Origin of the sequence: Enterobacter bugandensis (assembly GCF_900324475.1) — a bacterium.
Taxonomy (GTDB): domain Bacteria; phylum Pseudomonadota; class Gammaproteobacteria; order Enterobacterales; family Enterobacteriaceae; genus Enterobacter; species Enterobacter bugandensis.
In genome coordinates, this window is sequence record NZ_LT992502.1 from 4,298,464 (window position 1) to 4,356,134 (window position 57,671).

The 57,671-nt window shown below is 56.9% G+C and carries 52 protein-coding genes (2 of these 52 only partly in view); 26 read left to right on the forward strand and 26 right to left on the reverse strand.

Annotated elements, in window-relative coordinates; all coding sequences use genetic code 11:
• Both kefB and kefG read right to left on the reverse strand, forming a co-directional pair.
• A protein-coding gene (gene kefB / locus DG357_RS20910) for a glutathione-regulated potassium-efflux system protein KefB (RefSeq protein ID WP_028014643.1) crosses the window boundary here: on the reverse strand, nt 1-1,244 show its 5' portion. The gene continues 562 nt to the left of window position 1, outside the view; the window shows 1,244 of its 1,806 coding nt (coding positions 1-1,244); the start codon lies at nt 1,242-1,244; the stop codon falls past the left edge of the window.
• A complete protein-coding gene (gene kefG, locus DG357_RS20915; RefSeq protein WP_006812200.1) occupies nt 1,244-1,795 on the reverse strand; it encodes a glutathione-regulated potassium-efflux system ancillary protein KefG in 552 nt (183 codons plus the stop codon). Before kefG ends, kefB begins: the two co-directional genes overlap by 1 nt.
• A 132-nt stretch (nt 1,796-1,927) precedes the next feature.
• Between kefG and DG357_RS20925 the strand changes: the two genes are divergently transcribed.
• From DG357_RS20925 to DG357_RS20940, 4 genes are all read left to right on the forward strand, one after another.
• Nucleotides 1,928-3,832 carry an ABC transporter ATP-binding protein gene (locus DG357_RS20925; RefSeq protein WP_028014644.1) on the forward strand — a complete coding sequence of 635 codons (1,905 nt, stop codon included), beginning with the start codon at nt 1,928-1,930 and terminating at the stop codon, nt 3,830-3,832.
• Nucleotides 3,833-3,943: 111 nt separating this feature from the next.
• A complete protein-coding gene (locus tag DG357_RS20930; protein WP_045259342.1) occupies nt 3,944-4,966 on the forward strand; it encodes a hydrolase in 1,023 nt (340 codons plus the stop codon).
• Entirely contained in the window at nt 4,963-5,181 is a 219-nt protein-coding gene (locus DG357_RS20935; RefSeq protein ID WP_013099053.1) for a YheU family protein, read from the forward strand. The genes DG357_RS20930 and DG357_RS20935 overlap by 4 nt, the downstream gene beginning before the upstream one ends.
• A 30-nt stretch (nt 5,182-5,211) precedes the next feature.
• On the forward strand, nt 5,212-6,081 hold the full coding sequence (locus DG357_RS20940; RefSeq protein ID WP_028014646.1) for a phosphoribulokinase: 870 nt from the start codon (nt 5,212-5,214) through the stop codon (nt 6,079-6,081).
• A 66-nt stretch (nt 6,082-6,147) separates the two neighbouring features.
• Here the strand turns inward: DG357_RS20940 and DG357_RS20945 are convergent, their stop codons facing one another.
• Complete coding sequence (locus DG357_RS20945) at nt 6,148-6,552, reverse strand: OsmC family protein (RefSeq protein ID WP_008503018.1); 405 nt, start codon at nt 6,550-6,552, stop codon at nt 6,148-6,150.
• Nucleotides 6,553-6,863: 311 nt separating this feature from the next.
• Between DG357_RS20945 and crp the strand changes: the two genes are divergently transcribed.
• Both crp and DG357_RS20955 read left to right on the forward strand, forming a co-directional pair.
• Nucleotides 6,864-7,496, forward strand: a complete 633-nt coding sequence (crp, locus tag DG357_RS20950) for a cAMP-activated global transcriptional regulator CRP (RefSeq protein WP_000242758.1) — start codon at nt 6,864-6,866, stop codon at nt 7,494-7,496.
• A gap of 57 nt (nt 7,497-7,553) precedes the next feature.
• Entirely contained in the window at nt 7,554-9,641 is a 2,088-nt protein-coding gene (locus DG357_RS20955; protein ID WP_059357226.1) for a YccS/YhfK family putative transporter, read from the forward strand.
• On the opposite strand, the gene argD is transcribed toward DG357_RS20955, so the two are convergent.
• The 4 genes from argD to ppiA form a co-directional block, all read right to left on the reverse strand.
• Nucleotides 9,638-10,858 (reverse strand): bifunctional acetylornithine/succinyldiaminopimelate transaminase, encoded by a 1,221-nt coding sequence (argD, locus tag DG357_RS20960; RefSeq protein WP_175437393.1) that lies wholly within the window; start codon nt 10,856-10,858, stop codon nt 9,638-9,640. The genes DG357_RS20955 and argD overlap by 4 nt on opposite strands.
• An 86-nt stretch (nt 10,859-10,944) precedes the next feature.
• Entirely contained in the window at nt 10,945-11,508 is a 564-nt protein-coding gene (gene pabA, locus DG357_RS20965) for an aminodeoxychorismate synthase component 2 (RefSeq protein ID WP_088205097.1), read from the reverse strand.
• A gap of 30 nt (nt 11,509-11,538) precedes the next feature.
• Complete coding sequence (locus tag DG357_RS20970; protein ID WP_028014650.1) at nt 11,539-12,123, reverse strand: putative adenosine monophosphate-protein transferase Fic; 585 nt, start codon at nt 12,121-12,123, stop codon at nt 11,539-11,541.
• Between the two features lie 107 nt (nt 12,124-12,230).
• A complete protein-coding gene (gene ppiA / locus DG357_RS20975) occupies nt 12,231-12,803 on the reverse strand; it encodes a peptidylprolyl isomerase A (protein ID WP_032644556.1) in 573 nt (190 codons plus the stop codon).
• A 278-nt stretch (nt 12,804-13,081) separates the two neighbouring features.
• On the opposite strand from ppiA, the gene tsgA reads away from it, so the two are divergent.
• From tsgA to DG357_RS21000, 5 genes are all read left to right on the forward strand, one after another.
• Nucleotides 13,082-14,266: an MFS transporter TsgA gene (tsgA, locus tag DG357_RS20980; RefSeq protein WP_045259345.1), complete on the forward strand. Its 1,185-nt coding sequence runs from the start codon at nt 13,082-13,084 to the stop codon at nt 14,264-14,266.
• 260 nt (nt 14,267-14,526) lie between these two features.
• Nucleotides 14,527-17,070 carry a nitrite reductase large subunit NirB gene (nirB, locus tag DG357_RS20985; protein ID WP_028014653.1) on the forward strand — a complete coding sequence of 848 codons (2,544 nt, stop codon included), beginning with the start codon at nt 14,527-14,529 and terminating at the stop codon, nt 17,068-17,070.
• Nucleotides 17,067-17,393 (forward strand): nitrite reductase small subunit NirD, encoded by a 327-nt coding sequence (nirD, locus tag DG357_RS20990; RefSeq protein WP_045259347.1) that lies wholly within the window; start codon nt 17,067-17,069, stop codon nt 17,391-17,393. Before nirB ends, nirD begins: the two co-directional genes overlap by 4 nt.
• A 135-nt stretch (nt 17,394-17,528) precedes the next feature.
• Nucleotides 17,529-18,902 (forward strand): siroheme synthase CysG, encoded by a 1,374-nt coding sequence (gene cysG, locus DG357_RS20995; RefSeq protein WP_048959304.1) that lies wholly within the window; start codon nt 17,529-17,531, stop codon nt 18,900-18,902.
• A gap of 144 nt (nt 18,903-19,046) precedes the next feature.
• A complete protein-coding gene (locus DG357_RS21000; RefSeq protein WP_008503029.1) occupies nt 19,047-19,217 on the forward strand; it encodes a YhfL family protein in 171 nt (56 codons plus the stop codon).
• Between the two features lie 72 nt (nt 19,218-19,289).
• On the opposite strand, the gene trpS is transcribed toward DG357_RS21000, so the two are convergent.
• From trpS to DG357_RS21065, 12 genes are all read right to left on the reverse strand, one after another.
• Nucleotides 19,290-20,294, reverse strand: coding sequence for a tryptophan--tRNA ligase (gene trpS, locus DG357_RS21005; RefSeq protein WP_088205098.1), 1,005 nt, complete (start codon nt 20,292-20,294; stop codon nt 19,290-19,292).
• On the reverse strand, nt 20,287-21,048 hold the full coding sequence (gene gph, locus DG357_RS21010) for a phosphoglycolate phosphatase (protein ID WP_028014658.1): 762 nt from the start codon (nt 21,046-21,048) through the stop codon (nt 20,287-20,289). Before gph ends, trpS begins: the two co-directional genes overlap by 8 nt.
• On the reverse strand, nt 21,041-21,718 hold the full coding sequence (gene rpe, locus DG357_RS21015) for a ribulose-phosphate 3-epimerase (RefSeq protein ID WP_023333698.1): 678 nt from the start codon (nt 21,716-21,718) through the stop codon (nt 21,041-21,043). The genes gph and rpe overlap by 8 nt, the downstream gene beginning before the upstream one ends.
• Nucleotides 21,719-21,759: 41 nt before the next feature.
• Complete coding sequence (gene dam, locus DG357_RS21020; RefSeq protein WP_028014659.1) at nt 21,760-22,572, reverse strand: adenine-specific DNA-methyltransferase; 813 nt, start codon at nt 22,570-22,572, stop codon at nt 21,760-21,762.
• A gap of 67 nt (nt 22,573-22,639) precedes the next feature.
• The gene (gene damX, locus DG357_RS21025) at nt 22,640-23,941 is read right to left on the reverse strand and encodes a cell division protein DamX (RefSeq protein ID WP_088205099.1); all 1,302 of its coding nucleotides are present in this window, start codon (nt 23,939-23,941) and stop codon (nt 22,640-22,642) included.
• A 92-nt stretch (nt 23,942-24,033) separates the two neighbouring features.
• The gene (aroB, locus tag DG357_RS21030; RefSeq protein ID WP_041911921.1) at nt 24,034-25,122 is read right to left on the reverse strand and encodes a 3-dehydroquinate synthase; all 1,089 of its coding nucleotides are present in this window, start codon (nt 25,120-25,122) and stop codon (nt 24,034-24,036) included.
• 57 nt (nt 25,123-25,179) lie between these two features.
• Entirely contained in the window at nt 25,180-25,701 is a 522-nt protein-coding gene (aroK, locus tag DG357_RS21035) for a shikimate kinase AroK (protein WP_003861630.1), read from the reverse strand.
• A 286-nt stretch (nt 25,702-25,987) separates the two neighbouring features.
• Nucleotides 25,988-27,226, reverse strand: a complete 1,239-nt coding sequence (gene hofQ / locus DG357_RS21045; protein WP_088205100.1) for a DNA uptake porin HofQ — start codon at nt 27,224-27,226, stop codon at nt 25,988-25,990.
• A complete protein-coding gene (locus DG357_RS21050; protein ID WP_048957366.1) occupies nt 27,138-27,542 on the reverse strand; it encodes a HofP DNA utilization family protein in 405 nt (134 codons plus the stop codon). Before DG357_RS21050 ends, hofQ begins: the two co-directional genes overlap by 89 nt.
• Nucleotides 27,532-27,987, reverse strand: a complete 456-nt coding sequence (locus tag DG357_RS23055) for a HofO family protein (protein WP_167401639.1) — start codon at nt 27,985-27,987, stop codon at nt 27,532-27,534. The genes DG357_RS21050 and DG357_RS23055 overlap by 11 nt, the downstream gene beginning before the upstream one ends.
• Nucleotides 27,988-27,990: 3 nt before the next feature.
• Nucleotides 27,991-28,485: a PilN domain-containing protein gene (locus DG357_RS21060; protein WP_088205101.1), complete on the reverse strand. Its 495-nt coding sequence runs from the start codon at nt 28,483-28,485 to the stop codon at nt 27,991-27,993.
• Nucleotides 28,482-29,258, reverse strand: coding sequence for a type IV pilus biogenesis protein PilM (locus tag DG357_RS21065; protein WP_088205102.1), 777 nt, complete (start codon nt 29,256-29,258; stop codon nt 28,482-28,484). The genes DG357_RS21060 and DG357_RS21065 overlap by 4 nt, the downstream gene beginning before the upstream one ends.
• Before the next feature lie 120 nt (nt 29,259-29,378).
• Here DG357_RS21065 and mrcA point away from each other — a divergent pair, with 120 nt between their 5' ends.
• Nucleotides 29,379-31,931, forward strand: coding sequence for a peptidoglycan glycosyltransferase/peptidoglycan DD-transpeptidase MrcA (mrcA, locus tag DG357_RS21070; RefSeq protein WP_028014665.1), 2,553 nt, complete (start codon nt 29,379-29,381; stop codon nt 31,929-31,931).
• 79 nt (nt 31,932-32,010) lie between these two features.
• Here mrcA and nudE read toward each other — a convergent pair whose 3' ends face one another.
• Nucleotides 32,011-32,571, reverse strand: a complete 561-nt coding sequence (gene nudE, locus DG357_RS21075; protein ID WP_028014666.1) for an ADP compounds hydrolase NudE — start codon at nt 32,569-32,571, stop codon at nt 32,011-32,013.
• A gap of 322 nt (nt 32,572-32,893) precedes the next feature.
• Between nudE and DG357_RS21085 the strand changes: the two genes are divergently transcribed.
• From DG357_RS21085 to pckA, 5 genes are all read left to right on the forward strand, one after another.
• The gene (locus DG357_RS21085) at nt 32,894-35,029 is read left to right on the forward strand and encodes an intracellular growth attenuator family protein (protein WP_028014667.1); all 2,136 of its coding nucleotides are present in this window, start codon (nt 32,894-32,896) and stop codon (nt 35,027-35,029) included.
• 67 nt (nt 35,030-35,096) lie between these two features.
• Complete coding sequence (yrfG, locus tag DG357_RS21090; protein WP_028014668.1) at nt 35,097-35,780, forward strand: GMP/IMP nucleotidase; 684 nt, start codon at nt 35,097-35,099, stop codon at nt 35,778-35,780.
• Nucleotides 35,777-36,178 carry a ribosome-associated heat shock protein Hsp15 gene (gene hslR / locus DG357_RS21095; protein ID WP_028014669.1) on the forward strand — a complete coding sequence of 134 codons (402 nt, stop codon included), beginning with the start codon at nt 35,777-35,779 and terminating at the stop codon, nt 36,176-36,178. The genes yrfG and hslR overlap by 4 nt, the downstream gene beginning before the upstream one ends.
• Nucleotides 36,179-36,196: 18 nt before the next feature.
• Nucleotides 36,197-37,081, forward strand: a complete 885-nt coding sequence (hslO, locus tag DG357_RS21100) for an Hsp33 family molecular chaperone HslO (protein ID WP_161495995.1) — start codon at nt 36,197-36,199, stop codon at nt 37,079-37,081.
• 356 nt (nt 37,082-37,437) lie between these two features.
• Complete coding sequence (gene pckA / locus DG357_RS21105; RefSeq protein WP_028014671.1) at nt 37,438-39,057, forward strand: phosphoenolpyruvate carboxykinase (ATP); 1,620 nt, start codon at nt 37,438-37,440, stop codon at nt 39,055-39,057.
• A gap of 90 nt (nt 39,058-39,147) precedes the next feature.
• Here the strand turns inward: pckA and envZ are convergent, their stop codons facing one another.
• Both envZ and ompR read right to left on the reverse strand, forming a co-directional pair.
• A complete protein-coding gene (gene envZ / locus DG357_RS21110) occupies nt 39,148-40,494 on the reverse strand; it encodes a two-component system sensor histidine kinase EnvZ (protein ID WP_028014672.1) in 1,347 nt (448 codons plus the stop codon).
• Nucleotides 40,491-41,210 carry an osmolarity response regulator transcription factor OmpR gene (gene ompR, locus DG357_RS21115; protein ID WP_001157751.1) on the reverse strand — a complete coding sequence of 240 codons (720 nt, stop codon included), beginning with the start codon at nt 41,208-41,210 and terminating at the stop codon, nt 40,491-40,493. The genes envZ and ompR overlap by 4 nt, the downstream gene beginning before the upstream one ends.
• 228 nt (nt 41,211-41,438) lie before the next feature.
• On the opposite strand from ompR, the gene greB reads away from it, so the two are divergent.
• The 5 genes from greB (at nt 41,439) to feoC (ending at nt 47,444) form a co-directional block, all read left to right on the forward strand.
• Nucleotides 41,439-41,912 carry a transcription elongation factor GreB gene (gene greB / locus DG357_RS21120; protein WP_014885539.1) on the forward strand — a complete coding sequence of 158 codons (474 nt, stop codon included), beginning with the start codon at nt 41,439-41,441 and terminating at the stop codon, nt 41,910-41,912.
• Between the two features lie 86 nt (nt 41,913-41,998).
• Nucleotides 41,999-44,329 carry a Tex family protein gene (locus DG357_RS21125; protein WP_028014673.1) on the forward strand — a complete coding sequence of 777 codons (2,331 nt, stop codon included), beginning with the start codon at nt 41,999-42,001 and terminating at the stop codon, nt 44,327-44,329.
• A gap of 289 nt (nt 44,330-44,618) precedes the next feature.
• Nucleotides 44,619-44,846 carry a ferrous iron transporter A gene (feoA, locus tag DG357_RS21130; RefSeq protein WP_006177893.1) on the forward strand — a complete coding sequence of 76 codons (228 nt, stop codon included), beginning with the start codon at nt 44,619-44,621 and terminating at the stop codon, nt 44,844-44,846.
• 30 nt (nt 44,847-44,876) lie between these two features.
• Nucleotides 44,877-47,195, forward strand: coding sequence for a Fe(2+) transporter permease subunit FeoB (gene feoB, locus DG357_RS21135; RefSeq protein ID WP_088205103.1), 2,319 nt, complete (start codon nt 44,877-44,879; stop codon nt 47,193-47,195).
• 12 nt (nt 47,196-47,207) lie between these two features.
• Complete coding sequence (gene feoC / locus DG357_RS21140) at nt 47,208-47,444, forward strand: [Fe-S]-dependent transcriptional repressor FeoC (protein ID WP_048960506.1); 237 nt, start codon at nt 47,208-47,210, stop codon at nt 47,442-47,444.
• 33 nt (nt 47,445-47,477) lie between these two features.
• On the opposite strand, the gene DG357_RS21145 is transcribed toward feoC, so the two are convergent.
• On the reverse strand, nt 47,478-47,747 hold the full coding sequence (locus tag DG357_RS21145; protein WP_028014676.1) for a YdgH/BhsA/McbA-like domain containing protein: 270 nt from the start codon (nt 47,745-47,747) through the stop codon (nt 47,478-47,480).
• Between the two features lie 111 nt (nt 47,748-47,858).
• On the reverse strand, nt 47,859-48,632 hold the full coding sequence (gene bioH, locus DG357_RS21150; RefSeq protein WP_028014677.1) for a pimeloyl-ACP methyl ester esterase BioH: 774 nt from the start codon (nt 48,630-48,632) through the stop codon (nt 47,859-47,861).
• Nucleotides 48,633-48,668: 36 nt separating this feature from the next.
• Here bioH and gntX point away from each other — a divergent pair, with 36 nt between their 5' ends.
• The 3 genes from gntX to gntT all read left to right on the forward strand — a co-directional run bounded on the left by gntX (nt 48,669) and on the right by gntT (nt 51,612).
• The gene (gene gntX / locus DG357_RS21155) at nt 48,669-49,352 is read left to right on the forward strand and encodes a DNA utilization protein GntX (protein WP_088205104.1); all 684 of its coding nucleotides are present in this window, start codon (nt 48,669-48,671) and stop codon (nt 49,350-49,352) included.
• A 61-nt stretch (nt 49,353-49,413) separates the two neighbouring features.
• On the forward strand, nt 49,414-49,989 hold the full coding sequence (nfuA, locus tag DG357_RS21160; RefSeq protein WP_003861601.1) for a Fe-S biogenesis protein NfuA: 576 nt from the start codon (nt 49,414-49,416) through the stop codon (nt 49,987-49,989).
• A gap of 306 nt (nt 49,990-50,295) precedes the next feature.
• The gene (gene gntT, locus DG357_RS21165) at nt 50,296-51,612 is read left to right on the forward strand and encodes a gluconate transporter (RefSeq protein ID WP_028014680.1); all 1,317 of its coding nucleotides are present in this window, start codon (nt 50,296-50,298) and stop codon (nt 51,610-51,612) included.
• Between the two features lie 59 nt (nt 51,613-51,671).
• Here gntT and malQ read toward each other — a convergent pair whose 3' ends face one another.
• Entirely contained in the window at nt 51,672-53,753 is a 2,082-nt protein-coding gene (gene malQ, locus DG357_RS21170) for a 4-alpha-glucanotransferase (protein WP_069733638.1), read from the reverse strand.
• Between the two features lie 9 nt (nt 53,754-53,762).
• Nucleotides 53,763-56,156: a maltodextrin phosphorylase gene (malP, locus tag DG357_RS21175; protein ID WP_028014682.1), complete on the reverse strand. Its 2,394-nt coding sequence runs from the start codon at nt 56,154-56,156 to the stop codon at nt 53,763-53,765.
• 585 nt (nt 56,157-56,741) lie between these two features.
• On the opposite strand from malP, the gene malT reads away from it, so the two are divergent.
• A protein-coding gene (gene malT / locus DG357_RS21180; protein WP_047367202.1) for an HTH-type transcriptional regulator MalT crosses the window boundary here: on the forward strand, nt 56,742-57,671 show its beginning. It continues 1,776 nt past the right edge of the window; 930 of the gene's 2,706 nt are visible here — the first part of the coding sequence; it begins with the start codon at nt 56,742-56,744; the stop codon falls past the right edge of the window.

The window sequence follows — 57,671 nt, forward strand, 5'->3', positions numbered from 1 at the left end:
ATCACCTGCCCGAAGCGGCCGAAGCCCACGACGATCACCTGCGGCTTATCGTCTTCTACCCACGGCGCTTCATCTTCATCGTCTGCCGGATTCAGGCGGCGCGACAGGAGTTTATCCACCATCTTCATCAGCAGAGGCGTGGTCATCATCGACAGCGTTACCGTCACCAGCAGCAGCGCCATCTGGTCATCTTTAAACAGCTTCTGGGAGGAGGCGGTGGAGAACAGCACAAACGCAAACTCACCACCCTGGCTCAACACGCTGGCAAACTGCATGCGTTCAGAACTGCGCAACCCGTAGATACGTGCCATGACGTACAGCACCAGCATTTTCACCGCCACCAGGATCGCAACACTCACCGCAACCCAGAGCAGATGGGTATAAAGCACGCCAAGATTGAGCGCCATTCCCACCGAAATAAAGAACAGGCCTAACAGCAGCCCTTTGAAGGGATCGATGGCAATTTCCAGTTCGTGCCGATATTCACTCTCCGCCAGCAGCACGCCGGCAATAAAGGTGCCCAGCGCCATCGACAGCCCCAGCGCGTCCATAAACAGCGCCGAGCCAAGCACCAGCAGCAGCGTCGCGGCGGTAAACACCTCACGCACGCCCGAGGCGGCAATAAAGCGGAACACCGGACGTAACAGGAAACGTCCGCCAATCAGCATGCCCGCAAAGGCCAGCACCTTCATGGAAATTTTTGCCCAGTCGAAGTGATCGTCGCCCGAGCCCGCCAGCAGCGGCACCAGTGCCAGCGCCGGGATCACCGCTAAATCCTGGAACAGCAGCACCGAAAAGCCCAGCTGTCCGGCCTCATTGCGGTTCATCCCCTTGTCGCGCATCAGCTGCAGCGCCATCGCCGTCGACGACATTGCGAGACCAATCCCGCCAATCACCGCCGCCTGCCAGGAAAAGTTGGTCAGCATTAACAGGCCAGCCAGAATCGCGGCGCTAAACAGCACCTGCGCGGCGCCCACGCCAAAGATAGAGCGTCGAAGCTGCCACAGCTTCGAAGGGTTCAGTTCGAGGCCGATGATGAACATCAGGAACACCACGCCGAGCTCCGAGAAGTGGAGAATTTCATCCACGTCGCTGATGAAACCCAGTCCCCATGGGCCAATGGCGATCCCTGCGAGCAAATACCCCAGCACCGCCCCGATGCCGATACGGGCGGCAAGCGGCACCGCGACGACGGCGGCAAATAAAAATAGCACCCCGGCGAGGAGTAAATTCGATCCTTCCATTAACGACCTCCTGCCGGAATCGGTGATGCCAGCCATTCGCCGTAGGCTCTGGCGTGGCTTGCGAGCGCTTTCGGATCCTGACGCCGCGCCCAGTAAACAATAATCGGGCTCATCCAGTGCATGCGGCACATGGCCGCCGTCAGCTCGAACGGCCTCAGGATGTCGCTCATGGGATAGCGGTTCAGCCCGTCGTGACGGTAGGCGCTTTCGGGTTCACCGGTGGTAATGACGCTCCGCCAATACTTTCCCGCCAGCTGGTTGCCCCCCACCCCGCTGGAGAAGCCCCGGCTCAGCACGCGGTCCAGCCACTCTTTCAGCAGCGCCGGACAGCTGTAGGTATAGAGCGGATGCTGAAATACAATCACGTCATGCTGACGCAGCAGTTCCTGCTCGTAAGGAATATCGATAAAGAAATCAGGATAGTGCGCGTAGAGATCGTGCACCGTGACGTTACTGAGCTGTGTGGCCGGCTTAAGCAGCACCCGGTTCGCCACCGAGTCCTGAGATTCCGGATGGGCATACAGCAGCAGCACTTTCGCTGTCTGAGACATCACTCCCCTCCCGGTTCTGTTTTTGTGTATTGTTGTCGTTTTGGGCTACCATGGCGGCCCGGTGGGGAAAATGGCCCACACCTTACATTATCATAATGACAAATTAACATAGTCGGAACATACGGCGCTTCTATGATTGTTTTCTCCTCGTTACAAATTCGTCGCGGCGTGCGCGTCCTGCTGGATAACGCCACTGCTACCATCAACCCGGGCCAGAAAGTGGGTCTGGTCGGCAAAAACGGCTGCGGTAAATCCACCCTGCTGGCGCTGCTGAAAAACGAGATTAGCGCGGATGGCGGTAACTTTACCTTCCCGGGGAACTGGCAGCTCGCGTGGGTAAACCAGGAGACGCCAGCCCTGAGCGAACCGGCACTCGACTATGTTATCGACGGCGATCGCGAATACCGTAAGCTCGAAGCGGAACTCAACGCGGCCAACGAGCGCAACGACGGTCACGCCATCGCTACCGTTCACGGCAAGCTGGACGCCATCGACGCGTGGACCATTCGCTCCCGCGCCTCCAGCCTGCTGCACGGCCTGGGCTTCAGCAATGAACAGCTTGAACGCCCGGTAAGCGACTTCTCCGGCGGCTGGCGCATGCGCCTCAACCTGGCGCAGGCGCTGATCTGCCGCTCAGACCTGCTCCTGCTCGATGAACCGACCAACCACCTCGATCTCGATGCGGTTATTTGGCTCGAGAAGTGGCTCAAGAGCTATCAGGGCACTCTGATTCTCATCTCCCACGACCGCGACTTCCTCGATCCGGTGGTGGATAAAATCATTCATATCGAACAGCAAACCATGTTCGAGTACACCGGCAACTACAGCTCCTTCGAGCGCCAGCGCGCGACGCGCCTTGCTCAGCAGCAGTCGATGTATGAAAGCCAACAGCAACGCGTGGCGCACCTGCAGAGCTTCGTGGATCGCTTCAAAGCTAAAGCGTCAAAAGCCAAGCAGGCCCAGAGCCGCATTAAAATGCTGGAACGCATGGAGATGATCGCCCCGGCACACGTGGATAACCCGTTCCACTTCAGCTTCCGCGCGCCGGAAAGCCTGCCGAACCCGCTTCTGAAGATGGAAAAGGTCAGCGCTGGTTATGGGGATCGCATCATCCTCGACTCTATCAAGCTTAACCTGGTGCCGGGTTCGCGCATTGGCCTGCTGGGGCGCAACGGCGCCGGTAAATCAACGTTAATTAAGCTGCTCGCGGGCGAGCTTAACCCAACCAGCGGTGAAATCGGCCTGGCGAAGGGCATTAAGCTTGGCTATTTCGCCCAGCATCAGCTGGAATTTTTACGCGCGGATGAATCCCCGATTCAGCATCTGGCGCGTCTTGCGCCGCAGGAAATGGAGCAGAAACTGCGCGACTACCTCGGCGGCTTCGGCTTCCAGGGCGATAAGGTGACCGAAAACACCGAGCGTTTCTCGGGCGGCGAAAAAGCCCGTCTGGTGCTGGCGCTGATCGTCTGGCAGAGACCCAACCTGCTGCTGCTCGATGAACCGACCAACCACCTGGATCTCGACATGCGTCAGGCGCTGACCGAAGCGCTGATTGAGTTCGAAGGCGCACTGGTTGTCGTGTCGCACGATCGCCACCTGATCCGCTCCACCACCGACGATCTCTACCTGGTACACGGCGGCAAAGTCGAACCGTTCGACGGCGATCTTGAAGATTACCAGCAGTGGCTGACGGACGTACAAAAGCAGGAAAACCAGCCGGAAGAGTCAGCGAAAGACAACGTCAACAGCGCACAGTCGCGTAAAGACCAGAAGCGCCGCGAAGCGGAACTGCGCACCCAGACCCAGCCGCTGCGTAAAGAGATTGCCCGTCTTGAAAAAGAGATGGAAAAGCTCAACGCCACGCTTGCCGCCGTCGAAGAGAAGCTGGGCGACAGCGACCTGTACGATCAGAGCCGTAAAGCGGAGCTAACGGATTGTCTGCAAACGCAGGCGAAAGCCAAATCCAGCCTCGAAGAGTGCGAAATGGCATGGCTGGATGCCCAGGAACAGCTGGAAGCGATGCTGCAGGCAGACTGAATTTTTACCCCGTTGTGAGAACGGAATCTATCTCTGGTTCGGAAATCCAGGCTAAACGGGGTACAATTCGGAAAGTATAGTGAATTTCTGACAAGAATCAGCATCGTCCTTATGACCCAAATCATTCCATCAGACTTCGACATTACAGCCGAAGACAGCACCGAGTTCGTGCCCATGCGCGGCGTGACCAACTGCCATTTGCAGACCATGCTGCCGCGGCTGATCCGCCGCAAGGTCCAGTTCACTCCGCACTGGCAACGGCTCGATCTGCCGGACGGTGATTTTCTGGATCTCGCCTGGAGCGAAGCGCCGGAACAGGCTCTTCATAAGCCGCGTCTGGTGGTTTTTCACGGTTTAGAAGGCAGCCTGCACAGTCCGTATGCGCATGGGTTAATTGAGGCCGCCAAAGCGCGCGGCTGGCTCGGCGTGGTGATGCATTTTCGCGGCTGTAGCGGCGAGCCGAATCGTCAGAAACGCATTTATCACTCGGGTGAAACCGAAGATGGCACGTGGTTTCTGCACTGGCTGCGGGAAAATTATGGCGCCGCGCCAACGGCCGCCGTGGGCTACTCGCTGGGCGGTAATATGCTCGCCTGTCTGCTGGCCAAAGAGGGCGACAGCGTACCGCTGAATGCAGCAGTGATTGTCTCCGCACCGTTTATGCTGGAGCAGTGCAGCTACCACATGGAAAAAGGCTTTTCCCGCGTCTATCAGCGCTATCTGCTCAACCTGCTGAAAGCCAACGCGGCGCGAAAGCTGAAGGCCTATCCGGATACCCTGCCGGTAAGCCTGCGCCAGCTGAAAAAGGTACGCTGCATCCGCGAATTCGACGATCTGATCACCGCCAAAATTCACGGCTTCGCCGATGCTATCGACTATTACCGACAGTGCAGCGCCATGCCGCTGCTCAGCAAAATCACGCAGCCGACGCTGATTATTCACGCCAAAGATGACCCGTTCATGGATCATCACTCTATTCCCGCGCAGGAATTCCTGCCTGACAACGTTCACTACCAGCTGACCGAACATGGTGGCCACGTGGGGTTCATCGGCGGCACGCTGCGCAGGCCGAAAATGTGGCTGGAAGCGCGCATTCCTGACTGGCTGACTCCTTATCTGGATGGTGCAAAATGATCATTCCCTGGCAGGATCTGGCTCCCGAAACGCTCGATAATCTGATTGAAAGCTTTGTATTACGCGAAGGCACCGATTATGGTGAACATGAGCGTTCGCTTGAGCAAAAGGTCAACGATGTAAAACGCCAGCTGAAAAGCGGCGACGTGGTGCTGGTGTGGTCAGAACTGCATGAGACGGTCAATATCATGCCCCGCAACGCGTTTCACGGCTGATCTTCCAACCTTTTCCGTCAGGGAGTTGCTATGTCTGCCAGACATCCCATTATTGCCGTTACGGGGTCGAGTGGTGCGGGAACCACCACCACCAGCCTCGCTTTTCGCAAGATTTTCGCCCAGCTGAATCTCCGTTCGGCGGAGGTCGAAGGCGACAGCTTTCACCGCTATACGCGGCCTGAGATGGACATGGCGATCCGCAAGGCGCGCGATCTGGGTAAACACATCAGCTACTTTGGCCCCGAAGCCAATGATTTCGGCCTGCTGGAGCAAACCTTCCGCGAATACGGTCAGAGCGGTACCGGGCAGTCCCGTAAGTATCTGCACACCTACGACGAAGCCGTACCCTGGAACCAGGTGCCGGGCACCTTTACCCCCTGGCAACCGCTGCCGGAACCCACCGACGTGCTGTTTTATGAAGGATTGCACGGCGGCGTTGTTACGCCTCAGCACGACGTGGCGCGCCATGTGGATCTGCTGGTCGGGGTGGTGCCGATCGTTAACCTGGAGTGGATCCAGAAGCTGACGCGCGACATGAGCGAGCGCGGCCATTCGCGCGAGGCGGTAATGGACTCGGTGGTGCGCTCCATGGAAGATTACATCAACTATCTCACGCCGCAGTTCTCCCGCACGCACATTAACTTCCAGCGCGTGCCGACCGTGGACACTTCCAATCCGTTCGCGGCGAAAAGCATCCCGTCGCTGGATGAGAGCTTTGTGGTGATCCACTTCCGCAATCTTGAAGGCATTGATTACCCCTGGCTGCTGGCGATGCTGCAGGGCTCGTTTATTTCCCACATGAATACGTTAGTGGTTCCCGGTGGAAAAATGGGGCTGGCAATGGAGCTGATCATGACGCCGCTGGTGGAGCGACTGATGGAAGGGAAGCAGATCGCGTGAACATGTTCCCTCTCCCCGTGGGAGAGGGTTAGGGTGAGGGCATCAACACGCACGATGCCCCAATAATTAAGCCTCGATCACTTCATACGAATGGGTGATTTTTACCGCTTTCTCCAGCATTAACGCCACAGAGCAGTATTTCTCCGCAGAGAGATCCACCGCGCGTGAGACCGCCGCGTCTTTCAGTTCTTTCCCGGTGACAACAAAGTGCAGATTAATGTGGGTGAACAGGCGTGGCGCCTCTTCGCGACGCTCTGAGGTGAGTTTAACCTCGCAATCCGTCACGTCATGACGGCCTTTTTGCAGAATCGACACCACGTCGATCGCGCTGCATCCGCCTGCCGCCATCAGCACCATTTCCATTGGGCTTGGAGCTTTATCGCCGGAGTTACCATCCATCAAAATCTGGTGTCCTGATGCGGACTCGCCCAGGAACGTTAAACCTTCAACCCACTTCACGCGCGCTTGCATATTCATTAACTCCAACGTTGCATTTTTGGTGACAGATTACGCGTGCGTTACATTTCTCGCAATGGAAGGCGACCTGCATCATGCTGAAGCGAGACACCAGGAGACACGCGGCAAAAGCTATGCTAAAACACTCAGGATGCTACAGTAATACATTGACGTTACACATGTATGCAGAGGACATCAAACTTTACTGGCTGCGAAACGTTACGACAGCCGACTTCCCAGGGTATGGGTAAGAATTCGATTGCAACCCCAGAGTCCGGATGCATCTGATGACTCTGGTGACAGCTTATAACAGAGGATAACAGCGCATGGTGCTTGGCAAACCGCAAACAGACCCGACTCTCGAATGGTTCTTGTCTCATTGCCACATTCATAAGTACCCATCGAAGAGCACGCTGATTCACCAGGGTGAAAAAGCGGAAACGTTGTATTACATCGTCAAAGGCTCGGTGGCAGTGCTGATCAAAGATGAGGAAGGCAAAGAGATGATCCTTTCCTATCTGAACCAGGGCGATTTTATCGGTGAACTGGGCCTGTTTGAAGAAGGCCAGGAACGTAGCGCCTGGGTTCGCGCAAAGACAGCATGTGAAGTGGCTGAAATTTCTTATAAGAAATTCCGTCAGTTGATTCAGGTAAACCCTGACATCCTGATGCGTCTTTCTTCCCAGATGGCGCGCCGTCTGCAGGTGACGTCAGAGAAAGTGGGTAACCTCGCCTTCCTGGACGTGACTGGCCGTATCGCGCAGACTCTGCTGAACCTGGCGAAACAGCCAGACGCGATGACCCACCCGGACGGCATGCAAATTAAAATTACCCGTCAGGAAATCGGTCAGATCGTCGGTTGCTCCCGCGAAACGGTGGGCCGTATTCTGAAAATGCTGGAAGATCAAAACCTGATCTCCGCCCACGGTAAAACCATCGTGGTTTACGGAACCCGTTAATCCTGCCTAAACGGCGTGCCATCGCAAGGTGTCACGCCGTTTTTGTCTCTATTCCCCATGTGGCGCAGGCTGATCTATCACCCGGAAGTTAACTACGCACTACGACAAACGCTGGTGCTATGTCTTCCCGTGGCCGTGGGCCTGATCCTGGGACATCTTCAGCAGGGCCTGCTGTTTTCTCTCGTCCCCGCCTGCTGCAACATTGCCGGTCTGGACACGCCCCATAAACGCTTTTTCAAACGTCTGATAATTGGCGGCTCGCTGTTTGCTGGCTGTAGCCTCGCGGTGCAGCTTCTGCTGGCTCGCGATATTCCCCTGCCGCTGATCCTGACCGTGCTGGCGATGACCCTCGGCGTCACCGCCGAAATCAGCTCGCTCCATGCCCGTCTGCTTCCCGCGTCACTCATTGCGGCCATCTTCACCCTGAGCCTCGCCGGTAATATGCCCGTGTGGGAGCCGCTGCTGATCTACGCCCTCGGCACGCTGTGGTACGGGCTGTTTAACTGGTTCTGGTTCTGGCTGTGGCGGGAGCAGCCGCTGCGCGAATCTCTGAGCCTGCTCTACGTGCAGCTTGCGGATTACTGTGAAGCCAAATACACTCTGCTCACCCAGCATACGGATCCGGAAAAATCCTTACCGCCGTTGCTGACGCGCCAGCAAAAGGTGGTAGACCTGATAAGCCAATGCTATCAGCAGCTGCATATGCTCGCCGCCAACAAGAACCACGAATATAAACGGCTGTTGCGCACCTTTCAGGTGGGGCTGGATCTTCAGGAGCATATCTCCGTTAGCCTTCACCACCCGCAGGAGGTGCAAAAGCTGGTTGAGCGCAGCCATGCCGAAGCGGTGATCCGCTGGAACGCACAAACCGTCTCCGCGCGCCTGCGGGTGCTGGCCGATGATATTCTCTACCACCGCTACCCCACGCGCTTTAACATGGACAAACAGCTCGGCGCGCTGGAGAAAATCGCCCGTCAGCACCCGGATAACCCGGTCGGCCAGTTTGCCGCCTGGCACTTCAGCCGCATCGCCCGCGTGCTGCGCACCCAGCGCCCGCTTTATTCCCGTGACCTGATGGCGGATAAACAGAAACGTCTGCCGCTGCTGCCGGCGCTGAGAAGCTACCTGTCTCTGAAATCTTCCGCTCTGCGCAACGCTGCAAGGATTAGCGTCATGCTCAGTATCGCCAGCCTGATGGGCATGGCGCTCCACCTGCCGAAACCGTACTGGATCTTAATGACCGTGCTGTTTGTTACCCAGAACGGCTATGGCGCCACGCGGGTGCGCATTCTGCACCGGGCAGGCGGCACGATGGCGGGGCTGATTATTGCGGGCGTGACGCTGCATTTTCACGTGCCCGAGGGCTATACCCTGGCAGGGATGCTGGTGGTCACCCTGGTAAGCTATCTAATCATTCGCAAAAACTACGGCTGGGCGATGGTGGGCTTTACGGTGACGGCGGTATATACCCTGCAGCTGCTGACGCTTAACGGCGAACAGTTCATCGTTGCCCGCCTGATCGACACGCTGATCGGCTGCCTGATCGCCTTTGGGGGCATGGTCTGGCTGTGGCCGCAGTGGCAGAGCGGGCTGCTGAGGCAGAACGCCCACGACGCGCTGGAGGCCGATCAGCAGGCCATTCGTCTGATCCTGAGCGACGATCCGCAGCCTTCCCCGCTGGCGTATCAGCGGATGAAGGTCAACCAGGCGCACAACGCCCTGTTTAACTCGCTCAACCAGGCGATGCAGGAGCCGGGCTTTAACTCACACTATCTTGCCGATATGAAGCTGTGGGTCACGCACAGCCAGTTTATCGTCGAGCACATTAACGCCATGACCACGCTGGCGCGCGAACACACAATGCTGACGCCGGATCTGGCGCAGCGCTATTTGCAGTCCTGTGAAATTGCGTTGCAGCGGTGTCAGCAGCGTCTGGAGTATGACGCGCCGGGCGAGTCGGGGGATTCGAACATTCTGGAGGCACCGGAGACGCTGACCCACGGCCCGATGAGCACCCTGGAGCAGCATTTGCAGCGCGTGCTGGGACATCTGAACACCATGCACACCATTTCGTCGGTGGCATGGCGTCAGCGCCCGCATCACGGCATTTGGTTAACCCGGCGGTTAAAGCGAACCGAGTATTAGCCTTTTACGATCTTCTCGACCGCCGCGGCAAAGCGGGTTAACCCGTCTTCAATATCTTTCTCTTCCACCACCAGCGACGGCGCAAAGCGCATCACGTCAGGCCCAGCGTTTAGCACCATGACGCCTTCGTGGGCGGCTGCGTGCAGGAAATCGCGCGCGCGGCCTTTGTACTGCGGCTTAAGCTCCGCACCAATCAGCAGCCCCATGCCGCGGATCTCGCTGAATACGTCGTACTTATTGTTAATCTGCTGGAGATGCTGCACAAACAGCTCGCGTTTCGCGCTAACGCCGTTTAGCACCTCTGGCGTGTTGATGATGTCGAACGCGGCGCCCGCCACGGCGCTCGCCAGCGGGTTACCGCCGTAGGTCGAGCCGTGAGACCCGACGTGGAACGCAGAGGCAATCTCCTGCGTCGTCAGTACCGCACTCACCGGAAAACCGCCGCCGAGCGCTTTGGCGCTGGTCAGAATATCCGGCGTCACGCCGTAGTGCATATAGGCAAACAGCTCTCCGGTACGCCCCATCCCGCACTGCACTTCATCAAACACCAGCAGCGCCTGATGTTCGTCGCACAGTTCGCGCAGCCCTTTCAGGAATTCCGGGGTTGCCGCGGTCACGCCGCCTTCGCCCTGAATCGGCTCCACCACCACCGCGCAGGTGTGGTCGTCCATCACCGCTTTCACCGCGTGCAGATCGTTAAACGGCACGTGGATAATGTCGGCTGGTTTCGGACCGAAGCCGTCGGAATACTTCGGCTGGCCGCCAACGGAGACGGTAAAGAAGGAGCGCCCGTGGAAGGCGTTATGGAAGGCGATGATTTTAGTTTTGTACGGGCTGTGGCGCGTAGTTGCGTAGTAGCGCGCCAGCTTAAAGGCGGTTTCGTTGGCTTCGGTGCCGGAGTTCATAAACAGCACGCGCTCGGCAAACGTGGCATCAATGATCTTGCGGCCCAGGCGCAGCGCAGGTTCGTTGGTGAACACGTTGCTGGTGTGCCACAGGGTTTCACCCTGGGTTTTCAGCGCGTCCACCAGCGCAGGATGGCAGTGGCCCAGCGCCGTGACCGCAATACCGCCCGCGAAATCCACATACTCCTTGCCCTGCTGATCCCAGACGCGGCTGCCTTTCCCCTTCACCGGGATAAACTCAGCCGGTGCATAAATCGGCAGAATCACTTCATCGAATGTCGCGCGGGTAATTGCTGGTTGTTCAGTTGCCATGTCATGCCCATCCATTTTATGTCACATTCATTGTGAAAATATAATCACAAAATATGCATAAAAACTCACAGCAAGGCAACAGATATTCAGCGATTGAGGAAATTTGCCAGCAGTGCGTGCCCCTGCTCGCTGAGGATACTTTCAGGGTGGAACTGGACGCCTTCGAGATCCCACTCGCGGTGGCGAATCCCCATGATCTCCTGCGTATCGCTCCAGGCGGTCACGTCAAAGCAGTCGGGCAGCGTCGGTGGGTCAATCACCAGCGAATGGTAGCGCGTCACGGTTAACAGGTTATTGAGCCCTGTGAATACGCCCGTGCCGGTGTGGGTGACCGGCGAGGTTTTGCCGTGCATCACTTTCGCGGCACGCACGATGGTAGCCCCAAATGCCTGGGCAATCGCCTGATGACCGAGACAGACGCCCAGGATCGGCAGCCTGCCGGCATAGTGGTGAATAACCTCCAGAGAAATGCCCGATTCCGATGGCGTACACGGCCCCGGCGAAATGACGATTTTCTGCGGAGCCAGCGTCTCAATATCAGACAGGCTGAGTTCGTCGTTGCGGCGGACAACCACCTCTGCACCCAGTTCACAAAAATACTGGTAAAGGTTCCAGGTGAAGGAATCGTAGTTATCAATCAGCAGAATCATGGCGGCTCCCGAAAAAAATGCCGCCCTATTCTACTCAGATTCCCGCGCTTCGCTCACTACTTTGGCAAAGATAGCGCTCAGCGCGGTCAAATCGCCCGTGGCACCGCTTCGGTTCGCCGCCACCCACTGCTCGGGATCAATATCCCGCCAGTCCAGCGCGTAATTCGCGTGGATGGCCAGCTGCTCAAAGAAGACGCGCTGAGCAATGCCATTACCGCGCATAAAGGGATGCAGCATATTGATTTCACAGTAGTAATGGCTCACTTTTTCAACAAACGCCGCTTTTTCAAGACCCACAAGATACTTATCACTTTCCAGCGCCGCCATCAGTTCGTTACCCATCGTCTCGATGTACTCAAAATGGCAGAAGGGAATGTCACCCTTAAAAATATCGTCGGTACGGAATTCGCCTGCCTGCTTCATCTCTCTGTGATACAGATGGCGATGAATGAGGCACAGATGCGGTAGCCCGGGCGCTGAAGGCCCAAGCTCCAGCGTCTCAATGCCGGGCTCTGAAGGACCATTACCTTTTTCAAGGAGACAACTGGCCTGAAAATTGACGTTACGCTGTTGCTCCCAGAGACGGGATTTTTGCTTATCGGTGAGTTTTTTCACTTAACGCCTCCCTGAATAGTCCGTTTGCCACAAGTATAAGCAGCAAAACGCGCTTTCGCAGGGAGGGCTGAAAGACACGGGCAGGATATGCCCGTGTGGGAGAACGATTACGGCAGCACTTTCGCGGAGAGAATCACCACTGGCTTAGACGGCACATTCTGGTATGGACCGACATCGTGTGTCTGAACCTGAGAGATTTTGTCCGCCACGTCCATCCCTTTCACAATTTTACCGAAGACCGCATAGCCGAAGTCGCGCTGGCCGTGGTCGAGGAAAGCGTTATCCGCCACGTTGAGGAAGAACTGGCTGGTGGCGCTGTCTTTATCCGCCGTGCGCGCCATGGAGATGGTGCCGCGCTTGTTCAGCAGGCCGTTGTCCGCTTCGTTTTTGATGGGTGGGTTAGGCTGTTTCTGCTGCATCTGCTCGTTGAAGCCGCCGCCCTGAATCATGAAGCCAGGGATCACGCGGTGGAAGGTGGTGTTGTTATAGAAACCACTGTTCACATAGTCGAGGAAGTTTTTCACAGAAACCGGAGCTTTCTGGCTATTTAGTTCCAGCTCAATGTTCCCGGCAGAGGTGGTCAGCAGAACGTGAGGGTCCCCTTTGGCTGCCAGCGCAGCAGGGGAAACGGCAGAAAGAGCAAACACAGCTGCGACAGCCGCCAGTGTTGATTTGAGCATGAGAATTCCTTAACAAAGCGCAGTATAAAAAGCGAATGGCTTGATTCTAAAGAGCAGTATGAACCGAGACCAGCCTTTTACCTAATTTTACGAAATTGAAACAATTATTACTGCGCAAACGATTGGTTATACCGCCATTTAGTGTGACTTAGATCACACTAAAACCTGCAATGGCATATTCATTTCCCTTAAAAGATAGGAATAGATCACTTTAGCGACTAAAATCTGCCCGCTCTCAGCGCCCTTCCGGCGCTTTTCTTTTTCTGAACAGGCCAGACATGACTAACAGCAATCGCATCAAGCTCACATGGATAAGCTTCTTCTCCTACGCCCTGACCGGCGCGTTGGTGATCGTCACCGGGATGGTGATGGGAAATATCGCAGACTACTTCCAGCTGCCCGTTTCCAGCATGAGTAACACCTTCACCTTCCTCAACGCGGGGATCCTGATCTCAATTTTCCTGAATGCCTGGCTGATGGAAATCGTCCCGCTGAAAACCCAGCTGCGCTTCGGCTTCGTGCTGATGGTTGCCGCCGTGGCGGGCCTGATGTTGAGCCACAGCATCGCCCTGTTCTCCGCCGCCATGTTCGTGCTGGGCCTTGTCAGCGGGATCACGATGTCGATCGGTACGTTCCTTATTACGCACATGTATGAAGGCCGCCAGCGCGGCGCGCGCCTGCTGTTTACCGACTCCTTCTTCAGCATGGCCGGGATGATTTTCCCGATGGTCGCCGCGTATCTGCTCGCGCGCAGCATTGAATGGTACTGGGTATACGCCTGTATCGGTCTGGTCTATGTCGCGATCTTCATTCTTACCTTCGGCTGTGACTTCCCGGTGCTGGGCAAAAAAGCGCAGACCACCTCAGAGCCGGTGGCGAAGGAAAAATGGGGTATCGGCGTGCTGTTCCTCTCCATTGCCGCCCTGTGCTACATCCTCGGTCAGTTGGGCTTTATCTCGTGGGTACCTGAATACGCCAAAGGTCTGGGCATGAGCCTGAACGACGCGGGCAAACTGGTGAGCGATTTCTGGATGTCTTACATGTTCGGCATGTGGGCCTTTAGCTTCATCCTGCGCTTCTTCGACCTGCAACGTATTCTGACCGTCCTGGCGGGTCTGGCGACCGTGCTGATGTATCTGTTCATCAACGGTGCCCCGGAGCATATGCCATGGTTCATCCTGACCCTGGGCTTCTTCTCCAGCGCGATTTACACCTCAATCATCACCCTGGGCTCCCTGCAGACCAAAGTAGCTTCACCAAAGCTGGTGAACTTCGTGCTGACCTGCGGCACCATCGGCACCATGCTGACCTTCGTGGTCACGGGCCCGATTGTGGCGCACAGCGGCCCGCTGGCCGCGCTGCACACCGCTAACGGTCTGTATGCCGTGGTGTTTATCATGTGTTTCATTCTGGGCTTCGTGACCCGTCACCGTCAGCACAATACGGCAACGGCTACCCACTAATCGTCAAAACCCCTTTGCGTTCTGCAAAGGGGTTTTACTCTGCTTACCCGCTCTGACTGCCGATTCGTAAAAAACCCCGTCAAATTTGTGCGAAAAACAAGCAAGCACAAAAATCAAACAATATCCGTTACTTATAAAAAACCTGACAAATCATAGATATACCCACTAAGGAGTAGGTGAAGGCGTATTTGATTTGCATCAATAAGTGCCCCTGCTGAATCGTTAAGGTAGGCAGTAATAGAAAAGAAATCGAGGCAAAAATGAGCAAAGTCAGACTCGCTATCATCGGTAACGGCATGGTCGGCCACCGCTTTATTGAGGATCTTCTCGATAAAGCCGATGCTGACCAGTTCGATATTACCGTGTTCTGTGAAGAACCCCGCAAGGCGTACGACCGTGTGCACTTGTCTTCCTACTTCTCTCACCATACCGCCGAAGAGCTCTCTCTGGTGCGCGAAGGGTTCTACGAGAAGCATGGCGTAAAAGTGCTGGTGGGCGAACGCGCTATCACCATCAACCGTCAGGAGAAAGTGATCCACTCCAGCGCCGGGCGTACGGTTTTTTACGATAAGCTGATCATGGCGACTGGCTCGTATCCGTGGATCCCGCCGATTAAAGGGTCGGAAACCCAGGATTGCTTCGTTTACCGTACCATTGAAGACCTCAACGCCATTGAATCCTGCGCTCGTCGAAGCAAACGCGGTGCGGTTGTTGGCGGTGGCCTGCTGGGCCTGGAAGCGGCAGGCGCGCTGAAAAACCTCGGCGTTGAAACCCACGTTATCGAATTTGCCCCGATGCTGATGGCGGAACAGCTGGACCACATGGGCGGCGACCAGCTGCGTCGTAAAATCGAAAGCATGGGTGTGAAGGTTCACACCAGCAAGAACACCAAAGAGATCGTGCAGGAAGGCACAGAGGCGCGTAAAACCATGCGCTTTGCCGACGGTAGCGAGCTGGAAGTGGACTTCATCGTCTTCTCCACCGGTATTCGTCCGCGCGACAAGCTCGCCACGCAGTGCGGCCTGGCCGTAGCCCAGCGCGGCGGGATCATGATTAACGATACCTGCCAGACCTCCGATCCGGATATCTACGCCATCGGCGAGTGCGCCAGCTGGAATAACCGGGTATACGGTCTGGTGGCGCCAGGATACAAAATGGCGCAGGTCGCCGTGGACCATATCCTCGGCAGCGAAAACGCCTTCACCGGCGCAGACATGAGCGCCAAGCTGAAGCTGCTGGGCGTGGACGTAGGCGGTATCGGCGATGCGCATGGCCGCACCCCGAACTCCCGCAGCTATGTCTATCTGGACGAAAGCAAAGAGGTCTACAAACGCCTTATCGTCAGCCAGGACAACAAAACCCTGCTCGGTGCGGTGCTGGTGGGCGATACCAGCGACTTCGGTAACCTGCTCCAGCTGGTGCTGAACGCCATTGAGCTGCCGGAAAACCCGGACGCGCTGATCCTGCCGGCGCACGCCTCCAGCGGTAAACCATCTATCGGCGTGGATAAACTGCCGGACAGCGCGCAGATTTGCTCCTGCTTCGACGTCACCAAAGGCATGCTGATCTCCGCCATCAACAAAGGCTGCCACACCGTTGCGGCGCTGAAGGCCGAAACCAAAGCCGGTACCGGCTGCGGCGGCTGTATTCCACTGGTGACTCAGGTGCTGAACGCTGAACTGGCGAAACAGGGCATCGAAGTGAACAACAACCTGTGCGAGCACTTCGCCTACTCTCGCCAGGAGCTGTACCACCTGATCCGCGTGGAAGGCATCAAGTCCTTCGACGAACTGCTGGAGAAACACGGCCAGGGTTACGGCTGTGAAGTGTGTAAACCGACCGTCGGCTCCCTGCTGGCGTCCTGCTGGAATGAGTACGTGCTCAAACCAGAACACACGCCGCTGCAGGACACCAACGATAACTTCCTGGCGAACATCCAGAAAGACGGTACTTACTCCGTCATTCCGCGTTCCGCCGGTGGCGAAATCACCCCGGAAGGGCTGGTCGCCGTGGGCCGTATCGCCCGTGAATTTAATCTGTACACCAAAATCACCGGTTCCCAGCGTATCGGCCTGTTTGGCGCGCAGAAGGATGACCTGCCGGAAATCTGGCGTCAGTTGATTGAAGCGGGCTTCGAAACCGGTCACGCGTATGCCAAAGCGCTGCGTATGGCGAAAACCTGCGTGGGCAGCACCTGGTGCCGCTACGGCGTGGGCGACAGCGTGGGATTCGGCGTCGAGCTGGAAAACCGCTACAAAGGCATCCGTACCCCGCACAAAATGAAGTTCGGCGTCTCCGGCTGTACCCGTGAATGTGCGGAAGCGCAGGGTAAAGACGTAGGGATCATCGCCACCGAGAAAGGCTGGAACCTGTACGTGTGCGGCAATGGCGGGATGAAACCACGCCACGCGGACCTGCTGGCGGCGGATCTCGATCGCGACACGCTGATCCAGTATCTCGACCGCTTCATGATGTTCTACATCCGTACCGCCGATAAGCTGACCCGTACCGCTTCCTGGCTCGATAACCTGGAAGGCGGTATCGACTACCTGAAGTCGGTCATCATTGATGACAAGCTGGGTCTGAACGAACAGCTGGAATCCGAGATGGCTCGCCTGCGCGAGGCGGTGATCTGCGAGTGGACCGAAACCGTCAACACCCCGGCGGCGCAGACGCGCTTCAAACACTTTATCAACAGCACCCAGCGCGACCCGAACGTGCAAGTGGTGCCGGAGCGCGAACAGCATCGTCCTGCAACCCCGTATGAACGCATTCCGGTGATGCTGGTGGAGGAAAACGCATGAGCCAGTGGGTAAACATCTGCAACATTAACGACATTCTGCCAGCAACCGGCGTCTGTGCTTTGCTGGGTAACGAGCAGGTAGCTATTTTCCGCCCTCGCCACGATGAACAGGTCTTTGCCATCAGCAATATCGATCCGTTCTTTGAGGCCAGCGTGCTCTCCCGCGGTCTGATTGCTGAACATCAAGGTGAGCTGTGGGTCGCCAGCCCGCTGAAAAAGCAGCGTTTCCGCTTAACCGACGGGCACTGCATGGAAGATGAAAGCTTCTCGGTGAAGCACTACGACGCCCGCGTGAAGGACGGCAAGGTGCAGCTCAAAGCGTAACCCTCCGCCTTTCCAATAGGAAAGGCTTATGACCCCTTATGGGTAACGGCAGGAAAAACCGTATGTTCTGTACGATTCCTGCTGTTATCCTGACGTCAATTCTTACCCCCTCCTTGAATGCTGTGAGGTAACGTCGTGGACCACCTGCCGATTTTCTGTCAATTACGCCATCGCGACTGCCTGCTTGTGGGCGGCGGCGATGTGGCTGAACGCAAAGCGCGCCTGTTGCTGGATGCTGGAGCCCGACTGACCGTCAATGCCCTCACCTTCGCTCCGCAGTTTGACGTCTGGGCTCAGGAAGGGATGCTCACGCTGGTGCAGGGGGAGTTTGATGAGTCCCTGCTGGATACCTGCTGGCTGACGATTGCCGCGACGGATGACGATGAAGTGAACCAGCGCGTCAGCGACGCCTGCGAAGCGCGCCGGATCTTCTGCAACGTGGTGGATGCGCCGAAAGAGGCCAGCTTTATCATGCCGTCGATTATCGACCGTTCACCGCTGATGATCGCGGTGTCTTCCGGCGGCCGCTCGCCCGTACTTGCCCGCCTGCTGCGGGAAAAACTGGAAGCTATTTTGCCGCAGCATCTCGGCCAGATAGCCCACTACGCCGGGCAGCTTCGCTCCCGCGTGAAGCAAACCTTCTCAACCGTGGGTGAGCGTCGTCGCTTCTGGGAGAAATTTTTCGTTAACGACAGGCTGGCGCAGTCGCTGGCGAATCAGGACGCGAAAGCGATTGAAGAGACGACCGAGCAGCTGCTGAGCGAGCCGCTGGATCACCGTGGTGAAGTGGTGCTGGTCGGGGCTGGTCCGGGAGATGCGGGTTTACTGACCCTGAAAGGGCTCCAGCAGATCCAGCAGGCGGATATCGTGGTGTATGACCGCCTGGTCTCCGATGACATCATGAACCTGGTGCGCCGCGACGCCGACCGCGTCTTCGTCGGTAAACGGGCAGGCTACCACTGCGTGCCGCAGGAGGAGATTAATCAGATCCTGCTGCGTGAAGCGCAAAAGGGAAAACGCGTGGTGCGCCTTAAGGGCGGCGATCCGTTTATCTTTGGCCGCGGCGGCGAGGAGCTGGAAACCCTGTGCAATGCAGGCATTCCGTTCTCCGTGGTGCCGGGCATAACGGCGGCGTCCGGCTGTTCAGCCTACTCAGGCATTCCGTTGACCCATCGAGACTACGCCCAGAGCGTGCGTCTGGTCACGGGCCACCTGAAAACCGGCAGCGAGCTGGACTGGCATAACCTGGCCGCTGAAAAGCAGACGCTGGTGTTCTACATGGGGCTGAACCAGGCCGCCACTATCCAGGCGAAACTGCTGGAGCACGGCATGGAGGCTGATATGCCCGTTGCGCTGGTGGAAAACGGGACGTCAATCAAGCAGCGCGTGGTGAATGGCGCGCTGACGCAGCTCGGTGAGCTGGCGCAGCAGGTCGAAAGCCCGGCACTGATTGTGGTGGGTCGCGTGGTTGAACTGCGCGATAAGCTGAACTGGTTCTCGAATCACTAACGCATATTCTCCCCCCTTCGAGTAGTCCTTAAGCGGACTACTCCCTTCATACCTCAGTCGATAACATACCGCTCGCATAGTGGAACTTTTCCATTTATTCCCTCGTGTTACATCCAATTTAAGATTTTTTGACAAGGAATGCGTATGTTCAAGCTGGCAAAAGCCGCCGTTCTGGTTGGCCTGTTATCGACTCTGACCGCCTGCACCGGTCACGTTCAAAATACTAAAAATAACTGCAGCTACGATTACCTGCTGCATCCGGCGATCTCCATTTCGAAGATCATCGGCGGTTGCGGCCCGGCGGCACAGCAGTAAGCGTTTTTCAGGCGTAAAAAAACCGGGGATTCCCCGGTTTTTTTATTGAGTCCGTATTTGTCGGGTAGCGGCTTAAGGTTTCGCCACAAACCCAATCGCCTCGTACACCGCTTTCAGGGTTTCGGACGCGCGCGCGCTGGCTTTTTCTGCGCCCTCTTTCATCACTTTTTGCAGGAAAGCTTCGTCGTTACGGTAACGATGATAGCGCTCCTGCAGCTCGGTCAGCATGCCGGAAACGGCCTCTGCCACTTCACCCTTCAGGTGGCCGTACATCTTGCCTTCGAAGTGTTTTTCCAGCTCGGGAATGCTCTGGCCGGTCACGCCGGAGAGAATGTCCAGCAGGTTGGAGACGCCCGCTTTGTTCTGCACGTCGTAGCGCACCACAGGCGGCTCGTCGGAGTCGGTGACCGCGCGCTTGAGCTTTTTCACCACCGATTTCGGATCTTCCAATAGGCCGATAACGTTGTTGCGGTTATCGTCAGACTTGGACATCTTCTTGGTTGGCTCCAGCAGCGACATCACTCGCGCGCCGGATTTCGGAATAAACGGCTCTGGCACTTTGAATACGTCGCCGTAAAGCGCGTTAAAGCGCTGGGCGATATCACGGCTCAGCTCCAGGTGCTGCTTCTGGTCTTCACCCACCGGCACCTGGTTGGTCTGGTACAGCAGGATGTCGGCCGCCATCAGCACCGGATAGTCGAACAGGCCAGCGTTGATGTTTTCAGAGTAGCGGGCAGACTTATCCTTGAACTGGGTCATGCGGCTCAGCTCGCCGAAATAGGTATAGCAGTTCAGCGCCCAGCCCAGCTGCGCATGCTCCGGCACGTGAGACTGAACGAAAATGGTGCTCTTTTCAGGATCGATACCGCAGGCCAGATAGAGGGCCAGGGTGTCCAGGGTGGCTTTGCGCAGCTTCTCAGGATCCTGACGCGCGGTGATAGCATGCAAATCTACGATGCAGTAAATGCAATGGTAGTCATCCTGCATGCTGACCCACTGACGCAACGCACCCATGTAGTTACCAATGGTCAATTCACCTGAAGGCTGTGCGCCACTAAAAACGATGGGCTTAGTCATTATTCAATTCCTGATGTTCACTGTGCGAAAGCCCGAGTGCGGGCAACAAATCTTTGAAGTGGTCGAACACAACATCCGGCTCACTCAGCGTAATGGCCTCACCGTAGTTGTAGCCATAGGTTAAACCGACGGAAGGACACCCCGCCGCTCGGGCAGCCAGAATATCATTACGCGAATCCCCGACAAAGAGCAGCTCCGCAGGCGTTAAGGATAATTTTCCTGCCACCAGCAACAGCGGCTCCGGATGCGGCTTTTTGTTCTGCACGTCATCCCCGCCTACAATCACGGAGAAATATTTCGCGATATTGAGCGCCTCCAGCAGCGGCGCAACAAACGGCGTCGGCTTGTTGGTCACCAGCCCCAGCGGGATGCCTTTCGCGTGCAGCGCGCTCAAGGTTTCCTGGACGTCCGGGAAAAGGAAGCTCCCCTCCTCGACGGTCTCTTCGTAGAAGCGATCGAACAGCTTGCGCAGAATACGCAGCTGCTCATCCTGCGGGATATCGGCGTGATCGACGCTTGGTTTCCCCTGCGCGGAACGCTGCGACGCGCGTTCCTGACGAGCCCACGTCAACGCGCGCTCCATCAGGACATCGGCACCGTTGCCAATCCACGTAATCACACGATCTTCGCCCGCAACGGGCAGTTCCAGTGCATACAGCGCCTGATCGACGGCGCTCGTTAAGCCCGGCGCGCTGTCCACCAGCGTGCCGTCGAGGTCGAATGCCACACCCCGAATTGCCTGCAATTTATCCATGACTTACCTTCGCCAGCTCGCGGCGCATTTCATCAATGACTTTTTTGTAATCCGGTTGGTCGAAAATTGCCGAACCTGCAACGAACATATCCGCGCCCGCTGCCGCAATTTCGCCAATATTATTCACTTTCACACCGCCGTCCACTTCAAGACGAATATCATAGCCAGACTCGTCAATGCGCCGGCGCACTTCGCGCAGCTTATCCAGCGTGTGAGGGATGAACGACTGGCCGCCAAAGCCCGGGTTGACGGACATCAGCAAAATCACGTCCAGCTTGTCCATCACGTAATCGAGATAGCTCAACGGTGTTGCCGGGTTAAACACCAGCCCCGCCTTACAGCCGTTCTCTTTGATCAGCTGCAGCGTGCGGTCAACGTGCTCAGAGGCTTCCGGATGGAAAGTGATAATGCTGGCGCCCGCTGCGGCGAAGTCAGGCACGATGCGGTCGACAGGCTTCACCATCAGGTGAACGTCGATCGGTGCGGTAATGCCGTAGTTACGCAGGGCCTTGAGCACCATCGGACCGATGGTCAGATTGGGAACGTAGTGGTTATCCATAACGTCGAAATGGACGACATCTGCGCCAGCTGCGAGAGCTTCCGCCGTGTCTTCACCCAGGCGGGCAAAATCGGCCGACAGAATTGAGGGGGCAATCAAAAACTGTTTCATCCGCATCTCCTTGAAATGTGTTTACCGGCGGGCAAAACGGCTCAGGGGCGATAAAGAGCCAGGAGTTCGTCCACCTTTTTACGTGTGCCGCCGTTGCTGCTAATGCTACGCCGCACCTTAACCTGAAAATGCTTCGCGGCTTTGTACCATTCGCGCGTATCAGGGGTATCGTGATTTGAAATTAACACCGGAATTCTTTTGCTGACCAGTTTTTCCGCCATCTCCGCCAGGCGGGCCTGTTCGGCCGGGCTGAAGCTATTGGTGTGGTAGGCGGTGAAGTTCGCCGTCGCAGACAGCGGCGCATAAGGCGGATCGCAGTAAACCACCGAGTTTACGCCTGCCAGTTCCATGCACTCTTCATAGGAGAGGCAGTGGAACTCTGCATTCTGCGCTTTCTTCGCAAAATGATACAGCTCGTCCTGCGGGAAGTACGGGCGCTTATAACGACCAAACGGCACGTTAAATTCGCCGCGCAGATTATACCGGCACAGGCCGTTGTAACCATGACGGTTGAGGTAAAGGAACAGCAGCGCGCGGCGGAACGGATCCTGGCTCTGATTAAATTCCGTGCGGAACTGATAGTAAACGTCAGGGCTGTTGTTCTCTGGCGTAAACAGCTTGCGCGCCTCTTCCACATACTCATCGGTACGCAGCTTAACGATGTTATAGAGGCTGATAAGGTCGCTGTTGATATCCGCCAGGATATAACGAGAAAAATCGGTGTTCAGGAACACCGATCCCGCACCCACGAAGGGCTCGATAAGACACTCGCCTTTTGGCAGGTGCTTTTTAATATCATCGAGCAGGGGGTATTTCCCCCCTGCCCATTTCAGAAAAGCGCGATTTTTTTTCATGCTGACTAACTGATTACACCTTCTCCGGCTGTGGAGAAAGCTCCGACAGCATCCTGCGCTTTAAACATTACTTCAGATCGGCCTGCACCTGATGAATCGGCTTCGCCCACGGGTTTTTCGCCTGAACGTCTGCCGGCAGTGTCGCCACGGCGCGCTTCGCTTCATCTTTAGAAGCATACACACCGCTCACCAGCACGTACCACGGCTGTCCGTTACGGGTTGTCTGATAAACCACATAGTTTTTCAGATTCGATTTCTTCGCCCAGCCGTTGAGGTTGTCATAGTTAGACGAACTGCTCAACTGCAGCGTGTAGTTGCTGGACGGTGCAGATTTCAGCGAACCGACGTTGCCAGCTGATTTACCTGCTGCAGCACTTGAAGCCGTCGCCGTTGCGGCAGGCGCAGCGGTGGCAGCAGGTGCCGTTGTGGTTGCCGTCGCTTTCGGCGCAGTCTGCGTGACTGGCGCTTTAGCCGGCTCGCTCACGGCAGCCGTTTCAGTGCGTTTCGGCTGTGCCGGTGCGGCTTTCACTTCAGGCGCTTTTACCACGGCCTGAGGCTTGGTTTCACGCTTAGGCTCAATGACCGCCTGCTTACGTTCAGGACGCGTCGCAGTTTGCGTCTGGCGCGGTTTAGTTTCCGTTGCTGCCGTCTGCGGCTGCGCGGTAGCACCGTGGATCGGCGCGACGGTTGCAGGTTCAGTTGGCAGCGTAGAGTTAACCACAACGTTATCAACCTGCTGCTGGTTTTGCGGCTGCATCAGCGCATTGTTCAGGTCTCCCTGAACTTCAACACGCTGCTGGCCTTCGGGCGTGACAGGTGCCTGGCCCTGAGCAGGCGTTGATGAAACGGGCGGCAGAGAAACATCCTGCGGCGTCGTTGTGTTGCTGGCAGTCTGCTCAGCGGAAGTGGTGCCCGGCGCTGGCTGTGCACCATTCGCCTGATCCGTCGCATCATTACCGGAGAGGTTGATGCTCTTCTCTGCGGAGGCGGTTTGTTCGGTTGAGTTGGTGGACGGTGCTTTCAGCGCGGAGCCAATGCCAACAATCAGCAGCACAAGCACCAGAACGCCAAGTCCCATCATGATGTACTGACGGGAGGCCGGTTTCTGCGCAGCGGCTTTTTTACGTTTACGCGGGCGACGCTCTACAGGCTGTTCGTCCATTGAATCTTCTTCGGACTCATAATCCTCTTCTTCTCGCTCATCACGCGCGTTGCGGCTGCGCGAAGGGCGACGATCGTCTGCATCCAGATCAACATCGTCAAAGTTGATCTGCGGCTCGTTATCACGTTCTGAAGATTGACGAGAACGACCAGTACGACGATCGCTGGGATCGGGTTTCAGCTCGTCTTCTGGTTTGAATTCATCCATTTAACACCCCACTCAAAGGCTTATGCCTACGTCTTTGCATTTCGCCTGAAGCTAAACGACCACCGATAACAGTGGCCTGACCTTTCTAGTTGTTACGCCTGCTGGCAATCAGCAATGGCGCCAAGAACGACATCGTGCGACACTCCGCCGCGCACTTCACTCTTCCCTATTGCAAGCGGGAGTACAAGACGCATCTCACCTGCCAATACTTTTTTATCGCGCATCATGTGGGGTAAATACGCCTGCGCCGACATCTCCTGCGGCCCGGTTACCGGCAAACCTGCACGTTCAAGTAGCGCAATGATACGTGCCGTCTCTTCCGGTTTAAACTGCCCAAGACGTTCAGAGGTGCGGGCTGCCATGACCATGCCAGCCGCGACGGCTTCACCGTGCAGCCAGTTGCCGTAACCCATTTCGGCTTCAATGGCGTGGCCAAACGTATGCCCAAGATTCAGTAAAGCACGTAAGCCGGTTTCACGCTCGTCTGCCGCGACAACTTCTGCTTTCAGCTCACAACAACGACGAATGCAGTATGCCAGTTTCGCCTCATCCAGGCGCAGCAGCGCATCCATATTCTCTTCAAGCCAGTTAAAGAACTCGCCATCCAGAATAATGCCGTATTTGATCACTTCAGCCAGGCCAGAGGCCAGCTCGCGTTTCGGCAGGGTTTTCAGGCAGTCGAGATCCACCACCACCGACGCAGGCTGGTAGAACGCGCCAATCATGTTTTTGCCGAGGGGATGGTTGACTGCCGTTTTGCCACCGACAGAGGAGTCGACCTGAGACAGCAACGTGGTCGGGATTTGAATAAAACGGACGCCACGCTGATAGCTTGCGGCCGCAAAGCCGGTCAGATCGCCCACAACACCGCCGCCCAGGGCAAGCAGTGTTGTATCGCGACCGTGCGGTTTTTGCAGCAATGCGGTAAAGACGGTATCGAGTACCGTCAGGCTTTTATACTGCTCGCCATCGGGCAGAATCACACTGTCGACTTTTACGCCTGCCTGCTCAAGCAGGTGACGCACGCGGTCGAGATAAAGCGGAGCCAGCGTCTCATTGGTGACCAGCATCGCCTGATCACCCGCTTTTAGTGGTAAAAAGGAAGCTGGGTCGTTAAACAAACCAGCCGCGATGGTGATAGGGTAACTACGTTCCCCGAGAGTAACTGTAATCCTCTCCATGACGCGACATCCACCTTTAATGCTTTTACCCGCAGGCGAGTGTATATAAAGCCAGAATCAGTTGCTTTCCAGCATATGAATAATCTGGTTTGCAACCACTTTAGCGCTCTGATCGTCAGTACGAATGGTCACATCGGCAATCTCTTCATACAGCGGATTGCGTTCGTCGGCCAACGCTTCCAGAACTTCGCGTGGTGGCGTTTCAACCTGCAGCAACGGGCGCTTTTTATCGCGCTGCGTACGTGCCAGCTGTTTCTCAATGGTCGTCTCAAGATAGACCACTACGCCACGGGCGGAGAGACGGTTGCGGGTTTCGCGAGATTTCACAGAGCCGCCGCCTGTTGCCAGTACGATGCCCTGTTTTTCCGTGAGTTCGTTGATCACTTTTTCTTCTCGGTCACGGAAACCTTCTTCGCCTTCTACATCGAAAACCCAGCCCACATCAGCTCCGGTTCGTTTCTCAATCTCTTGATCAGAATCGTAAAATTCCATATTGAGTTGTTGAGCTAACTGACGCCCAATAGTGCTTTTGCCGGCACCCATAGGCCCAACCAGAAAGATATTGCGTTTCTCTGCCATTTTATCGGTACTACTAAGACTATTCGTTAATGGTAATCCCCGCTTCGCAGACACCCGGCGTAGCAGGACATGAACTGAAACCTCATATGCAATAGAGCGAGAGTCAGACTAAAAATTATCTCAATACTCCGGCTTGTTTGGCAACTGATTAAATCACCGCGCCGGACGCATAAGGTAATAAGACGTAAGTCCAACTCAAATCGGTACTCCTTGTATGCTAATTCATGCCCCACGTCAAACATCTGCAACAAACTGAATGCAAAATCATTGCGGGGATCGTTACCCGTTAGTGAATACCGACCAGACGTGGCGTAATAAACACCACTAACTCACGCCGCTCATTATCTTTTCCATCATGGCGAAAAAGCTGTCCCAGCCAGGGGATACTCCCAAGCCCAGGCACGCTGTCACTGCCGGTTTTGTTCTTTTGCGAGAAAATTCCCCCCAGCGCCAGCGTTTCTCCACTTTTTACCTCCACCTGGGTTTCTATCTCCTGCTTATCGATGGCAAGCGTTTCGCCATCGGCCTGCTGCAGCACCTGTCCCGGCATGTTTTCACTGATGTGTAGCTTCAGGCGCACGCGCCCACCGGGCAATACTACCGGCGTGACCTCCATTCCGAGTACCGCCTCTTTGAACTCCACCGAGGTCGCCCCGCTTTCACCGCTTGAAACCTGATACGGGATCTCACTCCCCTGCTTAATGCTGGCCGGTTGCATGTGCGAGGCCAGCAGCCGCGGGCTGGCAATGATATCGACCTGCTGTTTTTGCTCCAGCGCAGAGAGCTCCAGATCCAGCAGCCTGCCGTTAATCCGCCCGATGTTAAACCCCACATGCGTGGTAGCACTGGCCACGGAAAGATCGCTGCCAAGCGTCGTGAGCTGTCCAACCTTGCCCGCCTCAGTGGCCTCGGCAAGATTCCACTTCACCCCCAACTCTCGCAGGCTTTTTTCATTAATGGTGACAATGTGCGCCGCCAGTTCGACCTGCTCGACGGGAATATCCATCTGAGCCGCCCACTGCTGCAGCGCCTCCAGCACCGCCTGGTTATCCCTGATGAGCAGACGGTTGGTGCGTTTGTCGACAGATAAACTCCCCTTTGGGCTCAGGAGCTTTTCAGCCGCTTTTTGCAGTTCTCCGGCATCCGCATAAGAAAATGGGATGCTGTGCGAGACCAGCGGAGCATCAAGTTGTCGACGCGCTCGCTCCTGCTCTAAACGTTCCCGCTGTTCACGCTGCCAGGCCGCGGTATGGACATAATAAATACCGCCCTCCTCTCGTAAAACGAGTCCGGCGCTGGTGACTACCGTCTGTAACGCCTGCCGCCAGGGAACGCGCGTCAGGTTAAGCGAGAGCGTGCCGCCGACATCCGGCGATACCACCAGATTACGGTTCTCCTGCGCAACCAGCGCCTGTAGCACCTGAACCACCGGCACGTCATCCACCACCAGCGTGACCGGCTTTGGCGCGACTGCCCACAGCGGGCGGCTGAACGCCAGCAGCAACAGCACTATCCTTAACTTCATTATTATCCTTTCCTTCTCGTTGCCACGCCCATTCTTCGGGATCGCATGTGTCACCCACATCAACAACCAGTTCCGTTTCATTGATGGCCGTTATCCGCCAGCCCGCCGGGAAACGATCGTGCTCTTTCAGACGATGCCAGCGCCGTTGCCCATCCAGCAAAATACCAACGCGCTGCTGCCCTCCCACCATTCCGCGGTAGTGCCACTGTGCCAGTTCGGCTGTGGCGCAGGGGTCGTCCGGCGGGCGAAACGGATCGCGCATGCCGGTCAACAGCAGCGCCGAGCAAACCAGCAGGTATCTCGCGCTATTTCGCATGTTCCAGCTCCAGCTTCAGGCGTAACGCCGTACTTTGTGGCGCAAGCGTAAAAGCAGCGACCCGCACATCCCGCTGCGCCAGCCGGGAAAAAAGAGGCGGGATCGCCTGCCACTGCGCCTCCAGCGCCAGTTCACCGCCGTTTTGCAACGGCTTCCAGTGAAGGAGCCTTGTACCCTCCCCCTGAAAATTGAGCGGTGAAAAGGGCTTTATCTCCAGTGCCGTCCGGGTTTGCGGGCTAAACGGCACCTGACTGGCGGTGGGCCACAGCGACGCGTTAGTCCTCGCCGCCTGGCTCAACTGCTGCCGCTGATCCGCACACTGCCTCTCTGCTGGCCGGAGCAATACACCCCATGCTGTCAGGCCCATCAGGAGAATACCCAGCCCCCCGCAGACTAGCCGACACCAGGGACGACTTTCACACCAGCGTTCTAGCAAGGTCTCCACGCATTACCCCTCGCTTTTCAGGTGCAGAGTGAACATCCAGCGCCCCTGGCTATCCTGCCGGAGTTCCCCCTCAGAACCGGGCGTAAAGCCGTCTATGTGCTCCAGCCCATTACGCAAGGCAGAAAGCGCCTGCAGGGTAGTGGCATAGCCGATCAACATCAGAGCAGGAGGCTGATAACGCAGCTCTGTCAGCCATACCTGCGCAGGCATGGCCTCAGAAAGTGACTCCAGCACCGGTTGCCATGCGCGGCGTTGCGGCGTGCCCGCAGGGTTCTGCACCTCTGCGGTGGGTCGCTGGCGAGACACAAGACCACGCTGCACGGACTGCGTACCCGCCAGTTGAGCCTGCAGCGCGCGCAGCGTTACCAGATAATTCATCCTTACGCTAAAAACGGTCACCAGCATGAGCAGCAATGCGCCGAAAAACACGGTTCCCCAGAAACGCAGGCATCGCGCGCGCCGCTGCTGACGCCAGGGCAGGAAGTTGGTCACGTTCATTCAGGCACCTCGCTCATGGCCAGCGCCAGCGCGACGGTATAGTCAGCCCCGCATTCGGGAAGAGGCGCATGCCAGCGCTGCAGCGTTTCCCATGGAGTTCGTTCGGCATCAAAGAACGCGATGTCATTCTGGTTAAGGGCCAGCAGCGCCGCCAGCTCAGTGACGTTTTCTGCTTCAGTGGTATAACGACGCCCCCACTGATGGCGCATAGCCCACAGCCAGTGATGCGCATCCCGCCAGGCGACGCACTGCGTCGGCGCTAACGCAGGCAGCAGGTTCGCCAGCGCGCTGGCATCCGGGGTGATGGTCGCCAGCCGCAAACGTAGCGTTTTCGCCAGATCAAGAAGCGTTTCAACCTCTTTGTTTTGTGCAGCAGTCACGTGAAACGTATTGCTGAAGGTGTCCTGGGTGTAGTCGAAACAGAGGGACTCTGTCGACATCTCCAGTTCGCGCGAAAGCGCCGCCCCCATCCACGAGAGCTGCTCGCTGTCGCGCAATGCAAGAGCCGGTCGGGGCAACGTTTTTTGCAGAGTCCGTGCAGCAGGAAAGGAGAGAAATACCCGGTGGTAGTGCGGGAGCGCTTTTCGCCAGTCGCGTAAGGCATCGGCCAGCGCTTCTGGCTGACAAATTTTGCCGTCACGAATGATGCCTTCGGCCAGAGAAATGGCCCACCAGCGGCGTAAGCACCAGCCGCCTCTCTCCCGGACCAGTGCCGTAATCAGGACCTTATCCTGTTGAATATGAACGCCCGTTTGCCATGTTTTGAAAGCCATGCTTCACGATCTCCTTATCGCCCGTCGCCTTGACGGCTATATCAATGAATCAGGCTTGCCTTTATACTACCGCGCGATTGTTTAGAAACTGCCCAAGTGAAACCAAATGGGAAATCTCCGGTGAAGTTCGTAAAGTATTTATTCATCCTTGCAGTCTGTTGCATTCTGCTGGGAGCAGGCTCGATTTACGGTTTGTACAAATATATTGAGCCACAGCTACCTGATGTCGCCACGCTCCGCGATGTGCGTCTCCAGATCCCAATGCAGGTCTATAGCGCCGATGGCGAGCTGATGGCGCAGTATGGCGAGAAGCGTCGTATCCCGCTGACCTTAAACCAAATTCCCCCCGTGATGGTGAAAGCTTTTATCGCCACGGAGGACAGCCGTTTCTACGAGCACCACGGTGTCGATCCGGTCGGGATTTTCCGTGCCGCAAGCATTGCGTTGTTCTCCGGTCACGCCTCCCAGGGGGCGAGCACCATTACGCAACAGCTGGCGCGTAACTTCTTCCTCAGCCCTGAAAAGACGCTGACGCGTAAGATCAAAGAGGTGTTCCTGGCGATCCGTATTGAGCAACTGCTGAACAAGGACGAGATCCTTGAGCTGTACCTCAATAAAATCTATCTGGGCTACCGTGCCTATGGCGTGGGGGCAGCCGCGCAGGTGTACTTCGGTAAGCCTGTTGAACAGCTCACCTTAAGCGAAATGGCAACCATTGCCGGTCTGCCAAAAGCGCCGTCCACGTTTAACCCGCTTTACTCGCTCGATCGCGCTACCTCACGTCGTAACGTCGTCCTGTCACGTATGCTGAGCGAAGGCTATATCAGCCAGAGCGAGTACGACCAGGCGCGTAACGACGTCATTGACGCCAATTATCACGCCCCTGAGATCGCCTTCTCAGCCCCTTATCTGACCGAAATGGTGCGCCAGGAGATGGTGAGTCGTTATGGCGACAAGGCCTATGAAGATGGCTATCGCGTGTACACCACCGTTACCCGTAAAGTGCAGCAGGCGGCTCAGGACGCGGTGCGCAATAACGTGATGGACTACGATATGCGTCACGGCTATCGCGGACCGTCGAACGTGCTCTGGAAAGTGGGCGAAAGCGCATGGGACAGCAAAAAAATCACCAGCACGCTGAAAGCGCTGCCAACCTATGGTCCGCTCCTTCCAGCCGTAGTGACGCAGGCCGATCCTCAGGAAGCCGTTGCGACGCTGGCGGACGGCACGTCCGTCTCCCTGCGCATGGACGGTATTCGCTGGGCGCGTCCATACCGTTCGGACACCCTGCAGGGGCCAACGCCGCGCAAGGTGACCGACGTGGTACAGGCCGGGCAGCAGATTTGGGTGCGCAAGTCAGGCGATGCCTGGTGGCTGGCGCAGGTACCAGATGTGAACTCGGCTCTGGTCTCCATCAACCCACAGAACGGGGCGGTAATGGCGCTGGTCGGCGGGTTCGATTTCAACCAGAGCAAATTTAACCGCGCCACGCAGGCGCTGCGTCAGGTGGGTTCCAACATCAAGCCGTTCCTCTACACGGCTGCGATGGATAAGGGACTAACGCTTGCCAGCATCCTAAACGACGTGCCGATCTCCCGCTGGGATGCCGGTGCCGGTTCCGACTGGCAGCCGAAGAACTCTCCTGCGGAGTATGCCGGTCCTATTCGTCTTCGCCAGGGTCTGGGGCAGTCGAAAAACGTGGTGATGGTGCGTGCCATGCGCGCGATGGGCGTCGACTATGCGGCAGAGTACCTGCAGCGCTTCGGCTTCCCGGCGCAGAACATCGTTCGCACCGAGTCGCTGGCGCTGGGCTCAGCCTCTTTTACGCCGCTTCAGGTCGCCCGCGGATACTCGGTGATGGCCAACGGCGGCTTCCTGGTTGACCCGTACTTCATCAGCAAAATCGAGAACGACCAGGGCGGCGTGCTGTTTGAAGCGAAGCCGAAAATTGCCTGCCCTGAGTGTGATATTCCGGTCATTTACGGCAATACGCCGAAATCCGAGGTGCTCGAAAACAAGGACATGGAAGACCCTGCCGTTTCTCAGGAGCAGCCAAATATCGTCTTGCCGCAGCCGCAGCTGGAGCAGGCTAACCAGTCGCTGGTGGCGCAAACCGGCGCGCAGGAGTATGCCCCGCATGTGATCAACACGCCGCTGGCGTTCCTGATCAAGAGCGCGCTGAACACCAACATCTTCGGTGAACCCGGCTGGCAGGGTACCGGCTGGCGAGCAGGGCGCGATCTGCAGCGCCATGATATCGGCGGTAAAACCGGGACAACTAACAGCTCAAAAGATGCGTGGTTCTCCGGCTATGGGCCGGGCGTGGTGACGTCAGTCTGGATCGGTTTCGACGATCATCGCCGTGATTTAGGCCGTACCACGGCATCCGGCGCGATTAAAGATCAGATCTCCGGCTACGAAGGCGGCGCCAAAAGCGCGCAGCCGGCCTGGGATGCCTACATGAAATCCGTTCTTGAAGGCGTGCCGGAGCAGCCGCTGACGCCGCCACCGGGCGTGGTGACGGTCAATATTGACCGCAGCACCGGCCAGCTCGCTAACGGCGGTAATAGCCGTGCCGAGTATTTTATCGAAGGTACGCAGCCAACCACACAGGCGGTGCATGAGGTGGGTACAGAGATTATTGATAACGGCGAGACGCACGAGCTGTTTTAAGCATAAAAATGCCCGGTAAAAACCGGGCAAAGAATTGCAGGCCGGGTAAGGCGAAGCCGCCACCCGGCTTTTTTATGGCCTACAGCCGCCCTTGCCCCTTCAGCCACTCGCGAACCAGGAACAGCGCGCTCACGTTGCGAGCCTCGTTAAAGTCAGGGTCTTCAAGCAGATCCATCAGATGCGCCAGCGGCCATCGAACCTGCGGCAGCGGCTCTGGCTCATCTCCCTCCAGCGATTCAGGATAGAGATCTTCAGCCACCACAATGTTCATTTTGCTGGAAAAATAGGACGGCGCCATGCTCAGTTTTTTCAGGAACGACAGTTCGTTCGCGCCAAAACCCACCTCTTCTTTCAGCTCGCGGTTTGCTGCTTCAAAGACCGTTTCACCCGGATCGATGAGCCCTTTCGAGAACCCAAGCTCGTAAGATTCCGTCCCCACGGCGTATTCGCGGATCAAAATCAGATGATCGTCGACGATAGGGACAATCATCACCGCTTCGCGCGAAGAGGGGCGCATACGCTCATAAACACGACGCACACCGTTGCTGAACTCCAGGTCCACACTCTCGACGTTAAACAGGCGCGATTTGGCGACAGTTTCAACGTGCAGAATGGTGGGTTTTTGTAGTGGTTTGCTCATCTTGATGGGGTCTTAGCAGTGTGAACTGGCGTTATTGTGCGATATGCCGCACGGTTTCGGCAATGTCAATTGTTCTTTATTTACATTTATGCAACGCAGCAGGGATCAATCCTCAATTCAAAACAAATGTCAAGAGGTTGAAATGTTTCCAGGAATTTGCTGATATCGCGCCATGACAGGCTTTGCTATCATCACCGGTCACTGGGATGCGCTTTAGAATGCTCAAGTTCGACTCCATACTTGCCGATAGCCAGCCACAGACTCTCATTCAATGTAAAGGTGCTACTGACTACACCTGTAAGATAAGTAAGATGGGGAAAGCATGAGCACCATTTTGATTGTTCTCGCTGCTATGCTGGTCAGCGCATTGATTGCAGGGTGGCTGTACAGGCGACGCATACAGCGCCGTTACCGGCTGCCCTTTTTAAATGCCTTCGCGGGTGCGACAACGCGTAAACTCACGCAAGACGAGCGCGATGCAGTTGAAAACTATCTCGAAACGCTGAACCGTTCTCAGTTAACGCCTGGGCCGACGGGAGCCACGACTGCACCTGTCGCGCTTAAGCTTAACGCGCAAAGTGACACCGTGCTCTGCGTGACGCGCTCCATCACGCGCTACGGCATTACGACTGACGACCCCAACAAGTGGCGCTACTACCTGGATTCGGTTGAGGTGCATCTGCCTCCGTCCTGGGAGCAGTACATTAACGACGAAAACAGCGTTGAGCTGATTCACACCGATTCGCTGCCGCTGGTAATCTCGCTCAACGGCCATACCCTGAATGACTATCTTCACGAAGCCCCGCGCTTTGCGCTGGAACGCGCGAGTTCAACGCAGGCCTCTATTCGTGGTGAAGAGACCGAGCAGATTGAGCTGCTGAATATTCGTCAGGAGACGCATGAAGAGTACGCCCTGAGCCGTCCGGACGGTATTCGTGAAGCCATCCTGATCGTTGCCGCTTTCCTGCTCTTTTTTGTCTGCCTGCTGACGCCGGACGTCTTTGTCCCATGGCTGGCGGGTGGCGCGGTGTTGCTTCTTGCGGCCGGGCTGTGGGGGCTCTTTGCCCCACCGGCCAAAACCTCGCTGCGGGAGATCCACTGCCTGCGCGGCACGCCAAAGCGCTGGGGCCTGTTCGGTGAGAACGATCAGGAGCATCTCAACAATATCTCACTCGGGATTATTGACCTGATCTACCCGCGCCACTGGCAACCGTGGATTGCGCAGGATTTAGGGCAGAAAACCGATATTGATATCTATCTTGACCGCCACGTTGTGCGACAGGGGCGCTTCCTGTCTCTGCATGATGAAGTGAAAAATTTCCCGCTTCAGCACTGGCTGCGCAGCACGGTCATCGCCGCCGGCGCCGGGCTGGTGTTTATCATGCTGCTGCTTTTCGTGCCGCTGGATATGCCCATCAAATTTACCCTGTCGTGGATCAAAGGCGCGCAGACCATCGAGGCGACCAGCGTCAACCAGCTCGATGAAGCGGGTGTACGGGTGGGCGATACGCTGCGCCTGAAAGGCACCGGAATGTGTAATATCCATACCCCGGGGGCGTGGAACACGCGCCAGAATTCACCGTTCACGCCGTTCGACTGTTCGCAAATTATCTGGAACGACGCGCCGCCGCTGCCGCTGCCGGAATCCGAAGTGGTGAATAAAGCCACGGCGCTGACCCAGACGGTCAACCGCCAGCTGCACCCGAAACCGGACGATGATTCACGCGTCAGCCCCGCGCTGCGTTCCGCCATCCAGAAATCAGGCATGATTCTGCTGGATGATTTTGGCGACATTGTCCTGAAAACCCAGGACTTATGCTCATCGCAGGATGAGTGCATACGCCTCAAGAACGCGCTGGTTAACCTCGGGAACAGTAAAGACTGGGACTCGCTGGTGAAACGCGCCGAGGCGGGACGACTGGATGGCGTCAACGTGCTGCTGCGTCCGGTCAGCGCGGAATCGCTTGATAACCTGGTCGCCACCTCGACATCGCCGTTTATGATGCGCGAAACCACCCGGGCGGCTCAGGCGCTCAACAGTCCTGCACCGGGCGGCTTTGTGATTGCCAGCGATGAAGGCAGCGACCTGGTCGATCAGCCTTACCCGCAGGTAGCGCTTTATGACTACCCGGCCCAGGAGCAGTGGAGCCAGTTCCAGCGTCTGGCGCAGATGCTGATGCAAACGCCGTTCAGTGCCGAAGGGATTGTCACAAGCATCTACACCGACGCCAACGGCACGCGCCATATCGGCCTGCACCGGATGCCGGACAGCGCAGGATTGTGGCGTTACATTGGCACCTCTCTGCTGATGATCGCCATGCTGATCGCCATTTTCTGGAACGGTTTTATGGCCCTGCGCCGCTACCAGCGCTCCCGCACGCGTCTGGCGGAGATCCAGCAATATTATGAGAATTGCCTCAATCCTAAGCTGATCCCCTCCTCTGAGAGCCTGATCTGATAACGTCGTTGCGCGACAAGATGTGCTACCCTGTCGCGCACGTTTCTTCTGGCTGGAGTTCCCCCCTATGCATCTTGATATCGACTGGCAGCAGGTCGACACCGTTCTGCTGGATATGGACGGCACGCTGCTCGATCTCGCCTTTGATAACTATTTCTGGCAAAAGCTGGTGCCGGAAACCTATGGTGAGCAGCAGGGTATCTCCCCGGCAGAAGCGCAGGCATTCATTCGTTCGCAATATAGCGCGGTGCAACATACGCTAAACTGGTACTGTCTGGACTACTGGAGCGAGCGCCTCGGTTTGGATATTTGTGCCATGACCACTGCCCAGGGACCACGCGCCGTGCTGCGCGAAGATACGGTTCCCTTCCTGGACGCGCTGAAAGCAAGCGGCAAGCGCCGTATTTTGCTGACTAACGCGCATCCACATAACCTGGCCGTGAAGCTGGAGCATACGGGACTGGCGTCGCACCTTGATTTATTACTTTCCACCCACACATTTGGTTATCCGAAAGAGGATCAGCGGTTGTGGCATGCGGTGAAGGAAGAGACCGGCCTGCAGCCGGAGCGCACACTGTTCATTGACGACAGCGAGCCTATTCTGGATTCTGCGGCAACGTTTGGCATTCGCTACTGTCTGGGTGTCACTAATCCTGACTCTGGCCTGGCTGAAAAAAGCTATCTGCGCCATCCGGGACTGAACGACTACCGCCAGATGATCCCCTCACTGACCGTGAAGGAGACGCCATGAAAGAAAAGCCCTCAGATGGGGTAAGACTGGATAAATGGCTGTGGGCAGCCCGTTTTTATAAAACGCGCGCCCTTGCCCGTGAAATGGTTGACGGCGGTAAAGTGCATTACAACGGCCAGCGCAGCAAGCCGAGCAAGCTGGTTGAACTGAACGCCACATTAACGCTGCGCCAGGGCAACGACGAACGTACGGTAGTGATTAAAGCCATTACCGAACAACGGCGGCCCGCATCGGAAGCCGTACTGCTTTACGAAGAGACGGCTGAAAGCGTTGAAAAGCGCGAGAAGACCGCGCTGGCGCGCAAAATGAATGCGCTGACCATGCCCCACCCGGACCGGCGACCGGATAAAAAAGAGCGCCGCGATCTGATGAAATTTAAACACGGTGAGAGCGAGTAACCCTCACCCGCACGAGAGATGAAAATGGCCCAACACGACCAATTACACCGCTATCTGTTTGAACAATTCGCCGTGCGCGGCGAGCTGGTCACCGTATCCGAAACCTGGAAACAGATTCTGGAAAACCACAACTACCCGCTGCCGGTGAAGACCCTGTTGGGCGAACTGCTGGTTGCCACCAGCCTGCTGACCGCAACGCTGAAGTTTGCAGGTGATATCACCGTGCAGCTGCAGGGTGACGGCCCGATGACGCTGGCGGTGATCAACGGCAATAACCAGCAGCAGATGCGCGGCGTAGCGCGCGTTCAGGGCGACGTTCCTGAAAATGCTGATCTCAAAACGCTGGTGGGCAATGGCTACCTGGTGATCACCATCTCCCCGGAGGAAGGTGAACGCTATCAGGGCGTGGTCGGTCTGGAAGGCGATACCCTGGCAGCCTGCCTGGAAGATTACTTCATGCGTTCCGAACAGCTGCCGACGCGTCTGTTCATCCGTACCGGTGAAGTGGACGGCCAACCTGCTGCGGGCGGCATGCTGCTGCAGGTTCTGCCAGCGCAGGACGCGCAGACCAATGACTTTGAGCATCTGGCGACGCTGACCGAAACCATCAAGGCGGAAGAACTGTTCAACCTGTCGGCGACCGACGTGCTGTGGCGTCTGTACCACGAAGAAGAAGTGACCGTGTACGATCCGCAGTCCGTGGAGTTTAAGTGCACCTGCTCGCGCGAGCGCTGCGCTGGCGCACTGAAAACTCTGCCGGATGAAGAGATCGACAGCATCATGGCTGAAGACGGCGAAATTGATATGCACTGTGACTACTGCGGTACGCACTACGTGTTCAATTCAATGGATATCGCTGAAATCCGCAATAACGCCTCTCCGGCGGATCCGCAGGTTCATTAATACGCTACCCCTCACCCTGCCCTTTCCCCTTTGCGGAGAGGGTTAGGGTGAGGGGCAAAAATCCCCCAAAAGCTGAATCGTTTTCCCTATGTAACTCTTACGTAATTTTCTTACATGTATGCGATTACATTCACATTCTCTCCGATAAAATCACCACCTCTTAACCTTTTCGGAACATTTTCCCCAACCAAAAAGCGATTCCTGCGATAATCCGCCTGCACTGTGACTGGAGTCGCAGCGTTTTCCGTTAGTAAGGGTTTTATCCAGATGCACAAATCTATGAGCCCCGTCGCGGTTAACATCCCCAGAAAAACCCTACAATTTCAGGCAGTACATATTGGCTAAGGAGCAGTGATATGCGTGTTACTGGTTTAACCCCGCAAGATCTCAAGGCTTATGGTATTCACGACGTCCAGGAAGTGGTCTACAACCCCGATTACGATACGCTGTATCAGGAAGAGCTCAATCCAGCACTGGAAGGATACGAGCGCGGTGTGTTGACGAACCTTGGTGCTATCGCCGTCGATACCGGTATCTTTACCGGTCGTTCGCCGAAAGATAAGTATATCGTCCGAGACGAAACTACCCGCGATACGCTGTGGTGGGCTGACAAGGGCAAAGGGAAGAACGACAACAAACCGCTCTCCCCGGAAACCTGGCAGCATCTGAAAGGGCTCGTCACCCATCAACTTTCCGGTAAGCGTCTGTTCATTGTCGACGCTTTCTGCGGCGCTAACGCCGACACCCGCCTTTCCGTGCGTTTCATTACCGAAGTGGCCTGGCAGGCGCATTTCGTTAAGAATATGTTTATTCGTCCGACCGACGAAGAGCTGCAGGACTTCACACCTGACTTCATCGTGATGAACGGTGCGAAATGCACTAACCCACAGTGGAAAGAGCAGGGTCTGAACTCCGAAAACTTCATTGCCTTCAACCTGACCGAACGTATTCAGCTGATCGGCGGTACCTGGTATGGCGGCGAAATGAAGAAAGGAATGTTCTCGGTCATGAACTACCTGCTGCCGCTGCGCGGTATTGCCTCTATGCACTGCTCGGCGAACGTCGGCGAGAAAGGCGACGTAGCGGTGTTCTTCGGTCTTTCCGGCACCGGGAAAACCACGCTCTCCACCGATCCAAAACGCCGTCTGATTGGCGATGACGAACACGGCTGGGACGATGACGGGGTGTTTAACTTCGAAGGCGGTTGCTACGCGAAGACCATTCGCCTGTCTGAAGAGGCCGAGCCGGATATCTTCCACGCGATCCGCCGCGACGCGCTGCTGGAAAACGTCACCGTGCGTGCCGACGGCTCTATCGACTTCGACGATGCGTCAAAAACCGAAAACACCCGCGTCTCTTACCCGATCTACCACATCGACAACATCGTGAAGCCGGTGTCAAAAGCGGGCCATGCCACGAAGGTGATTTTCCTGACGGCGGATGCGTTCGGCGTGCTGCCACCGGTTTCCCGCCTGACCGCCAGCCAGACGCAGTACCACTTCCTCTCTGGCTTTACCGCCAAGCTGGCGGGTACCGAGCGTGGCGTCACGGAGCCAACCCCAACCTTCTCCGCCTGCTTCGGCGCGGCATTCCTGTCGCTGCACCCGACGCAGTACGCTGAAGTGCTGGTGAAACGCATGCAGGCATCCGGCGCGCAGGCCTACCTGGTGAATACCGGCTGGAACGGTACCGGCAAACGTATCTCCATCAAAGATACCCGCGCCATTATCGACGCCATTCTGGATGGTTCTCTGGATAACGCTGAAACCTTCACGCTGCCGATGTTCGATCTGGCCATTCCGACGGAACTGCCGGGTGTGGACACGCGTATCCTCGACCCGCGCAATACCTACGGATCGCCGGAACAGTGGCGCGAGAAGGCGGAATCGCTGGCGAAGCTGTTTATCGAGAACTTCGAGAAGTACACCGATACCCCGGCGGGTGCTGCGCTGGTGAGTGCGGGACCGAAGCTGTAGGTAAAAGCAAAAAGGCAACGAAAGTTGCCTTTTTTAATGTTTTCTCCCTCTCCCCGTGGGAGAGGGCCGGGGTGAGGGCATCAGACCGCACTATCCCTCTTTCACCTGCCCCCGCGTCACCGGCACCGGCAACCAGGCGCGAATGCTCAACCCGCCCCGCTCGCTGGTACCAATCTCCAGCAATCCGTTATGGTTATCCACAATACGCTGCACAATCGCCAAGCCTAAGCCCGTACCGCTGGTGCTGCGCGCGCTGTCGCCGCGCACAAATGGCTGGAACAGATGCTTACGCTGCTCGGGCTTAATGCCCGGGCCGTCGTCTTCCACCTGGAACCAGGCGCGGTTGAGTTCAGACCCGCTGCTAACCTTAATCCAGCCGTTACCGTAGCGCGCCGCGTTAACCACCATATTGGCCACCGCACGCTTAATGGAAAGCGGGTGCATACGAACCTGAATTTCACCGTCCTGAAGGTCAGTATCAATTTCACGCTCATAACCACTTTCTGCGGCCACCACTTCGCCCAGCACCGCGTTCAGATCGGCCATTTCCATCGGCATCTCCTGACCGGTGCGCAGGTAGTCGATGAACTGCTCGATGATGGCGTTACACTCTTCGATGTCCTTGTTAATAGACTCGGCAAGATAACCGTCCTCTTCACCCATCATCTCCGTCGCCAGACGAATACGCGTTAGCGGAGTGCGCAGGTCATGACTGACGCCGGCCATCAGCAGCGTACGGTCATCCGCCAACTGCTTAACGCCTGCCGCCATATGATTAAACGCGCGCGTTACTGAACGCACTTCAGAGGCACCATATTCACGCAGTGGAGGAGGAATAATGCCTTTACCGACCTGCAGCGCCGCGTGCTCCAGGTCGACCAGCGGTCGGTTCTGGATACGGATAAACAGCCACGCGCCGCCTATCGCCAGCAGCATAATGGCAAGGGTGTAGCGGAACAGCGGCGAGAAATCGCCCTGATGGATTTCAGTCAGCGGAACGCGTACCCAGATATTGGGTGACAGCCAGGTTTTCAGCCAGACGACGGGCGAGCTTTTGTTGACCTCGACGCGCACTTCCGTCGGGCCACCCAGCTGCTGCGCCATCTGCTGGCTGAGGAATTCATAGTGCTGCGCCCAGCGCAGGCCAGCATCTTCCGCCGCTTCATTGGAGTAAAGCGAAATGCCCAGTTCACGGTAGATTTCACGGCGAAATGCCGGGGGAACAACCAGCTGCGTGCCGTCCTCCAGCTGCAGCTTATCGGTCATCAGCATACGCACTTCGTAGGCCAGGACCTTATTAAACTGCTGGAGGCTCGGCAGAATCGCAAAGTTCAACACCACCAGGTAGGTCGTCACCAGGCTGACGAACAGCAGGGTGACGATCAGTAAGAGGGTGCGGGCAAACGAGCTTCGCGGCGAGAAGCGCATTCGCCTCATGCTTTAGAGCCGTCCGGAACGAACACGTAGCCCAGACCCCATACGGTCTGAATATAACGAGGATGCGCCGGATCTTCTTCCACCATGCGGCGCAGGCGGGAGATTTGCACGTCGATGGAGCGTTCCATTGCGGAGTATTCGCGACCGCGCGCCAGGTTCATCAGCTTGTCGCGGGAAAGCGGCTCGCGCGGATGGCTGACCAGCGCTTTCAGCACGGCAAACTCGCCGCTGGTGAGCGGCATTGGCTCATCTTCACGGAACATCTCGCGCGTGCCGAGGTTCAGCTTGAACTTGCCGAAGGCAATGACGGCTTCTTCCTGGGACGGCGCGCCCGGCAGTTCATTCGCCTGACGGCGCAGCACGGCACGAATACGCGCCAGCAGCTCGCGCGGGTTAAACGGTTTTGGAATGTAGTCGTCGGCGCCGATTTCGAGGCCCACGATACGGTCAACTTCTTCGCCCTTCGCCGTCACCATGATGATCGGCATCGGGTTGCTCTGGCTGCGCAGACGGCGGCAGATAGAAAGCCCGTCTTCACCCGGCAGCATCAGGTCGAGAACCATCAGATGGAAAGATTCGCGGGTCAGCAGACGGTCCATCTGCTCAGCGTTCGCGACGCTACGAACCTGGAAGCCCTGCTCGGTCAGATAACGCTCAAGCAGCGCGCGCAGGCGCATGTCGTCATCCACGACCAGAATTTTGTAGTTTTCTTGCATTGTGTGTACTCCCAAAGGTTCGGATAGTCTTTGTAACAGCGTATTCTAAAAAAGTGCACGTATTCGACCAGTTAATTCTGGTATAAATTCTAGTCGAAATTGTTACAAAGCATATTTAACAGCAGCTTATCTGTTCATTTCATCACATAAATCATTATTAATCCTGTCTGTTACACTGTGTGGTACGTATTGTGCGCAAAACAGAGAACCGGCAGCAAAGGCAGCACCATGAAAACGCCCCTGATCACCCGCGAAGGGTACGAAAAGCTCAAAAAAGAGATGGATTACCTGTGGCGCGAAGAGCGTCCTGAAGTAACCAAAAAGGTGACCTGGGCGGCCAGCCTGGGCGATCGCAGCGAAAATGCTGATTATCAGTACAACAAGAAGCGGCTGCGTGAAATTGACCGCCGGGTACGCTATCTGACGAAGTGTCTTGAGAATCTAAAAATCGTCGATTACTCCCCGCAGCAGGAGGGCAAAGTGTTCTTCGGCGCGTGGGTGGAGATTGAAAACGACGATGGTGACACCCTGCGTTTTCGCATCGTCGGTTACGATGAAATTTTTGGTCGTAAAGATTACATTTCTATCGACTCTCCGATGGCCCGCGCGCTGCTGAAAAAGGAAGTGGGCGATTTAGCCGTCGTGCAGACCCCAGCCGGTGAAGCCAGCTGGTACGTCAATGAGATCGTCTACGTAAAATAGTCCGAGAGCGCCCTCCCCGGCTGGCATTTTGCCGTGTCAGCCCGTATAACTATCCCCTGATTTTTGACCCACAAGATGATAAAGCCATGATGAAAGATTCGCTCTGCCGCATTATTGCGGGTGAACTTCAGGCCAGAGCCGAACAGGTAGAAGCTGCCGTTCGCCTGCTTGATGAAGGGAACACCGTGCCGTTTATTGCACGTTATCGTAAGGAAGTCACAGGCGGTCTGGATGACACGCAGCTGCGTAACCTGGAGACCCGCCTGGGCTATCTGCGCGAGCTGGAAGAACGTCGTCAGGCGATCCTCAAATCCATCGGCGAACAGGGCAAGCTGACCAGCGAGCTGGAAAGCGCCATTAACGGCACCCTGAGCAAAACCGAACTCGAAGATCTCTATCTGCCGTACAAACCGAAGCGCCGTACCCGCGGGCAGATTGCGATTGAGGCGGGCCTTGAGCCGCTGGCAGAGCTGCTGTGGAATGAGCCATCTCACGACCCGGAAACCGAAGCGGCGAAATTCGTCGACGCCGACAAAGGTGTCGCTGACACCAAGGCCGCTCTGGACGGCGCGCGCTACATTCTGATGGAGCGCTTCGCGGAAGACGCCGCCCTGCTGGCCAAAGTGCGTGATTATCTATGGAAGAACGCCCACATCGTCTCTACCGTCGTCGCGGGCAAAGAGGAAGAAGGCGCGAAGTTCCGCGACTACTTCGATCACCACGAACCGATTTCGACCACCCCGTCTCACCGCGCGCTGGCGATGTTCCGCGGCCGCAACGAAGGCGTGCTCCAGCTCTCCCTGAACGCCGACCCGCAGTTTGACGAGCCGCCGAAAGAGAGCCACTGCGAGCAGATTATTATCGACCATCTCGGCCTGCGCCTGAACAACGCCCCGGCGGACAGCTGGCGCAAAGGCGTGGTGAGCTGGACCTGGCGCATCAAGGTGCTGATGCACCTGGAAACCGAGCTGATGGGCACCGTGCGCGAGCGCGCGGAAGACGAAGCGATCAACGTCTTCGCCCGTAACCTGCATGACCTGCTGATGGCCGCTCCTGCGGGCCTGCGCGCCACCATGGGGCTCGATCCGGGTCTGCGTACCGGTGTAAAAGTCGCCGTTGTTGACGGCACCGGCAAGCTGGTCGCTACCGACACCATCTATCCGCACACCGGCCAGGCAGCGAAAGCCGCCGTCGTGGTGGCGGCGCTGTGCGAGAAGTACAACGTGGAGCTGGTTGCCATCGGTAACGGCACCGCATCACGCGAAACCGAGCGTTTCTACCTCGACGTGCAGAAGCAGTTCCCGAAAGTGACGGCACAGAAAGTGATCGTCAGCGAAGCGGGCGCATCGGTCTATTCCGCCTCTGAGCTGGCGGCGCAGGAATTCCCTGACCTGGACGTTTCCCTGCGCGGCGCGGTCTCCATCGCCCGTCGTCTGCAGGATCCGCTGGCGGAGCTGGTGAAGATCGATCCGAAATCCATCGGCGTGGGCCAGTATCAGCACGACGTGAGCCAGACGCAGCTGGCGCGCAAGCTGGACGCGGTCGTGGAAGACTGCGTAAACGCCGTCGGCGTGGACCTGAACACCGCTTCCGTTCCTCTGCTGACCCGTGTAGCGGGCTTAACCCGCATGATGGCACAGAACATCGTCGCCTGGCGCGATGAGAACGGCCAGTTCCAGAACCGTCAGCAGCTGCTGAAAGTGAGCCGTCTGGGGCCGAAAGCGTTTGAGCAGTGCGCGGGCTTCCTGCGCATCAACCACGGCGATAACCCGTTGGATGCCTCTACCGTTCACCCGGAAGCGTATCCAGTGGTGGAACGCATCCTGGCCGCCACCCAGCAGGCGCTGAAGGATCTCATGGGCGACAGCAGTGCTCTGCGTAACCTGAAAGCCGTTGATTTCACCGACGACAAATTTGGTGTACCAACCGTCACCGATATCATCAAAGAGCTGGAAAAACCGGGCCGCGATCCGCGTCCTGAGTTCAAAACGGCGACCTTTGCTGACGGCATCGAGACCATGAACGATCTCCTGCCGGGCATGGTGCTGGAAGGCGCGGTGACCAACGTCACCAACTTCGGCGCGTTTGTGGATATCGGCGTGCACCAGGACGGTCTGGTGCATATCTCTTCCCTTGCCGACAAGTTCGTTGAAGACCCGCACACCGTGGTCAAAGCGGGCGACATCGTGAAGGTGAAAGTGCTGGAGGTGGATCTGCAGCGCAAGCGTATCGCCCTGACCATGCGTCTGGATGAGCAGCCGGGCGACACCAGCGCGCGCCGTGGCGGCAACGGCGGAGGCCGCGAGCAACAGCGTCCGGCCACGAAAGCCACAAAACCGCGCGGGCGTGACGCGCAGCCTGCGGGCAACAGCGCGATGATGGACGCGCTGGCGGCGGCGATGGGTAAGAAACGCTAAGGTAACCCCCCTCACCCTCTCCCCAAAGGGGAGAGGGTGAGGGGAATAAAATCCTCCCGAAATATATGAAACCGATTGCACACCCATATTTAAACCGCTATTTATCACTCCATTAACAAATACGCTTTTTATTCCTTCCCGGGTAATTCTGCAAATATTGAGCAAGGTCAATCAGACCGCAAATTAATACGATTAACAACATCCCGTCACATTTTTATTATTGCTGATAAAAACTATTCTCATTATCATCGCAGTGTAGATTATTTAACCTCTCGTGGAATCAGGCATTATGCAATTCACTCCAGACAGTGCATGGAAAATTACCGGTTTTACCCGCGAAATTAGCCCGGCCTATCGGCAGAAGCTGCTGTCACTTGGCATGCTGCCCGGCTCATCATTCCAGGTCGTGCGTGTGGCGCCGTTGGGCGATCCTGTTCATATCGAAACCCGGCGCGTAAATCTGGTTCTGCGCAAAAAAGACCTCGCATTAATTGAAGTTGAATCTTTATCCCGTTAACAAGCCAGCGGTTTCGGTGGGTCTAATACAATGAAAAAATTAACTATTGGCTTAATTGGCAATCCTAATTCCGGCAAGACAACCTTATTTAATCAGTTAACCGGCGCGCGCCAGCGCGTGGGAAATTGGGCAGGCGTAACGGTTGAACGTAAAGAAGGCCAGTTCGCGACAACGGACAATCAGGTCACCCTGGTTGACCTTCCCGGCACCTACTCCTTAACCACGATTTCATCCCAGACTTCGCTCGATGAGCAAATTGCCTGCCACTACATTCTTGGCGGCGACGCGGATCTGCTGATCAACGTGGTCGACGCTTCGAACCTCGAGCGAAACCTTTACCTGACGCTACAGCTGCTGGAGCTGGGGATCCCCTGCATCGTGGCGCTCAACATGCTCGACATTGCGGAAAAACAAAAGCTGCGCATCGACGTCGATGCGCTCTCCGCGCGCCTGGGCTGTCCGGTGGTTCCGCTGGTTTCGACCCGCGCTCGCGGTATCGACGCCCTTAAGCTGGCGATTGACCGCCACGCGGGAAACCGCGACGTTGAGCTGGTGCACTACGCCCAGCCGCTGCTGCGCGAAGCCGAACGGCTGGCGCAGGAAATGGACAACAGCATGCCTGCAAAACAGCGCCTGTGGCTCGGCCTGCAGATGCTGGAAGGGGATATCTACAGCCGCGCCTATGCCGGACATGCGGCGGATAAACTGGACGTGGCCCTCGCCCGTCTCAGCGACGAGCTGGACGATCCGGCGCTGCACATCGCCGATGCGCGTTATCAAGCCATTGCATCAATTTGCGACGTGGTCAGCAACGCCCTTACCGCAGAGCCCAGCCGCTTTACGGCGGCGGTGGATAAGATTGTGCTCAACCGCTTCCTCGGTTTGCCCATCTTCCTGCTGGTGATGTACGTGATGTTCCTGCTCGCGATTAACATCGGTGGCGCGCTGCAGCCGATTTTTGACGCCGGTTCTGTCGCGGTCTTCGTACACGGTATTCAGTGGGTAGGTTACACCCTGCACTTCCCGGAATGGCTGACCATCTTTCTTGCCCAGGGGATTGGCGGCGGTATCAACACCGTTCTGCCGCTGGTACCGCAGATCGGCATGATGTATCTGTTCCTCTCGTTCCTCGAAGATTCCGGCTACATGGCGCGCGCCGCCTTCGTGATGGACCGCCTGATGCAGGCGCTGGGGCTGCCGGGCAAATCGTTCGTCCCGCTGATCGTCGGCTTCGGCTGTAACGTGCCGTCGGTAATGGGCGCGCGCACCCTGGATGCACCGCGTGAACGACTGATGACCATTATGATGGCGCCGTTTATGTCCTGCGGTGCGCGTCTGGCAATCTTTGCCGTCTTCGCGGCAGCCTTCTTTGGCCAGCAGGGCGCGCTGGCGGTCTTCTCGCTGTACGTGCTGGGCATCGTGATGGCGATCCTGACCGGCTTAATGCTCAAGCACACCATCATGCGCGGTGAAGCGTCACCGTTTGTAATGGAGCTTCCGGTCTATCACGTCCCGCATCTGAAAAGCCTGGCGATCCAGACCTGGCAGCGCCTGAAAGGCTTTGTGCTGCGCGCCGGTAAGGTGATTGTTATTGTCAGTATTTTCCTGAGCGCGCTGAACAGCTTCACCCTCACCGGTCAGGCGGCAGATAACATCAACGACTCTGCCCTCGCCTCCGTCAGCCGCGTCATCACGCCGGTCTTCAAACCGATTGGCGTACAGGAGGATAACTGGCAGGCGACCGTGGGCCTGTTCACCGGTGCGATGGCGAAAGAGGTGGTCGTCGGGACCCTGAACACGCTCTACACCGCAGAGAACATTCAGGAGCAGGAATTTAACCCGGCGGAGTTTCACCTCGGTGACGAACTGCTGGGTGCCGTAGAGGAGACCTGGCAGAGCCTGAAAGACACCTTCAGCCTGAGCGTGCTGGCTAACCCGATTGAGGCCAGCAAAGGCGACGGCGAAATGGCGACCGGTGCCATGGGCGTGATGGGCGAGAAGTTTGGCAGCGCGTCCGCAGCCTACAGCTACCTGATCTTCGTTCTGCTCTATATTCCGTGCATCTCGGTGATGGGGGCGATTGCCCGTGAGTCCAGCCGCGGCTGGATGGGCTTCTCCATTCTGTGGGGGCTGAATATCGCCTACTCGCTGGCGACGCTGTTTTACCAGACCGTTAACTTCAGCCAGCATCCGCGCTACAGCCTGGTCAGCATCCTGGCGGTCATCCTGTTTAACGTGATTGTGATTGGCCTGCTGCGCCGGGCGCGAAGCCGCGTTGATATCAACCTGCTGGCGACGCGTAAAACCCCGGCCACCTGCTGCAACAGCCCGGCTGGCGACTGTCACTAAGGGGAAAAACAGATGGCATCGTTGATTCAGGTTCGTGACTTACTGGCATTGCAGGGACGCATGGAGGCAAAACAGCTCAGCCTTAGCCTGCATACCCCGCAGCCGATGATCGATGCCATGCTGGAGCGCCTGGAAGCCATGGGTAAAGCCGTGCGGATTCAGGACGAAGCGGAGGGTTGCCTCTCCGGCAGTTGTAAAAGCTGTCCGGAAGGAAAGGCCTGTCTCAGGGAGTGGTGGGCACTGCGATAATAAAGCCGGGCATTGCTGCCCGGTTTTATCCTATTACTTATAGACGTCCGCAGTAGCGCGTACGTTTTTGGTCTGTTTTTCTGCGCTGGTGACGACGAAGTATGTCCCGCCCAGCTCATCCGCTTTCTTCGACAGCTCTTTTCTTGCATCCATCGGCGCGGTGGTGTCAGACGTAGAAATCTCACCAATTTTCGTCAAATTCATCCCGGCAACTTTATCTTTTTCCAGCTCTTTTGCCGCAAAAACGCCAAATGACAGTGACCCAATAACCAGAGAAGTGACAATACCTGTAACAAGTTTCATAGCCTGACTCTCCATAGGATTGTTGTTTTGATCATCGTAGGCAGAACAACCGCAACGACATCTGGAGTATGGTTGCGGTGTGTAACTTTTTCCAGGCTGGATAGAAAATAATCAGTCTAAACGTTGACTTAACGCAACCAACGCTGAACAAAATTCCGTCGGATGAGAGATAAACGGCGCATGCGCGGCTTTTGCTATGACCTGTGATTCGCTGTCCGGCCAGAGGGAATCCAGAAGTGGGACCACTTTGCGCGGCACCAGCCCGTCGAGATAGCCATAGATGCGCAGGTGCGGCATGCTCAGCCCGGCCAGCGGCTCGCGCAGATCGGCCGTTTTCAGGATCTCCAGACCGCCGTTAAGCACCTCAACGTCCGGCATCGGCAGGGAGAGCACCACCTGCTTTAACGCTCTGGCATCCTGACGCGCGGTTTCGGTACCCATTGTCTGCAAGGCGAGGAATCGCTCGACGGTCCGCTGGAAATCGTCGCTCAGCTGCTGCTGGAAGCCCGCCAGAACGTCAGGTTTGATGCCGGGCCACGCCTCTTGCGCGCTAAAGCATGGCGACGAGGCCACGGTGACCAGCGCCCTAACGCGCTCGGGCCAGGAGAGCGCAATCTGGCTTGCCACCAGCCCGCCCAGACTCCAGCCCAGCCAGATGGCATTTTGCGGCGCGGCGTCTACAACGTGCTGCGCCATTTCATCAAGCGACATCGCGCCAAAGCCACGGCTGCGACCATAGCCCGGCAGATCAACCAGATGTAACGTAAATTGCGAGGCAAGTTCCTCGCTTATGCAATGCCACACTTCCGCATTCAGGCCCCATCCGTGCAGCAGCACAAGATGGCAATTTCCTGTCCCTACGGTCTGCCACCACAGCGTCTTCATCAGTTACTGTTCTCTTTTTTCACATGGAGGTTGCACATGCTAACAGTGCCTGGCTTGTGCTGGCTATGCAAAATGCCGCTTGCCCTCAGCGCGTGGGGCGTCTGTTCCGTCTGCACGCGTTCGCTGGAAAGGCATATTACAACCTGCCCGCAATGTGGTTTACCGGCGGCGAACCGCGATTTGCCCTGCGGCCGCTGCCTGAAAAAATCCCCGCCGTGGAGCGCGCTGGTGACCGTGGATGATTATGTTCCGCCGCTGAGCGGGCTTATTCACGCCCTGAAGTTTTCCGGCCAGAGTTCGCTGGCGCAGCCCCTTGCCCGCCTGCTTTTACTGGCCGTTTTACAGGCGCGACGAACCCGCGCTTTGCCGAAAATCGACATGGTGATGAATGTCCCCTTATACCGACGCCGGCACTGGCGGCGCGGCTATAATCAAAGCGACCTGCTCTGCCGACCGCTCGCCCGGTGGCTGGGTTGTCGCTACGATGCCAGCGCGCTTACCCGCGTTCATGCCACCGCCATCCAGCATCAGCTCAACGCCCGGCTTCGCAAAAGGAACCTGAAAAACGCCTTTCGCCTTGAATTGCCGGTCCACGGCCTCCATATCGCCATCGTGGATGACGTCGTCACCACAGGCAGTACCGTTGCTGAACTTTCCCGACTGCTTTTGCAAAGCGGCGCCGCGTCGGTTCAGGTATGGTGTCTGTGCCGTACCTTGTAGCCCTTCTTCAATGGGCGTATGATTATACCCAGGTAATTTAGTCAACTATTAGGCCAAAGCTATGATCCGTATTTCCGATTCTGCACAAGCGCACTTTGCCAAACTGCTGGCAAATCAGGAAGAAGGGACGCAGATCCGCGTGTTTGTGATCAATCCAGGCACTCCGAATGCAGAATGTGGTGTCTCTTATTGTCCTCCGGACGCTGTGGAAGCAACTGACACTGCCCTTAAATTTGAACAGCTCACCGCTTACGTCGATGAACTGAGCGCGCCGTATCTTGAAGATGCGGAAATCGACTTTGTCACTGACCAGCTGGGTTCTCAGCTGACCCTGAAAGCGCCAAACGCTAAAATGCGTAAAGTCTCTGACGATGCGCCACTGATGGAGCGCGTTGAGTATCTGCTGCAGTCCCAGATCAACCCACAACTGGCCGGCCACGGCGGTCGCGTTTCCCTGATGGAAATCACGGAAGACGGCCTGGCGATCCTGCAGTTTGGCGGCGGCTGTAACGGTTGCTCCATGGTCGACGTGACCCTGAAAGAAGGGATCGAGAAGCAGCTGCTGAACGAATTCCCGGAACTGAAAGGCGTGCGCGACCTGACAGAGCACCAGCGCGGCGAGCACTCTTACTACTAATTCAGTACCCGTCTGTATTGCCCGGTGGCGCTGCGCTTACCGGGCCTGACTCCCTTGCCTTCCCCCTCTATATGTTGACCTGCGTCTCATAATTCAAATTTTGCCTCACCGGGTGATTCTCAACCACGATATGTTACCCGTATCATTCTCGTGGGCACTCAACACCCTTATAACAGCCGACTAAACTTAACTGTTTCACAGGCATCAGTATGAGTGCCGTTAACCACTCTGTTCCCAGTTGGGACAACCGGAATTTGTCGTTGAAACAATGACGTTACCCATAACAATTCAAAGGCCAGGTAAATCATGCCATTAGTCATCGTTGCTATCGGTGTTGTGTTATTACTGCTCTTGATGATCCGCTTCAAAATGAACGGATTTATCGCTCTGGTTCTGGTGGCACTTGCAGTCGGTCTGATGCAGGGGATGCCGCTGGTTAAAGTTATCAGCTCTATCAAAGCCGGTGTCGGCGGCACGCTCGGCAGCCTGGCGCTGATCATGGGCTTCGGCGCCATGCTCGGTAAAATGCTGGCGGACTGCGGGGGCGCGCAGCGTATTGCCACCACGCTTATCGAAAAGTTTGGCAAGAAGAACATCCAGTGGGCGGTGGTGTTAACCGGTTTTACCGTCGGTTTCGCGCTGTTCTATGAAGTGGGCTTCGTGCTGATGCTGCCGCTGGTGTTCACCATCGCCGCCGCGGCCAACATCCCGCTGCTGTTCGTGGGTGTGCCAATGGCTGCTGCGCTGTCCGTGACCCACGGCTTCCTGCCGCCGCACCCGGGTCCAACCGCCATCGCCACCATCTTCCACGCCGATATGGGTAAAACCCTGCTGTTCGGTACGATTCTGGCGATCCCGACCGTAATTCTGGCAGGCCCGGTGTATGCCCGCTTCCTGAAAGGCATTGATAAGCCTATTCCGGAAGGTCTGTACAGCGCCAAAACCTTCACTGAAGAAGAGATGCCAGGCTTTGGCGTCAGCGTCTGGACCTCGCTGGTACCGGTGATCCTGATGGCAATGCGCGCCGTGGCGGAGATGATCCTGCCGAAAGGCCACGCTTTCCTGGCCGTTGCCGAGTTCCTCGGCGACCCGGTGATGGCAACGCTGATTGCGGTATTGATTGCGATGTTCACCTTCGGCCTGAACCGTGGCCGCTCCATGGATCAGATCAACGACACGCTGACCTCGTCCATCAAAATCATTGCCATGATGCTGCTGATTATCGGCGGTGGCGGTGCGTTCAAGCAGGTGCTGGTCGACAGCGGCGTGGACAAATACATCGCTTCCATGATGCATGAAACCAATATCTCTCCAATCCTGATGGCGTGGTCTATTGCTGCCGTGCTGCGTATCGCGCTGGGTTCTGCAACCGTTGCGGCGATTACAGCGGGCGGTATCGTTGCGCCGCTGATTGCCACCACGGGCGTCAGCCCTGAGCTGATGGTTATTGCGGTAGGCTCCGGCAGCGTGATTTTCTCTCACGTGAACGATCCGGGCTTCTGGCTGTTCAAGGAGTACTTCAACCTGACCATCGGTGAGACCATCAAGTCCTGGTCAATGCTGGAAACCATTATTTCGGTCTGCGGCCTGGTAGGGTGTCTGCTGTTGAATATGGCTCTCTGAATCTCCTGCTCGATCGGTTCCCTCTCCCCTTTGGGGAGAGGGCTAGGGTGAGGGGCAAATTACGACTTCTTACCCACCGCCCTTCTGCGCTTATCCAAATCTTTAATCAGCCTGTTCACCCCGTCATCGGCAAACATCGTCTCAAGCGTTGTGGACAGCTTGCGGCGCCAGTTCTTGTACTGATAGCTGGTGCCCGGCACGTTCACCGGCTCCGCCATATCAATCCAGTCTTCCGGCTGCAGGCCGAGCAAAGCGCTGTTGCTGTCGGCAATATAGCGCTGCAGGCCACGGTTGAGCGTTGGGGTCATTGCCATCAGCGACGCCTTATGTCCGGCACGCTTCGGCAGACAGCCATGCTTGTGCAGCGCGTCCAGCAGCCCCTGCTTCGCCAGCTCGCGGTCCTGATACAGTCCACGCAGAACCTCTTCATCTGGATAGAGGCCCAGCGTTTTGCCGAGGGTCAGATCGCCGCTTTCCCAGTAGCCTCTGAGCGTAGGAAGATCATGCGTCGTCGCGACTGCCATTGACTGTTCAGGGTACGCTTTCGGCGCGCGGAAGGTTTTCTCATGGTCGTTCTCAAAATAGAGCACTTTGTAGGAATAAACCCCGCTGTCGCGGAGCTTGCTGACAATTTCCACCGGTACGGTACCGAGATCTTCACCGATCACCATGCACTGATGACGTTTACTCTCCAGGGCCAGGATCGACAGCAGATCGTCCACCGGATACTGCACGTACGCCCCGTGATCGGCCGTTTCACCGTACGGGATCCACCACAGGCGCAGCACGGACATCACGTGGTCAATGCGCAGCGCCCCGCAGTTCTGCATGTTCGCGCGCAGCAGGTCGATAAACGGCTCGTAGGCGCGCGCCGCCATCACGTGCGGATCCATCGGCGGCAGGCCCCAGTTCTGACCGAGCGGGCCGAGGATATCCGGCGGCGCGCCGACGGATGCTTTCAGGCAGTAAAGCTCACGGTCACACCAGGTTTCCGCGCCGCCTTCCGCCACGCCCACGGCCAGATCGCGATACAGGCCGATCGGCATTTTATAGCCCTGGCTCACCTGCCAGCAGGCGGCAAACTGGCTGTACGCCAGCCACTGCAGCCATAGGTAGAAGTCCACCTCGTCGGCATGATTTTTACAGAAGGCTTTGACTTCAGGGGTATCCACGGTCTGATACGCTTCCGGCCAGACCGGCCAGCCCCAGCGCATTTCGTCCTCTTTCACCTGATACGCGTGCAGCGCATCAAATGCCGCCTGCCAGTAGAGGCTTTCACCTTCCTGCATCACGAACTGGCGGAAGGCCGCCATCTGCTCGTCGTCGCGCTTCGCAAAGCCTTTCCACGCCAGGCGCAGAGCCGCCATTTTCAGCGCGGTCACGGAGGCATAATCTACCCAGTCCGCATCGCGGGCCTGCTTCAGCAGCTGCTGGGTGGTCTCAAGCTTCCACCACGCCTGCGCCTCTTTGCTGTTTTTGAAATCGTCTAACGCGTTAACGTCGATGTAAATCACGTTCAGCCAGCGTCGGGAAGACGGGCTGTACGGGCTCGCGCTTTCCGGGTTGGCCGGATAGAGCGCGTGGATCGGGTTGAGGCCGATAAACGCGCCGCCGCGCTCACCAACAGATGCCAGCATCTTTTTCAGATCGCCAAAATCGCCGATCCCCCAGTTGCTGTCGGAACGCAGCGTATAGAGCTGCACGCAGGCGCCCCACAGTTTTTTGCCTTCGAGCAATGCCTGCGGCTCATAGCAGCGTTTTGGCGCGACGATCACCCGGCAGTGAAAACGCTGTTCGTCCTGGGTGAGCGTCAGGCTGTGATAGCCCTCCGGCAGCTTTGCCGGAAGGTTTAACGTTTTGCCGCCGGTGGCGTGGCCTTTATGCTGATGCCCCTCTTCGGTGGTGAGCAGCCAGCTATACTCGCCGCGCCCCTCCACCGCCAGCGGCATCTTTTTGCCTGCGGTAAAGACCTTCACGTTTGGCACCGGAGCAGCCGACGCGTTCGCGTCGGTTTTGTGCATGGCATCCAGCAAACGTCTTTTGGTGTCCGCACCAATAGACTGCGGTTTGCCGTGCGCATTGATGTAACTGAGGCTAATTCCCGCCGCCTGCGCGGCACTGTCCAGACGTTTACTCTCCATCGCGCTTCCTTAGCGTTTTGCCTGCCAGATACGGGCCTGATAATCACGGATTGAGCGGTCAGAGCTGAACATGCCGCAGCGCGCGGTGTTCAGAATGCACGCCCGGGTCCACGCCTCCTGGTCGCGGTACAGCACGTCGACCTGTTTCTGCGCTTCAACGTAGGCCGTGAAGTCCGCCATCACCAGGTACGGGTCGCCGCCGTGTTTGTCCATGCTGTGCAGCATCTGGTCAAACGCGTGCTTGTCGCCATCGCTGTATTTGCCGCTTTCCAGCTCCTTCAGCACCGCATCCAGCACTTTGTCTTTTTTACGCCATTTCACCGGGTCGTAGCCTTTGGCCTTGATGGCTTTCACTTCTTCAACAGTATGGCCGAAGATAAAGATGTTCTCTTCACCGACCTTCTCGGCGATTTCGACGTTCGCACCGTCCAGCGTGCCGACGGTCAGCGCGCCGTTCAGCGCCAGCTTCATGTTGCCAGTACCGGACGCTTCTTTCCCTGCGGTCGAGATCTGCTCGGAGATATCCGCCGCCGGGATCAGCATTTCAGCCGCCGAGACGCAGTAATCCGGCAGGAACACGACCTTCAGCTTGTCGCCCACTTTCGGATCGCTGTTGATCGCCGCCGCCACTTTATTGATGGCGAGGATAATGTTTTTCGCCAGGTAGTAGCCCGGCGCCGCCTTCGCACCGAACAGGAACACGCGCGGCACGCGGTCGGCCTGCGGGTTCTCGCGGATCTCTTTGTACAGCGCCAGAATGTGCAGCAGGTTCAGGTGCTGACGCTTGTACTCGTGCAGGCGTTTGATCTGGATATCGAAAATCGCGTTCGGGTTGATCTCAATCCCGGTACGCATTTTCACAAACTCCGCCAGGCGAACCTTGTTCTCCAGCTTGATCGCGCGGTACTGCTCGCGGAATTTCGCATCGTCGGCGTATTTTTCCAGGTTAATCAGTTGGTCCAGATCGTTGGCCCACTCTTTCTTCAGGGTCTTATCCAGCAGGCCGGCCAGCAGCGGATTGCACTGCTTGATCCAGCGACGCGGCGTAATGCCGTTGGTCACGTTGTGGAATTTGGTCGGCCACAGCTGGTGATATTCCGGGAACAGATCTTTCACCACCAGATCGGAGTGCAGCGCCGCCACGCCGTTAACGGCAAAGCCGCTCACCACGCACATGTTCGCCATACGCACCTGTTTGTCGTGCACCACCGCCAGCTTCGCCCAGACGGCTTTGTCGCCCGGCCAGGTTTTCTCCACCAGCGTTTTGAACTGGTCGTTAATCTTGTTGATGATCTGCATGTGGCGCGGCAGCAGCGTTTTCACCAGCTTCTCATCCCAGCACTCCAGCGCTTCCGGCATCAGGGTGTGGTTGGTATAGGCGAAGGTGCGGCTGGTGATGGCCCAGGCGTCGTCCCAGCTCAGCTGATGCTCGTCAATCAGCACGCGCAGCAGTTCCGGGATGGCAATAGTCGGGTGCGTATCGTTAAGCTGAATGACTTCGAAGTCCGGCAGTTGCGCCAGCTTGCGGCCCGCCAGGTGATGGCGACGCAGAATATCCGCCACGGAGCAGGCGCACTGGAAGTACTGCTGCATCAGGCGCAGCTTTTTGCCCGCCAGATGGTTGTCGTTCGGATAGAGCACTTTCGTCAGCTTCTCGGCGTCGATCCCCTGCTGCTCAGCGCGCAGGAAATCGCCGTCGTTGAATTTGGTCAGGTTGAACGGATGCGCGTGCTTCGCCTGCCACAGACGCAGCGGCTGCGCCACGCCGTTACGGTAGCCGAGCACCGGCAGATCCCAGGCTTCACCGGTAATAGTGAACGCCGGTTCCCAGAGCCCCTGCTTCGTCACTTTCCCGCCGATGCCGACCTGCACGTCCAGCTGCGCGTTGTGGCGGAACCACGGGTAGGTATTGCGATGCCAGTCATCCGGCGCTTCCATCTGGTGGCCGTCGGCAAACGACTGGCGGAACAGGCCGTACTGGTAGTTCAGGCCATAGCCAATCGCCGACTGGCCGACCGTTGCCATAGAGTCAAGGAAACAGGCCGCCAGACGCCCCAGTCCGCCGTTGCCCAGCGCCGGGTCGATCTCTTCTTCCAGCAGGTCGGTCAGGTTAATGTCGTGCTCTTTCAGCACATCACCCACCTCCTGATACCAGCCGAGGTTCAGCAGGTTGTTGCCGGTCAGGCGACCAATCAGGAACTCCATCGAGATATAGTTAACGTGACGCTGGCCTTTGACGGGCTTCGCCACGGGCTGAGCATCCAGCTGCTCTGCGAGCGCCCCGCTCACCGCCTGCCACCACTGGTGAGGCGTCATCTCGTTTGCAGCATGAAGGCCAAAACGCTGCCACTGACGCGTCAGGGCAGCCTGGAATTGAGCTTTGTTGAAGGTAGGCTGTGACATAAGGGATCGGCATCCTTTAGAAAGAAAACACAAGTTGGCGCTAGTGTGCCAGGCTCATTTCACCTCTTCCTCCTCCCGTGGGGGATTAGACAGGGAGGAGTGGCGGGGATGAGCGTAAAAGTGTGATCGAGGCCACTCTGAGAGCATAGCTGGAGTGTGCCCGGAAGATAAAAAAGTAACCGGGGAGAATGTCAAAGAAATGAAATGCGGTTTTGGATGAAATTAATCCACGCGGAAATGATTGCTTACGGAGAATAATATTTCAGCAATCGGGTCCTGCCTAAGGAGATTATTAATCTCACTCAACTTTACCCGAAGTTTATTAAATTCGACGTCATTATACCTTTCTGAAACCAGTTTCAGCCCAGCCTAGTGACATCCATACAAGCCAGCATTGACGCGGCATCAAAGCCTTTTCAAAAAAGTTCCAGCACTGGCCGGAATGTTTTGTGACAGAGTGCAAATTCAGAGCCACAAAAGCCAGACATAACTTGCAATAGTTCTCTTTCTGACCGACCTTATAGCTATTAATTACGAAGCGCAAAAAAAATAAATTCTCTCGTTCCCCACAGTGAAGTGAAACCTATGTTGATTCCGTCAAAATTAAGTCGCCCGGTTCGTCTTGACCATACAGTGGTCCGCGAGCGTCTGCTGGCTAAACTTTCCGGCGCGCATAATTTCCGACTGGCGCTGGTTACGAGCCCTGCAGGTTATGGAAAAACAACGCTCATTTCACAATGGGCCGCAGGTAAGAGCGATCTTGGCTGGTACTCCCTCGACGAGGGCGACAACCAGCAAGAGCGTTTTGCCAGCTATCTGATTGCCGCTATTCAACAGGCAACCAACGGACACTGCGTCGCCAGCGAGGCAATGGTGCAAAAGCGCCAGTACGCCAGTCTGTCCTCCCTTTTCTCTCAGCTGTTTATCGAACTGGCCGAATGGCATCGCCCGCTGTACGTTGTGATTGATGACTATCATCTGATCACGAACCCGGTTATCCATGAGTCGATGCGCTTCTTCCTGCGCCACCAGCCGGAAAACCTGACCCTGGTCGTGCTGTCACGCAACCTGCCGCAGCTCGGTATTGCCAACCTGCGCGTGCGCGATCAGCTTCTGGAAGTGGGCAGCCAGCAGCTGGCCTTTACCCACCAGGAAGCGAAACAGTTCTTTGACTGCCGCCTGACCTCGCCCATTGAGGCCTCCGAAAGCAGCCGCTTGTGTGATGATGTCGCGGGCTGGGCCACGGCGCTGCAGCTGATTGCCCTTTCTGCCCGGCAAAACAACAGCCCGACGCACCAGTCTGCGCGCCGTCTGGCCGGCATCAATGCCAGCCATCTTTCGGATTACCTGGTGGATGAGGTGCTGAACAGCGTCGATCCCTCCACCCGCAATTTCCTGCTGAAAAGCTCCCTGCTGCGGTCCATGAACGACGCGCTGATTGTGCGCGTAACAGGCTGTGAGAACGGTCAGCTGCAGCTGGAAGAGATTGAACGTCAGGGCCTGTTCCTGACGCGC

Coding starts and splice junctions, on each gene's coding strand:
- kefG (WP_006812200.1), bottom strand. CDS start 1,795: ATGTCTCAGACAGCGAAAGTGCTGCTGCTGTATGCCCATCCGGAATCT.
- DG357_RS20925 (WP_028014644.1), top strand. CDS start 1,928: ATGATTGTTTTCTCCTCGTTACAAATTCGTCGCGGCGTGCGCGTCCTG.
- DG357_RS20930 (WP_045259342.1), top strand. CDS start 3,944: ATGACCCAAATCATTCCATCAGACTTCGACATTACAGCCGAAGACAGC.
- DG357_RS20935 (WP_013099053.1), top strand. CDS start 4,963: ATGATCATTCCCTGGCAGGATCTGGCTCCCGAAACGCTCGATAATCTG.
- DG357_RS20940 (WP_028014646.1), top strand. CDS start 5,212: ATGTCTGCCAGACATCCCATTATTGCCGTTACGGGGTCGAGTGGTGCG.
- DG357_RS20945 (WP_008503018.1), bottom strand. CDS start 6,552: ATGCAAGCGCGCGTGAAGTGGGTTGAAGGTTTAACGTTCCTGGGCGAG.
- crp (WP_000242758.1), top strand. CDS start 6,864: ATGGTGCTTGGCAAACCGCAAACAGACCCGACTCTCGAATGGTTCTTG.
- DG357_RS20955 (WP_059357226.1), top strand. CDS start 7,554: ATGTGGCGCAGGCTGATCTATCACCCGGAAGTTAACTACGCACTACGA.
- argD (WP_175437393.1), bottom strand. CDS start 10,858: ATGGCAACTGAACAACCAGCAATTACCCGCGCGACATTCGATGAAGTG.
- pabA (WP_088205097.1), bottom strand. CDS start 11,508: ATGATTCTGCTGATTGATAACTACGATTCCTTCACCTGGAACCTTTAC.
- ppiA (WP_032644556.1), bottom strand. CDS start 12,803: ATGCTCAAATCAACACTGGCGGCTGTCGCAGCTGTGTTTGCTCTTTCT.
- tsgA (WP_045259345.1), top strand. CDS start 13,082: ATGACTAACAGCAATCGCATCAAGCTCACATGGATAAGCTTCTTCTCC.
- nirB (WP_028014653.1), top strand. CDS start 14,527: ATGAGCAAAGTCAGACTCGCTATCATCGGTAACGGCATGGTCGGCCAC.
- nirD (WP_045259347.1), top strand. CDS start 17,067: ATGAGCCAGTGGGTAAACATCTGCAACATTAACGACATTCTGCCAGCA.
- DG357_RS21000 (WP_008503029.1), top strand. CDS start 19,047: ATGTTCAAGCTGGCAAAAGCCGCCGTTCTGGTTGGCCTGTTATCGACT.
- trpS (WP_088205098.1), bottom strand. CDS start 20,294: ATGACTAAGCCCATCGTTTTTAGTGGCGCACAGCCTTCAGGTGAATTG.
- gph (WP_028014658.1), bottom strand. CDS start 21,048: ATGGATAAATTGCAGGCAATTCGGGGTGTGGCATTCGACCTCGACGGC.
- rpe (WP_023333698.1), bottom strand. CDS start 21,718: ATGAAACAGTTTTTGATTGCCCCCTCAATTCTGTCGGCCGATTTTGCC.
- dam (WP_028014659.1), bottom strand. CDS start 22,572: ATGAAAAAAAATCGCGCTTTTCTGAAATGGGCAGGGGGGAAATACCCC.
- damX (WP_088205099.1), bottom strand. CDS start 23,941: ATGGATGAATTCAAACCAGAAGACGAGCTGAAACCCGATCCCAGCGAT.
- aroB (WP_041911921.1), bottom strand. CDS start 25,122: ATGGAGAGGATTACAGTTACTCTCGGGGAACGTAGTTACCCTATCACC.
- aroK (WP_003861630.1), bottom strand. CDS start 25,701: ATGGCAGAGAAACGCAATATCTTTCTGGTTGGGCCTATGGGTGCCGGC.
- hofQ (WP_088205100.1), bottom strand. CDS start 27,226: ATGAAGTTAAGGATAGTGCTGTTGCTGCTGGCGTTCAGCCGCCCGCTG.
- DG357_RS21050 (WP_048957366.1), bottom strand. CDS start 27,542: ATGCGAAATAGCGCGAGATACCTGCTGGTTTGCTCGGCGCTGCTGTTG.
- DG357_RS21060 (WP_088205101.1), bottom strand. CDS start 28,485: ATGAACGTGACCAACTTCCTGCCCTGGCGTCAGCAGCGGCGCGCGCGA.
- DG357_RS21065 (WP_088205102.1), bottom strand. CDS start 29,258: ATGGCTTTCAAAACATGGCAAACGGGCGTTCATATTCAACAGGATAAG.
- nudE (WP_028014666.1), bottom strand. CDS start 32,571: ATGAGCAAACCACTACAAAAACCCACCATTCTGCACGTTGAAACTGTC.
- DG357_RS21085 (WP_028014667.1), top strand. CDS start 32,894: ATGAGCACCATTTTGATTGTTCTCGCTGCTATGCTGGTCAGCGCATTG.
- yrfG (WP_028014668.1), top strand. CDS start 35,097: ATGCATCTTGATATCGACTGGCAGCAGGTCGACACCGTTCTGCTGGAT.
- hslR (WP_028014669.1), top strand. CDS start 35,777: ATGAAAGAAAAGCCCTCAGATGGGGTAAGACTGGATAAATGGCTGTGG.
- hslO (WP_161495995.1), top strand. CDS start 36,197: ATGAAAATGGCCCAACACGACCAATTACACCGCTATCTGTTTGAACAA.
- pckA (WP_028014671.1), top strand. CDS start 37,438: ATGCGTGTTACTGGTTTAACCCCGCAAGATCTCAAGGCTTATGGTATT.
- envZ (WP_028014672.1), bottom strand. CDS start 40,494: ATGAGGCGAATGCGCTTCTCGCCGCGAAGCTCGTTTGCCCGCACCCTC.
- ompR (WP_001157751.1), bottom strand. CDS start 41,210: ATGCAAGAAAACTACAAAATTCTGGTCGTGGATGACGACATGCGCCTG.
- greB (WP_014885539.1), top strand. CDS start 41,439: ATGAAAACGCCCCTGATCACCCGCGAAGGGTACGAAAAGCTCAAAAAA.
- DG357_RS21125 (WP_028014673.1), top strand. CDS start 41,999: ATGATGAAAGATTCGCTCTGCCGCATTATTGCGGGTGAACTTCAGGCC.
- feoA (WP_006177893.1), top strand. CDS start 44,619: ATGCAATTCACTCCAGACAGTGCATGGAAAATTACCGGTTTTACCCGC.
- feoB (WP_088205103.1), top strand. CDS start 44,877: ATGAAAAAATTAACTATTGGCTTAATTGGCAATCCTAATTCCGGCAAG.
- feoC (WP_048960506.1), top strand. CDS start 47,208: ATGGCATCGTTGATTCAGGTTCGTGACTTACTGGCATTGCAGGGACGC.
- DG357_RS21145 (WP_028014676.1), bottom strand. CDS start 47,747: ATGAAACTTGTTACAGGTATTGTCACTTCTCTGGTTATTGGGTCACTG.
- bioH (WP_028014677.1), bottom strand. CDS start 48,632: ATGAAGACGCTGTGGTGGCAGACCGTAGGGACAGGAAATTGCCATCTT.
- gntX (WP_088205104.1), top strand. CDS start 48,669: ATGCTAACAGTGCCTGGCTTGTGCTGGCTATGCAAAATGCCGCTTGCC.
- nfuA (WP_003861601.1), top strand. CDS start 49,414: ATGATCCGTATTTCCGATTCTGCACAAGCGCACTTTGCCAAACTGCTG.
- gntT (WP_028014680.1), top strand. CDS start 50,296: ATGCCATTAGTCATCGTTGCTATCGGTGTTGTGTTATTACTGCTCTTG.
- malQ (WP_069733638.1), bottom strand. CDS start 53,753: ATGGAGAGTAAACGTCTGGACAGTGCCGCGCAGGCGGCGGGAATTAGC.
- malP (WP_028014682.1), bottom strand. CDS start 56,156: ATGTCACAGCCTACCTTCAACAAAGCTCAATTCCAGGCTGCCCTGACG.